Annotated in this window: 44 protein-coding genes and 1 tRNA gene (1 of these 45 running past the window's edge); 25 read left to right on the forward strand and 20 right to left on the reverse strand. The window is 51.9% G+C overall.

Going from position 1 to position 57,671, the window contains the following annotated elements:
- Positions 1–1,143: FprA family A-type flavoprotein (locus tag ACKI61_RS04755; RefSeq protein WP_407456631.1), on the forward strand; the 1,143-nt coding region annotated here is incomplete at its 5' end.
- Positions 1,144–1,186: 43 nt separating this feature from the next.
- On the opposite strand, the gene ACKI61_RS04760 is transcribed toward ACKI61_RS04755, so the two are convergent.
- From ACKI61_RS04760 to ACKI61_RS04790, 7 genes are all read right to left on the reverse strand, one after another.
- Positions 1,187–2,827, reverse strand: a complete 1,641-nt coding sequence (locus tag ACKI61_RS04760; protein ID WP_407456632.1) for an NAD(P)H-hydrate dehydratase — start codon at positions 2,825–2,827, stop codon at positions 1,187–1,189.
- Positions 2,828–2,850: 23 nt separating this feature from the next.
- A complete protein-coding gene (locus tag ACKI61_RS04765; RefSeq protein WP_407456633.1) occupies positions 2,851–3,768 on the reverse strand; it encodes a porin family protein in 918 nt (305 codons plus the stop codon).
- 114 nt (positions 3,769–3,882) lie between these two features.
- Positions 3,883–4,809: a cysteine synthase A gene (gene cysK, locus ACKI61_RS04770; RefSeq protein WP_407456634.1), complete on the reverse strand. Its 927-nt coding sequence runs from the start codon at positions 4,807–4,809 to the stop codon at positions 3,883–3,885.
- Between the two features lie 48 nt (positions 4,810–4,857).
- A complete protein-coding gene (locus ACKI61_RS04775) occupies positions 4,858–6,144 on the reverse strand; it encodes an O-acetylhomoserine aminocarboxypropyltransferase/cysteine synthase family protein (protein WP_407456635.1) in 1,287 nt (428 codons plus the stop codon).
- A 440-nt stretch (positions 6,145–6,584) separates the two neighbouring features.
- Positions 6,585–6,657 (reverse strand) — tRNA-Gly (locus ACKI61_RS04780).
- A gap of 31 nt (positions 6,658–6,688) precedes the next feature.
- On the reverse strand, positions 6,689–7,669 hold the full coding sequence (locus tag ACKI61_RS04785) for an adenylate/guanylate cyclase domain-containing protein (protein ID WP_407456636.1): 981 nt from the start codon (positions 7,667–7,669) through the stop codon (positions 6,689–6,691).
- A gap of 103 nt (positions 7,670–7,772) precedes the next feature.
- Positions 7,773–7,916, reverse strand: coding sequence for a hypothetical protein (locus tag ACKI61_RS04790; protein ID WP_407456637.1), 144 nt, complete (start codon positions 7,914–7,916; stop codon positions 7,773–7,775).
- Between the two features lie 102 nt (positions 7,917–8,018).
- Here ACKI61_RS04790 and hemW point away from each other — a divergent pair, with 102 nt between their 5' ends.
- From hemW to ACKI61_RS04815, 5 genes are all read left to right on the forward strand, one after another.
- A complete protein-coding gene (hemW, locus tag ACKI61_RS04795; RefSeq protein ID WP_407456638.1) occupies positions 8,019–9,176 on the forward strand; it encodes a radical SAM family heme chaperone HemW in 1,158 nt (385 codons plus the stop codon).
- A 138-nt stretch (positions 9,177–9,314) separates the two neighbouring features.
- Positions 9,315–12,017, forward strand: coding sequence for a hypothetical protein (locus tag ACKI61_RS04800; RefSeq protein WP_407456639.1), 2,703 nt, complete (start codon positions 9,315–9,317; stop codon positions 12,015–12,017).
- Positions 12,018–12,044: 27 nt separating this feature from the next.
- Positions 12,045–16,148, forward strand: a complete 4,104-nt coding sequence (locus ACKI61_RS04805) for a hypothetical protein (protein ID WP_407456640.1) — start codon at positions 12,045–12,047, stop codon at positions 16,146–16,148.
- A gap of 153 nt (positions 16,149–16,301) precedes the next feature.
- The gene (locus tag ACKI61_RS04810; RefSeq protein WP_407456641.1) at positions 16,302–17,330 is read left to right on the forward strand and encodes a hypothetical protein; all 1,029 of its coding nucleotides are present in this window, start codon (positions 16,302–16,304) and stop codon (positions 17,328–17,330) included.
- Positions 17,324–17,689 carry a dihydroneopterin aldolase gene (locus ACKI61_RS04815; RefSeq protein ID WP_407456642.1) on the forward strand — a complete coding sequence of 122 codons (366 nt, stop codon included), beginning with the start codon at positions 17,324–17,326 and terminating at the stop codon, positions 17,687–17,689. Before ACKI61_RS04810 ends, ACKI61_RS04815 begins: the two co-directional genes overlap by 7 nt.
- 26 nt (positions 17,690–17,715) lie before the next feature.
- On the opposite strand, the gene ACKI61_RS04820 is transcribed toward ACKI61_RS04815, so the two are convergent.
- Entirely contained in the window at positions 17,716–19,251 is a 1,536-nt protein-coding gene (locus tag ACKI61_RS04820; RefSeq protein WP_407456643.1) for a YifB family Mg chelatase-like AAA ATPase, read from the reverse strand.
- A 9-nt stretch (positions 19,252–19,260) separates the two neighbouring features.
- Complete coding sequence (locus ACKI61_RS04825; RefSeq protein WP_407456644.1) at positions 19,261–19,587, reverse strand: septation protein SpoVG family protein; 327 nt, start codon at positions 19,585–19,587, stop codon at positions 19,261–19,263.
- A 206-nt stretch (positions 19,588–19,793) separates the two neighbouring features.
- On the opposite strand from ACKI61_RS04825, the gene ACKI61_RS04830 reads away from it, so the two are divergent.
- Complete coding sequence (locus ACKI61_RS04830; RefSeq protein WP_407456645.1) at positions 19,794–20,345, forward strand: carbohydrate-binding family 9-like protein; 552 nt, start codon at positions 19,794–19,796, stop codon at positions 20,343–20,345.
- Here the strand turns inward: ACKI61_RS04830 and ACKI61_RS04835 are convergent.
- Complete coding sequence (locus tag ACKI61_RS04835; RefSeq protein ID WP_407456646.1) at positions 20,338–21,093, reverse strand: acyl-ACP thioesterase; 756 nt, start codon at positions 21,091–21,093, stop codon at positions 20,338–20,340. The two genes, ACKI61_RS04830 and ACKI61_RS04835, sit on opposite strands and share 8 nt — an antisense overlap.
- Before the next feature lie 57 nt (positions 21,094–21,150).
- Between ACKI61_RS04835 and ACKI61_RS04840 the strand changes: the two genes are divergently transcribed.
- Genes ACKI61_RS04840 through ACKI61_RS04870 form a run of 7 tightly spaced genes read left to right on the forward strand, consistent with a single transcriptional unit; the run spans position 21,151 to position 28,076 of the window.
- The gene (locus ACKI61_RS04840) at positions 21,151–23,010 is read left to right on the forward strand and encodes an alpha-amylase/4-alpha-glucanotransferase domain-containing protein (protein WP_407456647.1); all 1,860 of its coding nucleotides are present in this window, start codon (positions 21,151–21,153) and stop codon (positions 23,008–23,010) included.
- Between the two features lie 3 nt (positions 23,011–23,013).
- Positions 23,014–23,703: a hypothetical protein gene (locus tag ACKI61_RS04845; protein ID WP_407456648.1), complete on the forward strand. Its 690-nt coding sequence runs from the start codon at positions 23,014–23,016 to the stop codon at positions 23,701–23,703.
- Positions 23,693–24,394: a lytic transglycosylase domain-containing protein gene (locus ACKI61_RS04850; protein WP_407456649.1), complete on the forward strand. Its 702-nt coding sequence runs from the start codon at positions 23,693–23,695 to the stop codon at positions 24,392–24,394. Before ACKI61_RS04845 ends, ACKI61_RS04850 begins: the two co-directional genes overlap by 11 nt.
- 50 nt (positions 24,395–24,444) lie before the next feature.
- A complete protein-coding gene (locus tag ACKI61_RS04855; protein WP_407456650.1) occupies positions 24,445–25,806 on the forward strand; it encodes a TolC family protein in 1,362 nt (453 codons plus the stop codon).
- A gap of 19 nt (positions 25,807–25,825) precedes the next feature.
- Positions 25,826–26,404, forward strand: a complete 579-nt coding sequence (locus ACKI61_RS04860) for a phospholipid-binding protein MlaC (RefSeq protein ID WP_407456651.1) — start codon at positions 25,826–25,828, stop codon at positions 26,402–26,404.
- Positions 26,405–26,409: 5 nt separating this feature from the next.
- Entirely contained in the window at positions 26,410–27,372 is a 963-nt protein-coding gene (locus ACKI61_RS04865) for a hypothetical protein (protein WP_407456652.1), read from the forward strand.
- The gene (locus ACKI61_RS04870; RefSeq protein WP_407456653.1) at positions 27,372–28,076 is read left to right on the forward strand and encodes a pseudouridine synthase; all 705 of its coding nucleotides are present in this window, start codon (positions 27,372–27,374) and stop codon (positions 28,074–28,076) included. The genes ACKI61_RS04865 and ACKI61_RS04870 overlap by 1 nt, the downstream gene beginning before the upstream one ends.
- On the opposite strand, the gene ACKI61_RS04875 is transcribed toward ACKI61_RS04870, so the two are convergent.
- On the reverse strand, positions 28,040–28,396 hold the full coding sequence (locus ACKI61_RS04875) for an HU family DNA-binding protein (protein ID WP_407456654.1): 357 nt from the start codon (positions 28,394–28,396) through the stop codon (positions 28,040–28,042). The genes ACKI61_RS04870 and ACKI61_RS04875 overlap by 37 nt on opposite strands.
- Before the next feature lie 105 nt (positions 28,397–28,501).
- Here ACKI61_RS04875 and ACKI61_RS04880 point away from each other — a divergent pair, with 105 nt between their 5' ends.
- On the forward strand, positions 28,502–29,599 hold the full coding sequence (locus tag ACKI61_RS04880; RefSeq protein ID WP_407456655.1) for a tRNA dihydrouridine synthase: 1,098 nt from the start codon (positions 28,502–28,504) through the stop codon (positions 29,597–29,599).
- 118 nt (positions 29,600–29,717) lie between these two features.
- Positions 29,718–32,114 carry an HD domain-containing phosphohydrolase gene (locus ACKI61_RS04885; RefSeq protein WP_407456656.1) on the forward strand — a complete coding sequence of 799 codons (2,397 nt, stop codon included), beginning with the start codon at positions 29,718–29,720 and terminating at the stop codon, positions 32,112–32,114.
- A 79-nt stretch (positions 32,115–32,193) separates the two neighbouring features.
- On the opposite strand, the gene ACKI61_RS04890 is transcribed toward ACKI61_RS04885, so the two are convergent.
- Both ACKI61_RS04890 and ACKI61_RS04895 read right to left on the reverse strand, forming a co-directional pair.
- Positions 32,194–33,483: a citrate synthase gene (locus tag ACKI61_RS04890; RefSeq protein WP_300192028.1), complete on the reverse strand. Its 1,290-nt coding sequence runs from the start codon at positions 33,481–33,483 to the stop codon at positions 32,194–32,196.
- A 179-nt stretch (positions 33,484–33,662) separates the two neighbouring features.
- Complete coding sequence (locus ACKI61_RS04895) at positions 33,663–34,955, reverse strand: aminotransferase class I/II-fold pyridoxal phosphate-dependent enzyme (protein ID WP_407456657.1); 1,293 nt, start codon at positions 34,953–34,955, stop codon at positions 33,663–33,665.
- A gap of 389 nt (positions 34,956–35,344) precedes the next feature.
- On the opposite strand from ACKI61_RS04895, the gene ACKI61_RS04900 reads away from it, so the two are divergent.
- Positions 35,345–36,292 carry a hypothetical protein gene (locus tag ACKI61_RS04900; protein WP_407456658.1) on the forward strand — a complete coding sequence of 316 codons (948 nt, stop codon included), beginning with the start codon at positions 35,345–35,347 and terminating at the stop codon, positions 36,290–36,292.
- A gap of 39 nt (positions 36,293–36,331) precedes the next feature.
- Here ACKI61_RS04900 and ACKI61_RS04905 read toward each other — a convergent pair whose 3' ends face one another.
- A complete protein-coding gene (locus ACKI61_RS04905) occupies positions 36,332–38,932 on the reverse strand; it encodes a DEAD/DEAH box helicase (protein WP_407456659.1) in 2,601 nt (866 codons plus the stop codon).
- 78 nt (positions 38,933–39,010) lie between these two features.
- On the opposite strand from ACKI61_RS04905, the gene ACKI61_RS04910 reads away from it, so the two are divergent.
- On the forward strand, positions 39,011–41,107 hold the full coding sequence (locus tag ACKI61_RS04910) for a polysaccharide biosynthesis tyrosine autokinase (protein ID WP_407456660.1): 2,097 nt from the start codon (positions 39,011–39,013) through the stop codon (positions 41,105–41,107).
- Positions 41,107–41,994 (forward strand): glucose-1-phosphate thymidylyltransferase RfbA, encoded by an 888-nt coding sequence (rfbA, locus tag ACKI61_RS04915; RefSeq protein WP_407456661.1) that lies wholly within the window; start codon positions 41,107–41,109, stop codon positions 41,992–41,994. Before ACKI61_RS04910 ends, rfbA begins: the two co-directional genes overlap by 1 nt.
- 52 nt (positions 41,995–42,046) lie before the next feature.
- Here rfbA and rph read toward each other — a convergent pair whose 3' ends face one another.
- The 3 genes from rph to ACKI61_RS04930 all read right to left on the reverse strand — a co-directional run bounded on the left by rph (position 42,047) and on the right by ACKI61_RS04930 (position 44,435).
- On the reverse strand, positions 42,047–42,772 hold the full coding sequence (rph, locus tag ACKI61_RS04920; RefSeq protein ID WP_407456662.1) for a ribonuclease PH: 726 nt from the start codon (positions 42,770–42,772) through the stop codon (positions 42,047–42,049).
- Between the two features lie 60 nt (positions 42,773–42,832).
- Positions 42,833–43,684: a prephenate dehydratase gene (locus ACKI61_RS04925; RefSeq protein WP_407456663.1), complete on the reverse strand. Its 852-nt coding sequence runs from the start codon at positions 43,682–43,684 to the stop codon at positions 42,833–42,835.
- A gap of 85 nt (positions 43,685–43,769) precedes the next feature.
- The gene (locus ACKI61_RS04930) at positions 43,770–44,435 is read right to left on the reverse strand and encodes a C40 family peptidase (RefSeq protein ID WP_407456664.1); all 666 of its coding nucleotides are present in this window, start codon (positions 44,433–44,435) and stop codon (positions 43,770–43,772) included.
- A 170-nt stretch (positions 44,436–44,605) separates the two neighbouring features.
- Here ACKI61_RS04930 and ACKI61_RS04935 point away from each other — a divergent pair, with 170 nt between their 5' ends.
- Positions 44,606–45,808 carry a hypothetical protein gene (locus tag ACKI61_RS04935; protein ID WP_407456665.1) on the forward strand — a complete coding sequence of 401 codons (1,203 nt, stop codon included), beginning with the start codon at positions 44,606–44,608 and terminating at the stop codon, positions 45,806–45,808.
- A gap of 69 nt (positions 45,809–45,877) precedes the next feature.
- Here the strand turns inward: ACKI61_RS04935 and ACKI61_RS04940 are convergent, their stop codons facing one another.
- The gene (locus tag ACKI61_RS04940; protein WP_407456666.1) at positions 45,878–47,548 is read right to left on the reverse strand and encodes a sulfatase-like hydrolase/transferase; all 1,671 of its coding nucleotides are present in this window, start codon (positions 47,546–47,548) and stop codon (positions 45,878–45,880) included.
- Between the two features lie 165 nt (positions 47,549–47,713).
- On the opposite strand from ACKI61_RS04940, the gene ACKI61_RS04945 reads away from it, so the two are divergent.
- The 4 genes from ACKI61_RS04945 to ACKI61_RS04960 all read left to right on the forward strand — a co-directional run bounded on the left by ACKI61_RS04945 (position 47,714) and on the right by ACKI61_RS04960 (position 53,833).
- Positions 47,714–48,649 (forward strand): hypothetical protein, encoded by a 936-nt coding sequence (locus ACKI61_RS04945; RefSeq protein ID WP_407456667.1) that lies wholly within the window; start codon positions 47,714–47,716, stop codon positions 48,647–48,649.
- A gap of 28 nt (positions 48,650–48,677) precedes the next feature.
- Positions 48,678–50,837 carry a PEP/pyruvate-binding domain-containing protein gene (locus ACKI61_RS04950; protein ID WP_407456668.1) on the forward strand — a complete coding sequence of 720 codons (2,160 nt, stop codon included), beginning with the start codon at positions 48,678–48,680 and terminating at the stop codon, positions 50,835–50,837.
- A 16-nt stretch (positions 50,838–50,853) separates the two neighbouring features.
- On the forward strand, positions 50,854–51,645 hold the full coding sequence (locus tag ACKI61_RS04955; protein WP_407456669.1) for an acid phosphatase: 792 nt from the start codon (positions 50,854–50,856) through the stop codon (positions 51,643–51,645).
- 562 nt (positions 51,646–52,207) lie between these two features.
- Entirely contained in the window at positions 52,208–53,833 is a 1,626-nt protein-coding gene (locus ACKI61_RS04960) for a hypothetical protein (protein ID WP_407456670.1), read from the forward strand.
- Positions 53,834–53,942: 109 nt separating this feature from the next.
- On the opposite strand, the gene ACKI61_RS04965 is transcribed toward ACKI61_RS04960, so the two are convergent.
- Both ACKI61_RS04965 and thrS read right to left on the reverse strand, forming a co-directional pair.
- Entirely contained in the window at positions 53,943–54,098 is a 156-nt protein-coding gene (locus ACKI61_RS04965) for a hypothetical protein (RefSeq protein ID WP_254794686.1), read from the reverse strand.
- A gap of 108 nt (positions 54,099–54,206) precedes the next feature.
- Entirely contained in the window at positions 54,207–56,144 is a 1,938-nt protein-coding gene (gene thrS, locus ACKI61_RS04970; protein ID WP_407456671.1) for a threonine--tRNA ligase, read from the reverse strand.
- A 306-nt stretch (positions 56,145–56,450) separates the two neighbouring features.
- Here thrS and ACKI61_RS04975 point away from each other — a divergent pair, with 306 nt between their 5' ends.
- Positions 56,451–57,671 carry the 5' portion of an FISUMP domain-containing protein gene (locus ACKI61_RS04975; protein ID WP_407456672.1) on the forward strand. 9 nt of this gene lie beyond the right edge of the window, so only the first 1,221 of its 1,230 coding nucleotides appear in the window; the start codon lies at positions 56,451–56,453; its stop codon lies off the right edge, out of view.

Consider the following 57,671-nt stretch of genomic DNA (forward strand, 5'->3'; position numbering starts at 1 on the left):
ACAAGCGACATCAAATACATCGGCGTAAATGACCACAAAGTAGACCTTTTTGAAGGACAGTATGTTGTGCCCAACGGCATGAGCTATAATTCCTATGTGATTCTGGACGACAAGATTGCCGTCATGGACACGGTGGACAAGAATTTCACCCACGAATGGCTGGACAATCTCGCTGAAGCGCTTGACGGCAGAAAGCCTGATTATCTCGTCGTTCAGCACATGGAGCCGGATCATTCCGCAAATATTGCCAATTTCTTATCGGTCTATCCGGATGCCGTTGTCGTCTCTTCCCAGAAAGCATTTGCCATGATGAAAAACTTCTTTGGCACGGATTATGAAGAGCGCAGAATCGTGGTCGGTGAAGGAAGCACGCTTTCCCTCGGAAAACACACCCTCACCTTCGTGACTGCGCCCATGGTTCACTGGCCGGAAGTCATTGTGACATATGATTCCCTGGACAAGGTGCTTTTCTCCGCCGACGGCTTTGGAAAATTCGGCGCGCTGGATGTGGAAGAGGACTGGGCGGGCGAAGCCCGCCGCTATTATATCGGCATCGTCGGAAAATACGGACCGCAGGTACAGGCGCTGCTTAAAAAAGCGGCGACTTTGGACATTCAGACCATTTGCCCGCTTCACGGCCCGGTGCTCACCGAAAACCTCGGCTACTACATCGACAAGTACAACACCTGGAGCAGCTACGCTCCCGAAGACAAGGGCGTGCTCGTGGCTTACGCCTCGATTTACGGCGGAACCAAGAAGGCCGCGGAATTGCTCGGCGAAAAGCTCAAGGCAGCCGGTGTCGAGAAAGTCGTGGTCTCTGACCTTGCCCGCAGCGACATGGCCGAAGTCATCGAAGACGCCTTCCGCTACGACCGCATGGTGGTGGCTGCTCCTACATATGATGCGGGCCTCTTCCCGGTGATGGAAGATTTCCTGAACCACCTGAAGGCGAAGAACTACAGCAACCGCAAGGTGGGTGTTGTCGAGAACGGGACGTGGGCTCCGATGGCCGCGAAGAAAATGACCGAAATCCTCGCCACGCTCAAGAACGTGACGCTTGCCGAAACGGTTGTGACGGTGAAGTCTACGCTCAGCGCCGAATCCGAAGCGGCACTCGACAAGCTGGTGGCGGAAATGGCGTAGTACGTCATTGCGAGCCCCTAAAAGGGGCGTGGCAATCCATGAATTAGCAGCCGAACGCAGTAGGCAACATTTCTATCACATCGCTTGGGAGCATGCCGAATGCTCCCATTTTTTTGCGCGTGAGTCTGCCCGCCTTCTGGTGTAGCAGCACGCCAAGCACGGCTGCTTCGGCTGCGGCAACTCCTTGCGACAGGAGCGCTACGATGATTCCGGTAAGGACATCTCCTGCGCCGCCCTTGGCAAGGCCGGAGTTGTGCGCGGGGATAATGTAGATGCGACCGTCAGGAATGGCGACATAGGTGGGGCATCCTTTCAGGACAATCGTAATCTTGAATTGCGTCGCGAATTGTCGCAGGTATTCGGGGTAGAAACTTTCATTAGACGGCAGCGGACCGAAGTTCCTTTCCCATTCGCGCTTATGCGGCGTGATGATGGCGTTTGCGGGGCCGCCTTCCATGCAGAAGAACGCGGAACCGCAGGCGTTAATGGCGTCGGCGTCGACGACGACAGGCGTCTGGAGTCCCGTCAGGAACATGCGGATGGCGTCCTGCGTTTCGGTATCGGTGCCGAGTCCGGGGCCAATCGCAATGGCGTTCTGGTGTTGGGTTGCATCTTGAAGCTGCATCAGGTGCATAATGGAGAGCTTGTCGGTCGAAGCATCTCCGATGCCACAGAATACTGGCTCGTCGAGCTTCGTCTGCAAAGCCGGAAGCAGCGCCTTCGGGGTGGCAAGCGTCACAAGGCCAGTACCGCTCCTGAGTGCCGACTTGGTGCAGAGTGCCGCGGCTCCGGTCATGTTGCCCGAGCCCGCTACAATCAGCGCGGTTCCTTGGCTGCGCTTGTCGCCGAAGTCGTTTCGGTCGGGCAGCAGCGCGGGAATCATCTTTTCAGTGGCCAGGAAAATCCCGTTGTTGATCTTGTCGATCAGGTCGTCTGGGTAGTCGAGCGGCTCGACCGTCACCTTGCCAAACACCCTGGCGCCTTCTTGCGTATAGGCGTCCAGTCGCGGGAGTCCGAAAAGGACTGTTTCTTCGGCTTCGATGCAGGGGAGTCCTGCGTGGTGCTCTGCGGAATCGTATCCGGTGGGGGCGTCTGCAGCAAGGATCGGAATACCCCAGTCGCTAATGGTGATGACTGCTCGTGCAAATGCGGGGCGCAGTTCGCCCGATGCCCCGTTTCCGAGCATGCAGTCGACGACCAGCGAAAACTGCGGCTTTTCCGGAAGGTTTCCGCTTATATAGATGAGCTTCCCGCCGTTCTTCTCAAAATCCTCGTAGGCGAGCGATGCTTCGTCCTTGAAAGTTTCGGGCTTTGCGAGCGAATACACCGTGCAGGGAATTCCCGCCACGATAAGGTTTGATGCGAGTGCGAGCCCGTCGCCGCCGTTGTTGCCGCCGCCGATGACAATGGCGACGGACTTTCTTTCGCGGTCTTCGCCGAGAAAGTTGCAGACTCTTCTGAACAGGGCAATGCCTGCCATCTTCATTAAGGAGTATCCGGCATCGATGGTAGAAGAGAATCCGTCACTGTCCGTTGAACTGGCATCGCTTTGCGTTCCCCAAAATGGTTGGAACCCATTGTTGGTGACACGGCTTCTCTTGGTGTCGCCATCTAGGAATCGCATGGCTTCGGCCGTAACGACCGGAGCGCATTCGCTATAAGACAAATTTGAAAGCAATTCCATTCTCTCGCCCCGAACTTTACTCTTTACATGAACAGGTAGCTGAGACCCACCTTGAACTTCATCATCTTCGCACCCTTCATGCTGACGATGGAGAAGTCTTCGTTTTCGAAGTTCTCGATGTCGTCAAGCGTCTTCACATCGGGGAAGAGTTCCATGAGACCCATGTAGTAGCGCAGGTCGATGAACAGTCCCTTGACGATGTTGAAACCGGCGCCTGCGGCAAGCCCGAAGGTGAAGCCGGTCTGTTCCACTTTTTCTTCGGTCTTGGCCTTGATGTCGAGAGTCTTGTTTTCAATGGGGTCAATGTCTGCGCCGCTGCTCAAGGAAATGTTGGCCTGCGGACCCGCGGTAATGTAGAACTTGTCTGCGACTACGCCACGGATGAGCAGGGGAATTTCCAAATCCAGACTGTGGTAGGTGCGGTCGTACTTTTCAAGATAGGTGTGGCTTGTGAGAATGTAGGCGATGTTGATTTCGGGTGCGAAGAAGAGGTTGTTGACCATCATCATCTTGAACATGATACCGCCTTCAAAACCGACGCCACGGGGTGTCTGGTCGATATCGTCGTCTTCTTCGCTGAATCCGTACATCATACCGTAGTCAAATGCACCGCGCACGCCGAAACCGAAACGGGACTCCGCAGCGCGGGATTGGACCGGTTCTTCGGCGGGAACTTCGCTTTGGGCGTTTTGGTTCGCTTGAGCGTAGTCGTTGTCCTGATTATTGACCTGGTTTGTAACCTGATTGTTGTTTTGAACTGTGCTTGCCTCGCTAGATTCTTCTTCCGGAGCTTCGCCGGCTTGGTCTTCAGCTTGAAATTCAGCCTGTTCCTGTTCGGTATACTGTTCTGCAGACTGATCCATGTCGTCAAAGTCGTCCTGAGCGAAGGCGACTGATGCTACCAACATGGTGCTTGCAACGAGTGTCCAAATTTTTTTCATATTCTCTCCAAACTAAGTTTAATTTTTAGATAAAATAGTATAAAATAAAAAGAAAGTCACCTACTAAAGGTGACTTTTCTTTAATTTGACACAAAGATCTCTTTATGGAACAGGTTATTCTGTGAAGAGAGCCGTAGAAAGGTAGCGGTCGCCGGTATCCGGAAGGAGCGCAACGATCGTCTTGCCCTTGTTTTCGGGGCGCTTCGCGAGTTCCTTGGCGGCCCAGAGTGCGGCACCAGAAGAAATGCCCACGAGCACGCCTTCCTTCTTGCCGATTTCGCGGCCGGCCTCGAAGGCGGCTTCGTTTTCGACTGCGATGACTTCGTCGTAGACCTTGGTGTTCAGGGTGTCAGGAACAAATCCTGCGCCGATTCCCTGGATCTTGTGTGCGCCTGCGACGCCCTTGGTGAGCACCGGAGAACTTGCGGGTTCCACGGCGACAACCTTCACGTTCGGATTCTTGCTCTTGAGGAATTCGCCAACGCCGGAGACGGTTCCACCCGTACCCACGCCGGCCACGAAGATGTCGACATTACCATCGGTGTCTTCCCAGATTTCGGGACCGGTGGTGGCCTTGTGGGCGGCCGGGTTTGCCGGGTTCACGAACTGGCCCGGAATAAAGCTGTTTGGGATTTCTTTGGCGAGTTCGTCTGCCTTGGCGATGGCGCCCTTCATACCCTTCGCACCTTCGGTGAGTACGAGTTCGGCACCATAGGCCTTCATGATCTGGCGGCGTTCCACGCTCATGGTTTCCGGCATCACGATGATGATGCGGTATCCGCGGGCGGCGGCAACGGAGGCAAGGCCGATACCGGTGTTACCCGAAGTCGGTTCGATGATGACAGCGCCCTTCTTGAGCTTGCCGCTCTTTTCGGCGTCGTCGAGCATCGCCTTTGCGATACGGTCCTTCACGGAACCGGCGGGGTTGAAGTATTCGAGCTTTGCAAGGATTTTTGCTCCGAGACCTTCTTCGATGTGGGTGAGTTCAAGAAGCGGAGTGTGGCCAATCAGCTGGTCTGCAGAAGTATAAATTTTTGACATGGTTTGAAGTCCTTTGTTAATAGTGAAAAATTAAAATTTTTTGTTTGCTTAGATGGCGTTCAGAGCCTGGTCGAGGTCGTTGATGATGTCTTCGTAGTGCTCGGTGCCGATGGAGAGGCGGATCGTGGCGGGGCTGATGCCTGCAGCGGCGAGCTCTTCCGGAGTGAGTTCCGAATGGGTCGTCGTGTAGGGGTGCACCACCAGGCTCTTCACGTCGGCCACGTTGGCAAGCAGGCTGAAAATTTTCAGGCTATCGATGAACTTGAAGGCTTCGGCTTGGCCACCCTTCACGTCGAACGTAAAGATGGAACCGCCGCCGTTCGGGAAATACTTCTGGTAAAGGGCGTGCTGCGGATGATCCGCGAAGCTCGGGTGGTTGACCTTTGCAACCTTCGGGTGCTTAGAGAGGAATTCGAGCACTTTCTTGGTATTTTCGACATGGCGGTCGAGGCGCAGCGAAAGGGTTTCGGTGCCCTGGAGCAGCAGGAAGGCGTTGAACGGGGAAATCGCGGCACCTTCGTCGCGCAGAAGGATTGCGCGGATGTAGACGATGAAGGCGGCTGCCCCTGCGGCTGCCGTGAAAGGCACACCGTAGCTCGGGTTCACTTCGGTGAACTGCGGGAACTTGCCGGATGCGGCCCAGTCGAACTTGCCGCCGTCTACGATGATGCCACCGAGAGTCGTACCATGTCCACCGATGAACTTGGTAGCGGAATGTACCACGATGTCTGCACCGTGTTCGAGCGGGCGGATCAGGTACGGGGTTCCGAAGGTGTTGTCGATGACGACCGGAATCCCTCGCTTGTGGGCGATTTCGGAAATAGCCTCGATGTCTGGGATGTCGGAGTTCGGGTTGCCGAGCGTTTCAATAAAGACGATCTTCGTGTTGTCCTTGATGGACTCTTCGACTTCCTTGAGGTTATGGATGTCGACGAAGGTCGTTTCGATGCCGAATGCGGGGAGCGTGTGTTGCAGGAGGTTGTAGGTTCCGCCGTAGATAGAACGCTGGGCCACCACGTGGTCGCCCTTGCGGGCAAGTGCCGTAATCGCGTAAGTGAGCGCCGCTGCACCGGAAGCAACGGCGAGACCTGCGATGCCACCTTCAAGGGCAGCGATGCGCTTTTCAAAGACATCCTGGGTGGTGTTGGTGAGTCGTCCGTAAATGTTGCCGGCGTCCTTCAGGTGGAATCGGTCGGACGCGTGCTGGGCGCTGTGGAACACGTAGGATGTGGTCTGATAAATAGGGACGGCGCGAGAATCAGTTGCGGGGTCCGCGGTTTCCTGCCCAACATGGAGCTGGAGTGTTTCAAAGTGGAGTTTGTTCTGTGTTGTCATGGTTTGAAGTCCTTTTTTATTTTGTTTTCGTCTAAGTTAGAACTTAAATCCTACCTTTTCAATAGGGAAGTGAAGGTAGTGGTCTTGATTTTACTTACAATTTTCTTACTAATAGATTTATCCTATACCTAAGGTATAGGGGGAGCCTATAGAACATGCGAAATGTGTTTTCAAGAGAGGGAAAAGCGTGCTAAACGAGTGTCGTCGTTAGTGGGAAAAGGGATGAAGCAAAGGAAAAGGGACTGCGGCTGCGCCAGTCCCCGCTTCGCGGCTGGCTTGCCGCCCTTCGGGCTTAACACTCACTTCGTTCGCGTTAAGCTCCAAATTCCTTTCACGGGCTTTGCCCACAAAGGAATTTGGTCGCACCCTCTTCTCGTTTCCGAGTCCCGTTCACGCGAATAAAAAAGAACGCCACCGTTAAGGTGGCGTTTCTTTTTTAGAGCGGGAAAAGGGACTCGGACCCTCGACCCCGACCTTGGCAAGGTCGTGCTCTACCAACTGAGCTATTCCCGCGGGGTAGCCCAATTATAGAATAATCGGGCGGCTATGTCAAGGGGAGGTGCAAAGAAAAAATCAAAATTCCATTTTTTTTGCCACGGAGTTCGAAAAATCCCGCCTTGACGCTTAAAAATCCGTGGGGGAGCGGGAGCGGCAGCTTCGCGAAAAGGTCTTCCGATATCAGGAAGTCCTGCCCCAGCTTGGAACAGAGCGTCTGAATCCTGGAGGTCGTGTTCAGTACGTCGCCGTGGTATGCCATTTCGCTTCCAAAATTTCCGACTTCGGTGGAAATCACCTTGCCGCAGTGCGCTGCCGCCTTAAACGCGGGAACAACGCCGTAGCGCTTCTTGAACTTGGGGGCGGTGCGTTCAAGGCATACGGTAAAGTCGTAGAAGCAGTCGATGGGTCGCGCCTTGCGTCTGCAGTCACTTGTCTTCCATGTTAAAAAGACTCCGTCGCCTGCAATCTGGTAAATTTCGCCGTGGTTTTCTTCGCAGCAGTTAGAAAGAAGCTTGTAGTAGTCACGGATAAAGTTGCTGTACTTGATATGCCCCAGTTCTTCTGCAATTTCGGTGGAATGTTTCATGTCGATGAACATGAATATCAGGTCCTCTTCCTTGGGATCCTGGTTCTTTCCGAGCAGGGTGTTGATGAACACGCGTGTCCCGAATTTTTTGTGGACTGACCTAACGAAGGTGATTAGGTGTCCTAGCAGGAACAGCACAAAGATCTGGATGTGATTGCTTGGCTGCTTGAAATAGTTCAGTACATGCTGTATCGCAGCTTCATTGATGAGCCCTTCGCTCTTATCGATGTCCCAGATTAAAATGCAGAGAGTCAAGTTCGCACAAATGCTTGCCAAGAAAAACCACGAGCGGATGATAAAGGCGGCAACCACGGGACGCTTGTCCATTTCGTCCTGTAGGATCATGACATCGTACATGGCGTGCGAAAGTCCAGTCAACAGGGACAGTTGCAGCATGAACAGTAGGTGCGTGGTGTCGATTCCGTTGCCGGAACCATACATTAAAAGAAGTGTCGTGCTTAGGGTGACTGTTACCCAAGTAATGATGTAAAAGCATATCGCTTTGCATTTACGTTGCGTAAGTCTGGTAATGGCCATAGCACCTTCAGTGGATAAACAGGGGAAGAGCCCAGATCATGGCGATGATGATGATGTCCTTGTAGGATTCATCGAGAAGGAGGGCTGATGCTAAGAAGAAAATGGCCGTGGACAATGTCAGAAAAATCAGGAGCGGGAGCCGCTTCTTCATTTTTTCAAGAAATTTGCTCTGATCTTTCTCATCCATACCCTCTATATAATCTAAATTTTGTCAAAAAGTTCACTTGTAATAAAATTTTCTGTTGTAAAAGAAATGTTTTGTGTCTACATTCACATCCCGTTTTGCAGAAAAGTTTGCGATTATTGCGATTTTCGCGTCATTCCTTCGCAAAAGAAGCTTTTTTCTGAATACGCGGATCTTGTTTGTAAGCAAATTGTATGTTTTGAAAGGCGGCATCCCGGGTTGCTTGCTTCAGCAAGGACCCTCTACCTGGGGGGTGGAACCCCTTCGGAACTGCCTCTGCCGTTAATCCAAAAAATTTTTCAGTGTCTTGAATCCGTGGGAGTCTGCGTTTCAAAGCTCTCCGAGGTCTCGATGGAGTTCAATCCCGAGTCTACAAACAAAGAAACTCTAGAGAATGCTTTGGATTTAGGAGTAAACCGCGTAAGCCTTGGGCTTCAGACATTTGATGCGGACCTCCTTTGTCGCGTGGGCAGGTCCCATTCAGTGCAGATGGGGCTTGACGCCCTGGAACTTTTGACGACGGCCCCGGTCCAGGTGAATGCGGACTTGATGTTTGATCTGCCGGGACAAACCGTGCAGAGCTTTCTAGAAGACGTTGACCGTCTCTCGGATTTTCCGCTTTCCCATATCAGCTTTTATGGATTGAATGTCTCGCCCCGTTCAAGGCTTGGGCACCGGATTTCCCGCGGAGATTTTTCGATAAACGAAGACCTCTACGAACCCATGTATCTAGGGGGTGTCGAAATACTTGAACGAAAAGGATTCTTGCGGTACGAAGTCTCGAACTTTGCGCGAGAGGGTTTTGAAAGCGTACACAACCGAAATTACTGGGATCGCGGAGAATATGCGGGCTTTGGGCCGGGTGCGCATAGCTTTGTGCAGGGTATGCGCTACAACGCTCCCGAAATATATCCCAGGTGGCGCGATTATGTTCAGGGTGGCTGTCCCGAGTCGTCCCTGTCGGTCGACGTAATGGACCGAGATTCGGTCGTCATGGAGACCCTTTGGCTCTCGCTTCGGCAGTCCAAGGGAATCTCTGCAGAAACCTTGCGCTCGCTAGGCATTTCGCTAGACGAAAAAGTTTGCCGCCACTGGGCGGACAAGGGCTTTATCTTGTACGAAAAACTTCCAAATTTCTTACAAAATTTAAGGCTTGTTGACCGTGGATGGATTTTTATGGACGATATTGTTACAGACCTTGCAAATTCTTATTCCAACTTGGAATAATCTAGTTTGGAAACGGGGTGAGATTCAAGTCACAGCCGTTTTTTTTGTAGTTCTATTCCGCAAAAAAAATCATATCTTTGAAATGTATGGTGTGCAAATATTTGTTTGCGTTTTTTTCGTATTCTGTTTGAGGTCGTCATGTGGTTCCTTAAGAGACATATTGCTTCGTTTGTAATGCTTTCGGTGACGCTTCTGTCGATGGGTGCTTTGGCTGCGGTTGACTGCCGCGACTACGACAATATCCCTGATAATCAGAAGGGGCTGTGCAAGTATTACCGTGTCCAGTCGACGGGGGCAAGACCTGTCCTTTTCACTGTGGATGAAGGTAAGCCGCTCAAGAGGGAAAACGCGAAGAAGAACGAACCGTTCTATGTCTACGCTCCCGATTTGAGTGCATCCCCCGACACCATCTACGCCTATCTGGATGCCGATGGCGAAGCGATTACGGAACCTCTTACACCGGTGGTGTCGTCCGCCGATGAAGGTATCGTGAAACTTGGCCTGAAGGATTCTTACGAATACTACAACTTCCGCCTGGGTACGGCGACAGACCTGACCGCAGATCCCAAGGTGAGCCTCATCTACAACTTCTACACCCCGACGCTTCGCTACTGGGTCGATGGCAAGAAGGTCAAGGACGGCTGGAAGCTTCCCGATGACATCAAGGTTCTCGATACCATTTCCGTCGAAGTGGAATTGGTCGTTCCAGTGGGCCCGCAGAAGGACAGCGTGGACAAGTTTGACAAGACGTTCTACATCTCTGTGGACGGCGATTGTGAAAATCTCGTGTTCCTCGACACGAACGGCATTGCAAAGAATGTCCTTGCCGACGGCACGTTCCGCGTGGATTTCAAGGACGGCTATGCCCGGTTCCTGGTGACGGCGACCAAGGCCATCAAGGACGGCTCAACCTTTACCCTGAATTCCTTCAAGGATTCGACCACCAAGGAATTCCTCTTGGTGGATCCGTTCCCCGGGGACCTCCGCTTCACGAATCCCGACATGCCGAGCCTCGACAACGCTGCTATCTACGATACCGACGGCGACGGCATTGGTGATAGCATTGCCACCTGGTACAGCGGCGCGACCGACTCCATGAAGGTGAAGGATTTCTTCTACAGCTGGCCAAGCGACAAGTCCTACGAGGAATACAGCGGCGATGTCAAGAAGAAAAAGGATGTTTACGGCTATCCTGATGTCGAAGTCAAGCTTCAGGGGAAAGATGCTAGTGGTGCCGTGAAAGCCTATGTGTGCTTCATCGGTGGTTGCGACACCTTGACGACCTCCCTTACCGACAGCATTGGGGCAGCCATCCAGTCGGCAACGCTTGTTCGCGGCGACGGCAAGACGGACACCTTGGTCGTCAAGTTCAACAAGAAGATGGATCAGACCTGGAAGTCCGGTCGGGGCTTGAAACTGAATGGTGACCCGATCGATGTGACGGCGATTTCCAAGGATGGTACGGAATGGAGATTTACAGTGAAGTCGGGTACGGTTTCCGTTGGCGACATGCTGAAGATCGAAACCGATACGGACGTGTGTCCTAAAATCTTGACTGCGGCCGACGGAATTCCGACGCGCAAGAACAATCAGGAAGTGCCCGTGCAGGATGCTGGACGTGTCTATGTGGACAACGAGAAGAACGGGTTCTACGACCGCGATGGTGACGGCCGTATGGACAGCGTCTCGGTGGGTTTCAAGATGCCCATCACCGAAAAGTCCCTGAAGGACATGGATATCGCCTTCTACTGGCTCAATGAAGATGGTGAACTCATGAAGATTGAACCGGACCCGTCAAAGTTCACCATCTCCGACGATGGCCTTGTGTTGGGTTACGCTATTAATGATCCTGAAAAGCTGGGTGTCATGAACATGCTGACCTGCATCGATTCGACTTACTCCAAGGATGAAAAGACCAATTACGGCTATGCCATGATCAGCAACAAGGAATTGAAGGACGGCAAGAAGGTGACGACCGAGGCGCTGGAATACAAGATGCACGACTACATGCCGCCGGTGATTTCTTCGACGTTTTTGAATCCGGAATCTTTCCAGCAGATGGAACCCGACAAGTTCAGGGTGACGTTCTCCGAAGCAATCGACTACAAGAATGTGGAACTGGGTGACGATTGCCTTGCCTTCTTTGTCAATGGCAAGTGGGAGCATTTCAGCCTGAGTTCTGCCGATTGGGATGAAGATGGCCGTGGCGTTACTTTGTTCATGGAAGCGGGTGAAGACCTTGCCGAACGCATGAATCCTGCCGATTCCGTCCGCTTCGACAACTTTAAAAGCGGCCTGCGCGACCGCGAAGGGAACAAGGTCTCGGAGAAGTCTCCTGCGGTGATGGTGGAAGGCGATCCGCGCGTGATCATGAAGACGATGTCAATGGCCGACTTGAACAAGGCCGAAGAACTGAGCGGTCGTGTGAAACCGTTTACGATTGAACATGTGAAGGATGCCAAGGCTGCATCTGACCAGACTTCGCTCGGTGTGCTGATGGACATTGGATTCTCGACGATTATGGACGAGGACTCGGTAGGTGCTTCAATTCCAAACATGGAGGAAATTGGACTCCACTGGGAACTCTATGTGTACACGAACCTGGGTGGCTATGTGGGCGGTGCCTCGGGCAACATTTCTTGCGATGACCCGTTCTTCGACGGCAACTGCCTTGAAAATCCGGACAAACTCTATGTACGCTGGAACATGCGCGCCGACAATGGCCGCAGGGTAGGTGTTGGAATTTATTTGGCAAAGTTTAAAATCAAAGTTTACGGAGCAAAGGAAGATTTTATGGTAGAAAGAATCTTTAGGTGGGGCATTTCTGCAAAGAAGCGCTAGCTAGGGAATCTTTCCGAGGATACGATCATGAGAAATACATTGAAATACATCTCGTTACTTTTACTGTCTGTGGCCTCGGTCATGGCCCAGACGATGCCTACCCCGGAAAACCCGGCGACGGGTATCTGGATTCAGCAGGTGGGTGACATTGTTCCCCATGCTTCAACCAAGGCGACCTTGTACTACACCAAGTACGAAAAGGAAGATCGTGTGAAAAGCATTAGCTACCAGTACAATGGTGCGGGCTACTTGCTTATGAAACCTTCTGACAAGAAAATCCTTTGCACCATGACCGATGGTGTGAAGGGTGCCGACGGTATCGTGCATCACCCCGATGGCGACTTGCTGGTGGCAGGCCAAGGCGAAAAAATCTATAAGGTGAGCAAGAACGCGAAGGCCGAAGGTGGCCAGTGCCTTGTAAAGCCCGCCTCTACCCCCCTTACCAAGAAGGGCGGCTTCTGGCACTTGATGATGGATCCGAATCAAAAGTGGCTTTGGGCTGCAGGCATTCCTGGTTACCTTTACCGTTATTCGACGGCGACGGATCCCACTGTGGGCAATTTCGCCACGACGGGTTATCAGGTTGAGCTGAAGCCAAACAAGAATAGCCGTCGCAAGGACTATAAACTGGCGACGGTGATTTGGGATGGCGAAGGAACTGCGTTCTTTACCTATTCCGATTACCTGGGCGGTGGCTGCGAAGCCAATGGCGGAAAAAATGCCTGTTCGGAGGCGGATCGCAAGAGAAACAGCGCCAATGCCTATTTTGGAATGTTTACCGACACGACCTATACCAAGGTGACGAGCTCCAACCAGGCGCAGATTGGAGGCAAGATTAATGAAAATGTCATTACCGCGGTAGGAACCAAGATATTGATTGACTCCTTGGAAGGAGCCCATGGTGGCACCTACGATACCTATTCCAAGACGATATTTGTATTTGGCGGCTCAAAAATCGTTCAGATCCAACCGATTTACAAGAACGGTCAGATCTCGGCGAAGGTGGTTGCAAAGATTGACTTGCGCGAATTTTTCTTCGAAGAAACATCCGAGAATATGTCTGGTCCGAGAACTCCCGGTGTGGGTTGGCGCTTGGACCAGGGAACCACCGATGGTTACGGCCACCTTTTTGTGGCCTCCAACACGGGTCATATGGTTTTTGTGGACTATGCTGCAAATCCGAACAAGCAAATCAACGACAACGTGCTGGTGCATGTGCAGTGGATTGACAACTACCTCGATGACTTGGCTCCGCTTTCGGGTGTGGGCGTTGTCCGCGAGGGGGGACACACGGGAGGCGACGAGGACCTTTCCAGCAGTTCCCAGAGCAGCTCTTCGCTGGTGGAATACCATGAATCTTCGAGCAGCGCAAAGTCCAGCAGTTCCAACATGAGCTCAAATAGCAATGGAGGAAGCTCCGGTAGCAATGGCGGAAGCTCGAACAGCAACGGTGGTAGTTCCGGTAGCAACGGCGGAAGCTCGAACAGCAACGGTGATAGTTCTAATAGCAATGGCGGAAGCTCGAACAGCAATGGCGGCAGTTCCGGTAGCAACGGTGGAAGCTCCGGCAGCAATGGCGGCAACAGCAGCGGAAACGATAGCGGCAATTCGTCTAGCGGCGAAAGCGGTTATGGCGAAGACGAAAATGACAAGTCTTCTTCGAGCGAAGACTATGGTGCTGGTGAAGATGAAAGCGACAAGTCCAGTTCTTCTTGGCAGTACTTTGGCGCCGAAGACTACGACGAAGAAGATGATACGGGCCTGGACGAATATCCGTCCGCAGACGACTTTGAAAAGGGCGATTCGCTGGTGTCGAAGACTGTTGTGCTCCAGCCGACGGATCCCGATCCGAAGAATCCCAACGTGGTCGTCATCAACGGCAACAGCTACCTGTTGACGAACAATCCGACGGGCATTCCGATGGATTTGCACTACAATTCGGGACTCGACTCCGCGAAGGTGGGCGATGTCGTCGCGATTACGTTTGATCCGAAGAAGGTGGAACAGTATTTTGGCTCTCCGGATTCCATTCGTCTCGTTTCGAAGACGGGGGTACTCTTGGTGGATCCTACCGATGGCTCCAAGAACGAGTCCTTGGTGATTCATCCCGATGGTTCTGTGACCATCTTCGTGACTGCAGACAAGGTGGTGCAGGGTGGCTCCATCAAGGTGTACGGTGGAAACGAAATGGTCATTATCGACAACATCAACTTCTACGATCCGATTCCCGATGCCCAGATGGGTTACATCAAGGATTCCGATGGAGACATGGAACTGGATTATGTCGAGATACTCTTGCGTGATACCTTGTCCGAAAGCTACTACATCGATGGTGTCCAGCTTGTCATTAACGGTAAGACGCTCGATTGCGTGAACCCCAAGCTGAACAAGTCTCGCGACCGCATCATCATCGACGTGTCTAGCCTGAAGGGTATTCCTGCGGTAGGCGAGTTCCCGAAGGATGCTAAGGCTCTTGTGACCTACGGCGACAAGTCCGGTTCGGGTGCTACCTATGTACGCGAAGCCCCGATTGTCGAAGTGGGTAGCAATGTCATCAAGGATGCCTTTGCCATTCGCAACACGAAGGGCTTGGATTCCCTGTTTGTGCAGTATAACATTGACCTGATTCCGGTGGACATCGGAAATCCTGAAATGATGGTAATGCTCAAGCAGGAAGCTGCCCGCTACGGATTTGACGTGGGCCAGGTCAAGAAGGTCTACATGCCTGCCAAGGACATCATCATCTTTGTCGGCAAAAACTTCAAGCTCAAGGGCAACAACAAGGATAGCGTATCGCTCTATCCGGGTGCGACCTTTGAAAATCTGCCCTACATCACTTCCGATGAATACGAGCGTGAAGTGCCTGTCAAGGTGGTGGATCGATTCCCGCTTGTCAACAACGTGGAATACTGGGATACCGATGGCGACGGCGTGCTCGACCGCATTGTGGCCGTGTTCGACAAGAAACTTACTTCTAAAGATATCGACTCCACCCTGTACATGACATTCCCGTGGTACAGCTACCGCGGCATGCTCATCCAGCTGCAGGCCCAGCCGCAAGACATGAAAATCGACCCGAAGGATTCGACCCGAGTCATTTGGGAAGTGTCGTCCCCGACGCGCCTTGCGCAGGGTGTCACGAGCATCAGCGAAAAACTGCCTCAGGCGACGGTCTACACCTACTACTCGATCTTTGGGGAAACCTTCGTGAACGAAGATGTGGCCCCGCTGGTGGACAAGATGTCTCCGGTGGTTGCGTCGGCGACGCTCAGCTACGGCAAGAAGGCCGATACGCTGCTGGTCGTCTTCTCGGAACCCATCTTCACCAAGAACCTGAAGGGAAAGGACTACTTCTCCTACATTCATGGCGAAGAAGTAATCGAACTGAATCCGAGCGACATCGAATGGTCTTCGGATGGGCGTTCGGCTAAGCTTATCTTCAATGGAAGCGACGGCACGATTATGCCAGGCGACTCCCTGGTCGTTCACAAGGGACTCAAGGATGCCATCAAGGATAACTATGGCAACATCGCTGGCGAAAACCCGCAGGCTGTCATTATCGGAGGTCTCCTAAATCACCTGGTCGAATCGACCAAGATGGGTAGCTTCAATATCACTGATGGGCGAGTCTTCAGGGAAGACGAGAATAAGACCTATACGCTCGATACAATAAGCTCTGTGAATCTGCGCTATGTGCCTGGTTCAACGACCAAGGAGGACATGGAGAAGGAGGGCGCTCTTGGACAACTGGTGCAGCTGGGCGAGCGCTTTGTCCCGCAGCTTCTGGACCAGGCGCAGGTCTCTGCCGATGGTTCGTACGACCCGTCGGTGCTTGACTCCCTGAAGCCCGAAGATGTGTACATCTCGTTTATCGTGTACTACTTCGACCACCTAGGACAGTATGTGAACGATACGGTCATTACGGTTCCCTGCAATAGTCCGAAGTTCGGCGGTAACTGCCTAGAAACCGACAAGAAGGTCTTTGTGAACTGGAACTTCAAGGACCATAAGGGCCGTTTCGTAGGTACGGGCATATATACCGTGCAGTTCAAGATGGTCGTTCGCTACGAAAACAAGAAGATCGTGGAAGAAATCAAGGACAAGTGGGGTGTACGCCGCAGGAAAAAATAGACTGCTGGATCAGGGCGGCTGTAAATTTTAAAATACATGCCGCCGTGGTCTCCTTTCTTGTGTACAGAATGTAGGATTCTATTGAAAAAGAATAGTGCAAAAAGCACTATTTTTTTGTATATTTCAAAAAAAATTAGTCATTTGGAGTTCTAAATGAAACGTTCTCTTTTGATGGTTCTCTGCCTGTCTATCGTATCAGCTTTCGCTGGCGCATACGATATTGAAGAATTTACCGCCAAGGATGCGGGTGTTCCGGACGATTACATCGTTGCCGAATTTGGTGGCGAACTCAAGGTCGCTCCTGCAGAAGAGGTCGGGTCGCTTCAAGAAGGCCGTCTAGTGGTCCGTCAGAAGTTCGAAGATCCGTTTGGCGAATCTGAAACATCGTACCAGCTTTACCAGGGTGGTGCTGGCGACCTTTCGTCGATGACCGCTCTCTCTGCCGAAGGCGTCGATTATGGCAAGCTCGTGACCGCCAAGGTCTATGCCCGTCGCGGCATGCCTGCCGACAAGGATGTTGAAAAGGTTTATTTCGACGGCAAGTCCGTCTATGCCCCCGGTCTTACGACGGCGGTCGTCTTTATCGATGGCAGTCCCGTGACCCTGAAGGGCGATGCCCCTGAAGCTGCCGCAGAAGAAGAGGAAGAAACGCCCGTTGCAGCAAAGGCGTCCAGCGAAGAAGAATGTGACGAATACGATCCGGATTGCGAAGACGAAGACGACGAAGATCTTTCCGCCTACAAGACTACAGCTCCGGTCGACAACACCGCCGATGAACGTGACTATGCCGCAAGCGATGCCGCACGTGATGTAGGCGACCGCTTTGGTATTGCAGACGAAGTCCGCTTCTGGACTGCTGTCGGTTTGACTGCCCTCGCTGCAACTGCCGCCGTGATTGGCGTGATGCAGCACAGCAAGGCTAACGAAGCCAAGGATGCTTATGACGAACTGAGCACCCTGAACACCAACTTCCTGAGCGTCTGTAGCGAAGACGTGAATCCCGGCAGGTGCCAGGAGTTCATGAGTGAGCAGGCGAAGCATGAAAATTGGACTCTGAAGGATCTCCAGGACCGCATGGATGAAAACAAGAAGACTCAGGATTCTTACGCGACTGCTCGCAACATTTGGTTCGGAGTCTCTGCCGCCGCCATTGCCGGCGCTGTCGTTCTCTTTGTATGGTAATTGAAAACGGAAAAATCTCGATTCGGGATTTGAAGTTTGACTGCATCATTGGAACGCTCCCTTATGAGCGTGAAAATGTGCAGCCGGTTGTCATCAATATTTCGGTGTGGCTAGATTTTTCACTAGCAGCCCGAAACGAGGACTTGGCCCATTCTATTGACTATGTGCAACTAGCAGACGATGTACAGGACTTCGTCTGCAAGTCGGCCTTTCAGTTGGAAGAAACTTTGGTGGTAGAAACCGCCAAGCACATCTTGAACCACTACCCGAAGACGGTGGCGGTTGAAGTGTCAGTCTGCAAGCCGCTTGCTATCCCTGATAGCGACGGTGCAGAATCCAGCATTAAAATTACGCGCTAACGCATCAAAGGTTCAGACAAATTCCCTTAGCTTCTGAAGGCCCTGTAGCGGAGTGCTTCCGAAAGGTCGAGTACTTCTACGGTATCGGATTTTCTCAAGTCGGCGATGGTTCTGCCGACCTTGAGCAGCCTGTAGTAGCCGCGTGCGCTGAGTCCCATGCGGTCTGCGGCATTGATTGAAAATTTTTCGGTTTCGGGCGAAAGCCTGCAGCTCTTTTTGGCAAAGTCGGAACTCATCTCGGCGTTTGTCTTGAAAGACGTGCCAGCAAAGCGCTTGCGCTGGATATCCCTTGCGGCACAGACACGCCTGCGGATTTCGGAGGAGGATTCCGCCTTGGTGTTTGACGCAAATTGCGATGCGTCAACGGGGGGAACGCTCACCTGGATGTCGATGCGGTCTAGAAGCGGTCCTGAAATTTTTTCCTGGTATCGTTTGCGAGCTTCGGGGAGGCAGGTGCAGGCACGCTTGTTGTCCATGGCGTATCCGCAGGGGCAGGGATTCATGGCTGCTCCCATCATGAAGCGTGCGGGCCAGGTGATTGTTCCGCTTGCGCGGCTGATGGAAATGTGGCCTTCTTCCATAGGTTCGCGGAGGGCTTCTAAAACATTGCGGTTGAATTCGGGAAGTTCGTCCAGGAAGAGGACCCCGTTGTGGGCAAGGCTTGCCTCGCCAGGCTTGAGTCTGGTTCCGCCACCTACGAGCGACACCATGGATGCGCTGTGGTGCGGTGTCCTGAAGGGGCGTGTCGTGATGGGCCTGAATTCTTCAGAGTCGGCTGCGGCACGTGCGCAGGAATGAATGCGCGTGGTTTCGAGAATTTCGGTCTCGGTCATTTCGGGAAGTATTCCTGGCAGGCACTTTGCGCACAGGGTCTTTCCTGCCCCAGGGGACCCGACCAGTAAAAAGTTGTGTGCTCCCGCTGCGGCGATTTCAAGCGCCCGCTTGACGCCTTCCATTCCGATGACGTTTCTGAAATCGGGAATGTCTGCGGTGAGGCTAGAATGGAGACGCTGCTGCTTGAAACCAGTTGCCCATTTGGCGTGCGCCTTTGCACCGGCCTCAATAGCGTCTACGCATTCCTTAAGGGAATCGGCGCAGATGTAGCGGATTCCTTCGACAAGGGATGCTTCTTGTTCGTTTGCCCTGGGAATGACCAGGATGTCATTTTTCTTGTCGGCAAGGCTCATGGCAATGGAAAGAACGCCCCGGACTGGTTTTAAGAGGCCGTCTAGTGAAAGTTCCCCTACGATGACGAGGTGTTCAAGTTCAGGAACTTCCATTTCGCCTGTTGCAACCAGAAGCCCAATGGCCAGGGGCAAGTCCAGGGCGCTCCCTTCCTTTCGCAAATCCGCGGGCGACAGGTTTACGGTTGTCCTGAAACCTGTCACCACCTTATCGATGGAACGGATCGCCGATATGACCCGTTCACGGGATTCCCTTACTGCATTGTCTGGCAACCCTACCAAGGTGAAACCCGGAAGTCCCTGCGACGCGTCGACTTCGACACTCACGGGGACAGCCTTGATTCCAAACAGGCAGTAGGAACGGATTCTGCGAAACATGTGGACTCCTTATGCGATAGATGCCTGGTATTTTTCCAGGACGCAATTTTCAATGTGTTCGCGAAGATTCCTTGCCATGGGGCAGCAGATAGAGCGGAATTCGTCGCCCTTGAAGAACGGGTCGGTCGGGTAGCCTACGAACATGCCGTTTTCACCGTCCATAACTCGCAATCCGCGGATAAGGAACTGGTCGTTGAGCACGATGGATGCTAATCCCTTGATGTGGCCCATGGAAGGACCTTCCTTGAAGGGATAAACTTGAACGCTTGTGACGGCAAGACAGTCGAATGTACCGGTCGCGTTCCATTCTTTTTTCTTTGTTTTTGTTTCAGCCATAAAGGGCTCCTATGTTATTTGTGATTTTTTAAACAACCTAACTATAAGGACTATTGTTGAGGTCGGCAAAACTAGTGCAAAAAGTGTGCCAAATGGATGAAGTCCCGTTTTTGACGGAAAAAGCGTGGTTTGAAAAATCGCCTTTACGAAACGGACTGATTAATCAGTGATTAATCACCGATTAATCACTTTACTATTATTTGGGTATGCTTTTACAACCGAATATGAAGTGGGCGGCAAACCAGGGAATTGTGCTTCCGGCAGTTCTTGCCGATGTCGAAAAATCTGCGGAGTACTTCACGGTCCATTTTACTGTGGAAGAGCCTTCGGACTGTTTCCGCGCCGAAGTCATGGAAGACAACGGACATAGCTGGGAAGATTCTTGCGTGGAAGTATTTCTTGAAAACCCGTCAAATCCGCAGGAGTACTTCAATTTCGAAACCACCAGCCGTGGCTATCTGCTTGCGGCACATGGATACAGCCGAAATGACCGCGAACTTCTTTCGCCGACTGATATCGCTAAGGTTATCCGCATGAAACAGCTAGCATCTGTGGCGGGGAACCTGGTCTGCTGGGGCATGACGGTGAAGATTCCTGCATCGGTCTTTGGACTTAAAAGCTTTGAAGGGGTTCCTCTTAGGGGAAACCTCTACAAGTGCGCCGATAAGGCAAAGGCGCCCCATTACCTGAGCGCCTTTGAAGTGGTGACTGAAAAGCCGGATTTTCACCGTCCGGAATTTTTCAGAGAATTTATCTGAATGAAAGTTTCATTTCGAAGACGGCGCGTCCGCTGCCGTTAAGGATTTTCATGTACGACACGCTGCCTTCGCGGGCGTGCAGCACCGAGAGCAGTTCGCCCTCCCTCGATTCACCCATGTAGTGAACCTCTAGGTCCAGCGGCTCGCGTTCTTCGATTTCTGCGACCGAGAGAACATTGAGTGCAAGCTTGATATACTCGATGTTGTTCATGTGGTGCGACATGTCGATGTTCTGTGAATACACTTTTTCCTTGAAGACTTCCTTGTATTCGCTGTCGTCGATGGTGAACTTTTCGAAGCTGTCGGTAAACACCGGGGCAGGGAAACCTTCGCGGGGGAAAGGTAGCGTCGTGAGCTTGACCGGGCGGTGCGTATTCAAGTCGAGACAGCAGACTTCCTGGTTAGCGGTAATCAGGAATTCGCCTTCGGGGGTGACGATGGCCGTATTCTCGTTGGCACGCACTAGGGCGTTGCTTGCCGGGAACGAGACGGTGTGTACCTTTTCGCGCCAGAACGGACGCTTGTGGAAATGAAACTTGGATCGCGTCAGCACCCAGTAGGCGCCGAGCTTGTTGATTAGGAAGTTGTCGCAGTCGATTTCGCCGAAGTTTCCCGTTATGTTATCTTGAATCATCAGGGCGGTCTGCGCAATGCCCATGCGACCCGTGCTGTCGATGTAGGCCGATGTGATGGTGCGCCTTTTTACGAAGGCGAGAGGATTGCTTTTCATGGATTCATAATCTAGCATAGCGTTAATATAAAAAAAGAAATCTGTACCGCATTTTATTTTACTATTCTTTCTCACATGAAACCGTCGCTTTCTTTTATTTTGCAATTGCCGCCGTCGACGGCCTATGCCAAGCTCGAAGCCGTAGTTGAAAACCTTGTCTCGGGTGTGGTGAAAATGCTTGATTCGGGACATGTCCGCTTGTCTTTGTATATGGACGGCCCGACGCTTGATGTGGCGGGGCGGGTGGCACGCACCCAGATTAACAACAAGTTGCGCCCGGCTGTTGAAAAGGGTGCCCTTGAAATTTTAGGCGGCGGCTATTACGATCCGATGTTCCCGTTGTTTCCTACGGAACTTTCGTCGATGCAGATTGCGAAACATGGAAAGCTTCTGTGGAAACTGTTTGGAATCGAGCCTATCGGCTACTTCAATTCCTCGATGGTTTGGGAAATGGAGATGACGAACCTTCTGGAACACCACCGCTTTGAGTATGCGCTGGTGCAGGAAGCGTCTCTGCAAGATGCTCTTGGACGCACGACTCCCGTGTCGGGTTGGTATTCCATAGAAGACAAGGGCTCCTTTATGCGTGTGGTCCCGGTTTCGCAGAAGCTGTCGGATGCCATTGCGAACGATGATTTTCGTTGGGAGCAGATTGCGGAACCCTATTGCCGTGGCGGCAAGACCGCCGTTGTCGCCCTGGACGTGCCGCCGCAGCCCGGCGACATTATTCCGTTCTTTGAACGCCTCATAGACTTCGTCGAGACGAACGAGCTTTCGACAAAGACGGTGGCCGAAGTAGTCGCCGAACAGAACTCCGAAGGCAGACTTAGTTTCCTCTTGTCGTCGGGGCTCAAAATTGGTCTTCCGCGTGCGGCAAAGACCTGCCGCGAGCTTTTGGTTCGACGTCCCGAAGTGAACCTGCTGCACAAGATGCTTTCGTCGCTTTACCGTAGGGCGTCGACTTCTCTCAAGGGACGCGACCGCGAAGAATTCTTTGAAATGCTTTTGCCGGCCATGTCCCCGATTTACTACCGCGACATGCAGGATAGCGAAGGGATGCGCACTCCCATGGTGCGCTGGTGGGGCGCCAGGTTCTTGCTTCAGGCGGCGAACCGCCTTACCGAACTTGTTTCGTTTGACGGGATCCGCCTGGACATCGCCGATTTTATGCTGCAGGGCGGCAAGTGCATCTGGGCGGAGAACCACTCCTACTCGTTCCTGTTGGACTACATGGGAGGCGGCATTCTTCACATTTTGAACGCCAAGGATTCCGAGAACAACGTGCTGAATGCATGGCGTGACGACGGGAATCCGTCGGTGGGCTTCTTGGACTTTGTGTTGCCGAATATGGAATTGAAGGCCGAAAAGCTGGACCAGTTGCTGTCGGATAGGGAAGGAGAGCTTTCTGCCCCTTACGACTACCAGATTAAGCGTCACGATGCCGGTACCGATATCACACTGCGGTCGGAGCAGAAGGAATCCATCGCGGGTGCCCAATACAATCTTCTTGTCGAAAAGACGTTTGGTCTTTCATCGACGGGATCCGAATTCTCGGTGTCCTACAAGCTGAAAAACCAGTTGCCGGATTTCTGCAAGGGTTTCTTTGGAACGCTCCTTGATACGGGACTTCTCGCATGTGGCTTTACGGGTAAAGACATCGTGGTGGATGGGATTGCGCTCAAGTTCAATTTCCGCGATTCCTTGATATTCCCAGACGGAGTCCGTTTTGTGATAACGGACTCCACAACCAGTACAAAGATTGAACTGACCTTCAAGCAGAAGGCTTCGCTCCTGATTTCACCGATTTTCGGTGCTTCTGCGCTCGCTGCGCCCGAAGCGTTGCAGGGGGTGCGCGTATTCCCGTTCTGGAAGATGTCCCTTGCTGCAAACGCTGAAGATGAATTTGGACTGTCTGTCCGGATTTCCAAGAGGTAGTCGATGAAGTCGGATTTGATTGACATACAGGTGGAATCTCGTGGCAACGACGTGGAACTTTCGTTATCAGGTTCCCTTGGCGTGGTGCAGCTTTCGCAGGTCAAGGAAAAGCTGGACATGCTTGTGGACGGCCCCGGATGCTTTTTCTTCTTGAATTTGCAGAATGCCCATTTTACAAGCGAACGCTACTTGGAAGTTTTCCTGGAACTCTTGAATCGAGTGAAGGCGCAGAAGTCGGCTCTGATCCTCATATTTGATTCCAGCGAACTCTACGATTATTTTTCTAGGTACCTGAACATTTTTGAAGTGTACGAGAACCGTAACGCCTACAAGAAATCGGGAACGAAAAAGCAGCTGCAGCAGATTGGCCTTCATTTTGGCCTTCGGTCGGGCATCACGGTGAGTTCTGGAGTTGCCGTGGCTATCATCTCGCTGCTTTTGGGCTGGATCATTACATTGTTCGTAATCATCTCGACCCAGGGCCGTGACCTAAGCGATAAGCAGGCGCAGATTATTGCGCTTCAGAATCAGAAGGAGCGTTACATCAAGGAAATCGACAAGCTGGAATCATCGATTGGTCCGCTCCGCAAGCTTGGCGTGGTTCAAGATACGACGCGGCTCAGCTCGTTTGGGCTGATTCAGGACTGGGTGAGTTATCTAGAATACCTAGAGAATGCAAGGCGTGAAAAGTAGTATTCGCATATCGAAACTTTCCTTTGCGGTAATCCTGGTGCTTTGCTTTGCGTCACTGGGACTCTTCGTGTCATACTGGTTTGCAAGGCAGGCCGAGCTCAGGGATTTGTCGAAACAGGAGTCGGTTCTTCGCGGCGAACTGGAGCAGCTGAGCGCAATTGGAAAATGGACTATCGACTATGTGAAAATCAACAAGGCGCTTGCCTACCTTTCCAAGAACCGCCTGACCGAAGAACAGCGTGAAATGCTCACGGAACAAATCTGGCAGATTTCAAGGTCGTATGCGACGGATCCGCTGCTGATTTTGGCGGTAGTGGCTCAGGAAAGCCATGGAAATCCGAATGCCCGCGGGCGCATGCAGTCGGGAGCGTATTCGGGGGCGCTTGGCCTAATGCAGATCAAGCTGGAAACGGCAAAGAAGATGGGAGCTCGTTTTGGACTCTCGATCGAAACGGAAGAGGACCTGCTCAAGCCAGAAATCAACGTGACGGTGGGAACGGCTTACTTGATTCGCCTGATATCTAAATATGGCAACTGGAAGGACGCTCTGATTGCATACAACTTAGGGCATTCCGCCGTCGATCGTATGCTAGAGTCGGGTAGGCCACTGCCTACGCGCTACTACGAACATGTGATATCCAAATACAGGAACCTGACCAGTATTGAATTTTTAGATGTGAATGTGCCTTAATGGGCGACGGATTGTTCTTGTCGGGAAAGGGATTTTACTACATTTAGGGTATGTATCGTTTCGCCATAGTCCTTCTCCTTGCGTCCTGCGCTTTTGCCAGCGAGGTTCGGTATAGCCTGACGCAATTTGTGGAGGAAGGATTGGAGGCAGACCCACAGGTAAAGGAACTGCAGCAGGGAACCGAAGAAAAGAAAAACCAGATCCGCAAGCTGAAGGCTGAAGCCATTCTCCCGACTTTTTATGCCTCCATGATGGTGGGCCCTGCTCCCGGCCTTAAAGAAGAACTTCGCAATGGCGACACGGTTTCGGTCTACGACTTTAGCCGAATGGGTCCTTTTTGGGGCGTGCAGGCGAAATTTATCCAGCCGCTGAATTTGGGGCAGTATCGCTCCGGAAAAAAAGCCCTTGAAGCAGACCTCCAGCAGAAAAGCTTTGAAATCGAGAACCAAGTCCACGACAAGGATGTGGAACTGCAGACCTATTACTACAATTACCTCTTGGCGCGTGAAATGATCCGTATTGCAACGGATGCCAAGTCGAAGGTGGATGAAGCTTACGAAAAGCTCGAGGAGGCCCTGGACGACGACGATCCGAATGTGTCGCAGATGGACCTCTTGAACCTGAAGGCGAAAATGCACACGGTGAAGGAGGGACTCTCCGAGGCGAACCTGGGCATGAAACGGGTGATGCTTGCCATTCGTTTCTCCCTGAACATGCGCAAGGAAGATTCCTTTGTTGCCGAAGACACTCTGTTGCTTCCGCGTCCCGAACAGCTCCCGATGCTCGAAGAAGTGCGCTCCCTGACCGCCAAGTACCATCCCGATCTTAGGCGCCTTTCGGCAGGACTACGTGCCCGCCGCATTCAGATGGACCTTGCCGAAGCGAAACTTGCTCCTGAATTCTTTGTGATGGGTGAAGTCGAATATGTGAAAAGCTGGGCCGGAAACCGCAGCATCATGCAGAAGGACGCCTTCTCGGAAGACGCCGTGAACAAGTTGGAAGGTCTTATCGGTTTCGGCGTACGCTACAACTTGAATTTCTGGAAGAACTGGGAAAACTTCCGCTCTGTACGGACCGAGTACCGTGGGCTTCAGCTGAAGGAATCTTACGCCGCCGATGGACTCATGGCGAAGGCCGAGGACCAGTATTACCAGGTGCTTGCCGCCAAGGAAAAAATGGATGCGCTCAAGGAGAGCCTCCGTGCGACGGAGTCCATCTTGAAGGGGGCGGCGATGCAGTACGACCTCGACAAATCCAAGACGGGTGAACTGGTAAGCGCCTACACGCAGAACATCACGATGCAGAAAGATTACTATTTTGCGGTATGTGAGTACAATGTGCAGTTTGCCCAGCTAATTTCTAAGATGGGAATGTCGTTGAAGGAATATCACACGATTTATATGAACCAGTGAGTGTAAAGGAGAATCAGTCATGTTCAAGAAAGTTCTAATCGCTCTGGCCTGTGTTTCGTTGATGGCTTTTGCCGCGGAAGATCCCGTAGCTGCAATCAAGAAAAAGGATGCGGAACTCCAGACGCTTCTCAAGAAGTCTAGCCGAAATGCCAAGGAAACCGAAAGGGTCAAGAGCTTGCTGAACGATTCGTTCGATTTTGCCCTCTTGGCAAAGAAGTCCCTGTCCAACAAGGACTGGGAAGCTCAGGATGCCGCTTCCCAGGAAAAATTTGTGACTGAATTCCAGCGCATGGTCCGGAACTCCAGCGCAAAGCGCCTGGAACTCTACCGAGCTGATTCGACAATCTATGAACCTGCCAAGATGAAGGGCGATTCCGAAGCCCGCGTGGTGGCGCACCTCTGGAACAAGGGCAAGGAATCGGTACTCGAATACAAGATGAGCTTGGTCGATGGCAAGTGGAAGGCCTGGGACTTGATTATCGACGATCTTTCCACGGCCCGCAACTACAAGGATCAGTTCAGCCAGATTCTCAAGACCAAGAGCTTCGCCGAGCTGATTGACGTTATCACCAAGAAGGCTGACGAAACGGAGAAGTAGCGGCCTTGCTGTGGGTTCTGGGCGTTCTTTGTGCTTTGGCGCTTGTCGCCCTGTTTTTCCCGTTTTTATTCTGGGTAGATTTTGATGCGGGAATGGAAGGGGTGAATGTTCGCGTTCGCCTGTTCAAGAAAGTCCTTTACACCTATAAGAAAAAGTTCGGCAAGGATGACGAAGACGAAGAAGATGTGTTCGATGTGTCGAGCCCGGAGCCAGAGTCGGTAGAAAAGTCGAACGCTCCGGAAATTGAAGAGGCAAAGTCGGTACGGGAAAAAACGCCCGAAAGCACTCCCGAAGAAAATAAGCCTGCCGTGAGCGACGAAACTCCGGCAGCGACGGAACCGAAGCTTGAAACGGTGAAACCGCCAAAGGAATCCGAAACGGAGAAACCCGCCGGGAGTACTCCCGAAGAAAATAAACCGGCTGAAGCCGACAAGCCCGTTGAGGAAAAGTCGAACGAAGGCGATGCTCGGGGCAAGGAAGCTGAAGATACGGCAGAAGAAGATAAGCCGGAAAAACGTTCCTTGACTGATAAGGAATTCTGGACGCTTCTTTTGACGCCGGAATTCGATACCCGCGCCTTCTGGGCGGTGCGCCACGAGCTTTCCGCCATCTTCAAGCTGTTCCGGGTGCGCTTCGTCGATTGCTTTGTCGAAGGTTTCCGCATGGAATACGATAATATGGGATATGCCGCCGCATTGAACGGATTTTTAAAGAGCTACCCCTACATTGGCGACTGGGATTTCCGTATGGACTGGACGCGCGACCATGAAGTGCGAGCCGAAGGCCGCCTGCGTGCGTCGGTGAACCTTTGCCGCACCTTGGGGCTTCTGCTTGCGACGCTTTTCTACGGGGGCATTCTCGCCTTTACGTTCTGGCGCCGCCGAGCCCATATCCTTAAGACGGGCGAACTGCCCGAACTCGGCTTTGTCCGCAACAAGATTGTCAACATCATGACGGAGGATGACTGATGCCCGCCCTGACCTTGGATAGACTGCTTGCTTCCATCGGCTTTGGTTCCCGCAAGGAATGCCGTGCGCTGGTGCGCATGGGAATGGTTGAACTCGAAGGGATGGTTCAGGAAGATCCTTTCGTCGAACTCAAGATGCGCCCGGAAAGTATAACGGTAAATGGCGAAGAGGTTCCGACGATCGAGAAGCTTTACATCATGATGGACAAGCCTCTTGATGTGGAATGCAGCCACAACGCCCGCGACCACCAGTCGGTCTTTGAACTTTTGCCCGACCGCTTTTCGGCGATGGGAATCCAGACGGTGGGGCGCCTGGATGCGGATTCATCGGGACTATTGCTGTTTTCGAACCAGGGCGACTTCATTCACAAGGTGGAAAGCCCCAAGAAGGGGTACCTGAAGAAGTACCGCGTGACACTTGCGCGTCCCTTTACCGAAGAACAGAAGGAGGAACTTCTAAAGGGCGTGATGCTCAAGGACGAGCGCCGCCCTGTGCTTGCTCGTGAAATTTCGGTGGAGGGTGATTCCGTCCTGATTTCGATTGGGGAGGGCTTGTACCACCAGGTGCGCCGCATGTTTGCGGCTGTTGGAAACCACGTCGAGACTCTCAAACGTGAAGCGATAGGTCCGGTGGTGCTGGATGAAACGCTTGGAAACGGTGGCTGGCGTTACTTGACGGAAGAAGAAATTTCGTCGCTGACCTGATTGTCCTGGACGGCAACGCCTTCGACAAAGGCTTCAATGGAGTTGATTTTGTCCTTGATGTCGTTGCTGAACTTGAACGAGGGGACCATGCGCTCTTCGATCAGGACGGTTTCGCCGGTGCGCGGGTTGCGGGCGGGGCGAGCCTTGCGGGGCTTGCAGGCGAAAGTGCCGAAGCCGCGGATCTCAATCGTGTTGCCTTCGATCAGCTTTTCACCCAGAAGGTCGAGGAACTGCTCGATGACGGTCTTGATGTCGTTGCGCACAAATCCGGTGGATTTGGCGATTTCTTGAATCAGTGCTTGTTTAGTTATATTTGCCACGCCCTAAATATAGGTTTATCAAAGAGTTAGAGTACCGGTCAAGATGAAATTAAATATTTTTTTGGGGCTCTTGTTGCGGAATCTTTGTGGATAAATGTTGTTAATATGTTGAAATGTTTCAAGCTCAGGAATTTGGGGATTTTTCCGAACACGATACTGAGCCCCATGGATGGGGTGACAGACGCTCCGTTCCGGAGACTTTGCCGTTTTTTGTCGAAAAACCGCATGGGGCTTTTGGTGTCGGAGTTCGTTCCGACGGACGGCGATGCCGTTTTTTGCCTGGATGGCCACAAGCAGCTCAAGTTTTTTCCCGAAGAAAGGCCTTTCGGGGTGCAGATTTTTGGACGGTTCCCCGACCGAATGGCCGCCGCAGCAAAAAAGATTGCCGAGAACCTGCATCCGGAGTTTATCGAGGTGAATGCGGGGTGCCCGGCGCCGAAGGTGGCGGGCAAGGGGAGTGGCTCGGGACTATTGCGGGATTTGCCTCGCCTGCAGGAGATTCTGCACGACGTTCGAGCCGCCCTGGATGCTTCTAGCGTGGATATCCCGATGACGCTCAAGTGCCGCATCGGCTGGGACGACGAGAGCATCAATGTGATGGAAACGCTTAAAATCGCCGAGGGCGAAGGCGTGGAAATGCTCACGGTGCATGGCCGTACCCGCTTGCAGGGGTACAACGGCCTTGCCAACTGGGACTGGATTGGCAAGGTCGCCTCCGCGGCCAAGATTCCCGTGATTGGCAACGGCGACGTGAACAGCGTCGCGACCGCCCGTGAACGTATTGAAACCTATGGCGTGTCGGGCGTGTCCATTGGCCGCGGCGCCATGCACAATCCGTGGATTTTCGGACAGATTGCGGACGCCTGGGAAGGTAAAACCGCCCATGAAATTACGGCTGAAGAAGCCCTGGACGTATTCTCGCTATACTACCAGTTCAAGCTCGAAGACGGTTCCTCTGAATTGGGGGCCTTGGGTCGGCTGAAACAGCTCGCGGCAAGGCTCTGCAAGGGATTCGACGATCCCGAAATGCTGGTGAGACAGACTCTGCTTACGGCACAGACTCCCGAGGCATTTTTTGAACGCCTGGAATCGCTAAAAAATGGGGCGGCAAAGTCTATGCGCTATGATCCAAACCGTCTGGTGAACCTAAACGGCGCCAAGGAGACCGAGCTTAAGTTCGGTGACCAGTTTGCGGGGCGTTAACTCCGGATGTTCCAATTTGGAATATTTTTTTTCATCATTTTGGTAAAATTCGTTTAACGAAGTGTATATTATCCATAGGTTGGTGTCGAAGAGACTTCGATCCTTAAGGATTGTAGATATGAAAAATAGGGTTTTTACTTTTAGGGACGTGGTTGGGTTTGAAAATGAACTTGCTCTTTTTAGCAAGTGGTACAACGAACATGGCTCGCCGAGTATGTTCTTTCAGATCCATTCGGCGGAACTCGATGTCGAAAAGCTGAAGCCGCTCTGGAATATTTTAGAGAAACATTTCCCGAAAGTCCCTTGGTTTGGCAATTCCACTAGCGGAAACATCGTGGACTGTGACCTTGCTGAAAGCATCTCTGTCTCGGCGGTCATCTTTGAAAAACCGACCACCAAGTTCATGGTTCACCAGTACGATTTTTCTAAGGAACCGGTGACTAGTGTGGCGAAGGATATTCTTCAAGAATCCATTCAGAATCCTTGGGTCAAGGCGATTGAAATTTACCACTGCATTTCGTCCTTTTCGACCACAGCCCTGTGCGATGGCCTGAGCGGGCTTGCATCAGACATACAGGTCTTTGGCGGCATTGTGTGTTCGCCGGACATCACTAGCCCGAATTCCTGCGTATTCTCCTCGGTGGGCGGGTATTCGAAATCTGCGCTCCTGGTCGTCTTTTACGGTGGGGAAGATTTCTATGTGCAGTCCCGCAAGATTAGTGGCTGGAAGCCGATTGGCCGTAATTTCCATGTAACCCGCTCCGACGGAAACATCCTCTACGAATTGGGAGGAGTCCCTGCCTACGAAGTCTACAACAAGTACCTGAGCATCAAGAACGACCAGAACTTCTTTTATAATGCACTTGAGTTCCCGATGCTCTATGAACACAATGGAGTCTCGATTGTGCGTGCGGCCGGTGCCAGTAATCCAGACGGTTCCTTGACGATGACATCCGATATCGACGAAGGATCCATGATAAGGCTTTCGTATGGTGAGCCCCGGCTGATTGTCGAAAAAATCAAAGACGAAAGCGGTGTATGCGAGCAGTTCGCCCCCGAGGTACTGCACATATTCTCCTGCGCGGCGCGCAAGGCTTTCTGGTCGCAGCATGAACCGACTTACGAGTTGACCCCCTTTAAAGGGCTTGCCTCTAGCACGGGATTTTTTTCGCATGGAGAGTTCCTGAGAGAAAAGGGCTTCTTGAACCAGCATAACATTACGCTAGTAGTCGCCGCGATGCGCGAAGGTCCTGCGGTTCCGAAAAAGCGCTTCAAAGTCGAAGATATCAGCGACGGGCTAGAAAGCAGGCTTCCGCTGGCAGCCCGTATGGCGACCTTTATTCGTGAGACTTCGTTTGAACTGGAACAGATCAACAGCAAGCTTCGCGTGATGAACGAACATCTGCAAGATGTCGCGACGACGGATAGCCTGACCAGCCTAGAAAATAGGCTTGCCTTCGATGAACTCCTGAAGACCATTAGCCAGGAAGATTCGGAAGGTGGCCGTTGGACGATGATCCTGATGGATGTCAACGGCCTGAAATACGCAAACGACACCTTCGGCCACCAGGCGGGAGATTCCCTGATTGTGGCGGCGGGTAATGCGATTCGGACAGCCTACGGGGTCTCGGGGCACTGTTTTAGGATAGGCGGTGACGAGTTTGCCGTCGTGACCAAGTCACCGATCGATTCGCTGTACATCCAGTATTCCAACTTGCAGCGGTATATCGAGGACTACAACAAGACCGCCATTTATCACTTGTCCATAGCCGTGGGAGAAAGCAGGCTCTGCAGCGATACGGGGGTGCGCAAGTCCATCAGTGACTGGAAGATGGAAGCGGACTTGAACATGTACCGCGACAAGGTCCGCTACCACAAGCCGATGCAGGACAGCGAAAACCAGAACCTGAAGGACTTGATCCATTGCCTGATTTCTGTGGAGGAAGCCAAGGATTCCTACACGGCGCATCATTCTGAACGCGTAAAGGCCTACACGGAACTGATTGCACGCTCACTGGGGCTTTCGGAGTCGTCGGTGGCGCTCATTACCCATGCGGCGCACCTGCATGACATTGGCAAGATGGGTATCAGCGATGCGGTGCTCTGCAAGCCGGGGCGCCTGACTGACGAAGAGTTTGGAATCATCAAGCAGCATCCGGTCATCGGTGCAAAGATCCTGATGCAATCCAACTACACCCATGAACTGGTGCAGATAGTGTTGCATCATCATGAACGCTACGATGGATTTGGATACCCCGAAAAGCTCAAGGGGGAAGACATCCCCATTGGCGCGCGCATACTCGCCATTGCCGATTCCATTGATGCCATGACGAGCAAGCGCGTCTACCGTGACGCGATGTCCCTGGATTACTGCCACAAGGAAATAGAGAAGAATCTCGGTGTCATGTACGACCCTGCCATCGGCAAGGTCGCGCTGGAACATTGGGATGAAATTGTCGACTTGCTTTTGAAAATGCAGACGGGACGGCCGAAAATCGTCGACCGCAACATTTGATTAACCTTATAACGAAAAAGCCGCCGGATTTGCTCCGACGGCTATTTTAATTGCGGTAGAACCGAATGGGCGCGAACGGTCACCTTTTATCGCGGTCGATCCAGGGGCGGGCAGTGTGGCCCGTATAGATCTGGCGCGGACGGTTGATCTTCGAATTCGGATCGTCGTGCATTTCTTTCCAGTGGGCGATCCAGCCGGGGAGTCGGCCGATGGCGAACATCACCGTAAGCATGTTCGTCGGAATGCCCATGGCGCGGTAGAGAATGCCCGAGTAGAAATCCACGTTCGGGTAGAGCTTGCGTTCGATGAAGTAGTCGTCCTTGAGGGCGGCTTCTTCGAGCTTGAGCGCAATGTCCAGCAGCGGGTCGTGGAAATGTTCGCGTTCGAACACCTGGTACATAAGCTTCTTCAAGACCTTCGCACGCGGGTCGTAGCTCTTGTACACGCGGTGACCGAAACCGGAAAGACGGAACGGATCGTTCTTGTCCTTGGCCTTGTCCATCACCTGGTCAATGGTCATGCCGCTCTGCTGAATGCGCAGGAGCGTTTCGAGCACGGCCTGGTTTGCACCGCCATGGAGCGGGCCCCACAAGGCGCAAATGCCTGCACAGATACTTGCATACAAGTTAGCGTGAGAGCTGCCCACCATACGCACAGTCGAGGTAGAGCAGTTCTGTTCGTGGTCGGCGTGTACAATCAGAAGCGTGTTCAGCGCCTTTTCCATAATCGGATCGGGGTGGTAAGAACGGGCCTTGCTGCTGAACATCATGTTCAGGAAGTTGCTGCAGTAGCTGCGTTCCGCTTCGGGGTACACGAACGGTTCACCGATGCTTGCCTTGTAAGAGAAGGCGGCGATCGTGCGGATTTTCGAAATCAGGCTTGCGGTCGTCAGGTCGAACACGTCGGCGATGTTTTCGTCGTCGTAGAAACGCGGCGTAAACAGGCCCACGGCGTTCACGATGGAACTCAGAATGCCCATCGGGTGGGCGCTCGGCGGCATCTGCCTAAAGAAGTGCAGAAGGTTTTCATGGAGGAGGGCGTTCTCGGTCAACAACGTGCGGAAACGCGCGAGCTGCTGCTGAGTCGGCAGTTCACCGTAAATCAGGAGCCAGGCGGTTTCGGGGAAGGTTGCCTTTTCGGCAAGGTCTTCGATGCTGTAGCCGCGGTAACGCAGAATTCCCTTTTCGCCGTCCACGTAAGTGATGGCGCTGCGGGTGCTACCGGTGTTTAGGTAGCCGTAATCCAAGGTTACCAGGCCGGTTTCCTTGCGGAGTTTGCAGATGTCGAGACCGTGTTCGTTTTCAGCACCTTCAACAACAGGGAGCTCGATGCTCTTTCCGTTGTAACTTAAAATGGCGTTGTCGGACATTATTCCTCCAATGAGTGGTTAGTGATTAGTGGTTGGTGGTTAGTGATTGGTGGTTAGTGATTGGTGATTAGTGGTTAGGATTGTAATAAGAACTTTCCTTTTACATTCCTGTTTACTGATCACTGTATACTAGCCACTTAAATATTCCTGTTTACTAACCACTGTTTACTAACCACTGTTTACTTCATCTTCAAAATGCAATTATAGATATTGTCGAACAGCTTGGGAAGCTTTTCGGTCGGAACGGCGGAGAATGCGAGGCGGATCAGGCCAGAAAGCATGATGGTGCCCGTGCTGTAGTCCTTGATGAGCTTTTCGCGGAGCTGTTCTGCGTCGACACCCTTCGGCTTGATGCACATAAAGTAACCGCTGTTGCACGGCATCGGGTCGAAAGCTTCCTTGTATTCCGGATGGGCGGCGAGGACTTCCTTGATGATGTCGTAGCGCTTCTTGAGGGTCGCGTACTTTTCGGCCTTCTGCTGGGCGTATTCCGGGCTCTGGTAAGCGGCAAGCAAAATCCTCTGGCTGATGGAAGGGCCGTTCGAAATGTTGCCACGAACGGTACCGGCGGCCTTGTCTTCCATGGCCTTGAGCTGGGCGTCTGTTGCACCCTTGAAGCCAAAGCTCATGAAGCCCACGCGGAAGCCCCATACGTAGTCTTCCTTGGTCGGACCGTCGAGCTTGACGGCGAGGAGGTTTTCGTGAGCGTCCACGAGCTTCACGAACAGGGATTCCTTGGTCACGCCTTCTTCGTACACCAGTCCGAAGTAAGCGTCGTCGAGGAGGGCCACCACCTTGTTGCCCTTGGCGGCGCATTCGGTGAGGATCTTGGCGATTTCAACCGCTTCCGTTTCGGTAGCGGTGTAGCCGGTCGGGTTGTTCGGGAAGTTCAGGAGCACGACCTTCTTGTCGCCCTTGCTGTTTTCCAAAGCGGCCTTCAAGGCTTCGGTATCGAAACCGCCGTTCTTGAAGGTGTTGAAGGTCTTGATCTTGGCGCCGCGGGCGTTTTCGAACACGAGCTCGTAGTTGTCCCAGTACAGGTCCGGGATAATCACTTCGTCGCCGGCGTCGAGGAACATGTAGCCGGCGCAGCTGATGGCATGCGTCAAGGCGCAGGTCACGACCGGCGTGCTGAAGTTCTTGTTTGCAAGCGTCGGGTTCTTGATGATGACCTGCTTCTTCCATTCCTTGCGGAGGTCCGGGTTACCGAAGCTCGGGGCATACAGGAAGGCCTGCTTGGGCAGATTCAGGGACTTGAGAACGCAATCCAGCACGAGCGGAGAGCCATCGTCTTCGAGGGCGGTGCCAATCGTAGCGTTGATCTCGGAGCCCTTGGCTTCGGCGCCTTGGCCGAGGATACCCTTGCGGGGGAAGAAAATCGCCTTGCCCTGTTCAGAGAGCATGTCGAGAACTTTGCAGCCGTTTGCGGAAAGTTCGGCGTTGAGAGCCTGTGCTAAAGGATTGTAGTTCATGGTTTGTGTCCTTTTGAATTTTTGCGGGTGCAAAGATAGAAAAAAGCGAGAGCAGTGCAAGGGCTAGCCTGCTAGAACTTGCATTGCCGAGCTGCACTATCTTGCCCTTTAGGGCATTGATAAAAAAAGTAGGCAGTAGACAGTAGGCGGTAGACAGAAAATGGGGTGAAAAATGCATCTATGTTACAAAAAAGTAAGGTTCAATGGGGGAAAGCCTTCCCCTCGCCCAAGCCGCGCTTGGCCTACCCTTTCCAACGGGGGTTCCACCCCCGTAACGCCCCGTTTCTTAGTGATTCGTATCATCGTTTTTTGCAAAAAATGAAAAAATGGGCAGAAAGGCTTGTTTTTAGGATAGTGTTAATTTATATTGAATCGTGTAGGAGGTTTACGTGAAAAAGTTTTTGTCCTGTTGTGTGGCCTTTTCGCTTGCTTTCTGGGCATGCGGCGATGATTCTTCGTCGAATTCTAACGGTAATCATGCTTTGACAGGATCCAATCGTGTTGACCTGCAGATGGCTAGCAAATGCCTTGATAACGGCTTGGGCGTTTTATACAAAAAAGCGGGCTCCGATGAATTGGATAAAGCGTACTTAGTTGAAGATTCAACGGGAAACAATCAAATCTTGGTTCCTGAATTGAATGATTACTGCGGCATTATGGCCGATTTCAAGTCTAAGCGATTGGGCGATACCTTGGAAATCTGGTTTGATTTGGAGGATGCCGCCGTGACAAGCTGCATGTGCATCAAGGATCACCTGTTCAGCATTAAGTCAAGCGATGCCGATGCCAAGTATTTCAAGTATTCTGGCGATGTCTTCGAGGTGACTTCTGAACCTGCGCCTGAAAGGCCCGAAATCGAAGAGCCCGTGATTCCCGATGCGCCGGAATTTGATGAATCTGAGCCGCATCAGAAAGTGACGGATGTGATTGGTTATTGCGATGCATCGCCCGATGAAAATGAAAATCTTTTGAGCAACAAGTTCCGTCTTGTGGATAGCTGGGATGATTTCACGGAAAAGGGCTCCGATGGAGAAATCATTCCGTATGCAAGAATGCATTTTGACGGAGACGATGTCGTATTGGTCTTTGAAGCGACTTTTGATTGCGATAAAAAGGTTGAAAAGGTCAATGTGTATCCTTCGAATGATACGCTCTATGCAAAAACCGAAACAAGCGTTATCGAATCGGTCAAGCTGGAGCCGAACGAAGGCTGTGGCTGCATGACCCGTGCGGCATTCAAGCTTAAAAACGAAGGTGTTTATGCCGATGCCAAGTACATGGTCTTCGACAACCACATGGAACACGTGTATACGCTGAAACCAGGAACTGAAAAATAATCATCACCTAGCTCCTTGGAATGATTAGCGCATCGGCGATTATACTTCGCCGATGCGTTTCATTTTAAGGAGCGGCATGCCCGCGTCGCGGCATTCGGCAAGATTCACATCGAAATCGATGCTCCAGTCGTTAAAGTCTTCTTCGTCTTGCAGCATCTGCTGCACGTGCATGATATCACCTTCGTAGGTGATAATCGTATGGTGCAACGAGCGGCCTTCGACATCGAGACGGAACTTGTGGTGTTCTGCGGTATAGGCGGCCATGATTTCCATGAGACCGTTTTCGGTCCAAGGCTTTCCGTCGCCGTCCACGAGCATCTGCCCTTCGGCGAGGTCATCGGCGAGCATGTCGAGCACATCGCCATAGGCCTGCTTCTGCAAAGCGGACATAAGCTGGAAGATGCGCTGGCGCACCATGACAATAAAATGCTTTTTGTCGTAGGTAATGTCGGCGGCCACCTTGTCGGCCCCGAAGGCGGTCTCGAGTTCCGTGGCGCCCGCGGCTTCCATGCGCTTCTGGTAGTCTTCGGGGTGGGCCATCTTTTCCCATTCTTCGAGCAGGCTCGAGTCGGTGCGGCGAATCATGTCGCCGAGGTAGTCTTGCATGTCGAGGAGTTCCTCGTTCTTGTAGCCGTCGGGAACGGTTTGGGTGAGCACCTTGTAAACGCCGTTGATATGTCGGAGTAGAATTGCTTCCATGCGCTGCAATCCATACTGCTTCACGTAGCCGCTAAAAGTGCTGAAGTTCTCGAACATTTCGCGCACGATGCTCTTGGGTTCAATATTCACGTCGACCCAAGGGTGTTCTTCGGCAAAGGCGTTGAAGGTGTCGTAAATGAAATCGCGAAGCGGCTTGGGATATTCCACCTTCTCAATTTCTTCCATGCGCTGGTTGAATTCCATGCCCTGCGCCTTGAGTTCGTCGAGGCGGGCGTTACGCGCCTTGTTCTGTTGAATGCGAAGGATTGCTTCGGGATTTTCGACGATGCTTTCGCACAAAGTAATGACATCGAGGGCGTATTCGGGGCTTTCGCGGTCCAGTTTCGGGAGCGTGTCGACCAAGTACAGCGAAAGCGGCTGGTTCATGGAAAAGTCGTCTTGCAAGTCCATGTTGACGCGGAGTTTGCTGTAACCCGGTGCAATTGGCGTCACGAATTCGATGATATTTTTTTTGACGAGGCTCTTGAAAAGCTGAAAAGCACGGTGCTGCAATTTCTTTTTGCTAGTGGCGCTTTCGTGGCAATCCTTGAGCAGGTTGCGCATGGCGGTGCAGCCGTCCGTGGGGCGGCTCAGAATGTTCAGGAGCATTCCGTGACTCACCTGAAAACTCGATGTGAGCGGCTCCGGCGAGGCGGCAATGAGGCGCTTGTAGGTGCTTTCGTCAAAAGGAACGTAGCCGTGCTCGGGCGGTTTCTTTTTCTGGAATTTTTTGCCGGTCTGTTTTGTCTTGGCTTCGAGTTTCAGATTCTCGATCACATGCTCGGGAGCCTGCGCCACCACGTAGCCGATGTCGTCGAAACCTTTACGGCCTGCGCGGCCTGCAATCTGGTGAAAGTCGCGGGCGGTAAGGATTGCGGTCTTGTCGCCACTGTACTTGCAGAGCTGCGTGAAAAGCACCGTTCGAATGGGCACGTTTACGCCGACGCCCAATGTGTCCGTGCCGCAAATGACCTTGAGCAGGCCCTTTTGCGCAAGTTTTTCGCAGAGGATGCGGTACTTGGGCAAAAGTCCCGCATGGTGCAGGCCAATGCCTTGCTTGAGCCAGCGCTTGACTTCGGGGCCGTAAGGACTGCTGAAACGGACTTCCTTGATGGCGTCGTTAATCGCCTGTTTTTCTTCTTTAGTACACAAGTCCAGACTCATGAAATTCTGGGCGTTGGTCGCCGCGGCTGCCTGCGTAAAATGCACTACATAAACGGGAGCCTTGCCGCCCGAAACGAGTTTTTGCACCGTGTTCGAAATTTCAGTTTCGGAATAGCTGAAATCCAAGGGCACCGGACGCTGCGAAGACCGGACCGTGACCGACTCGCGGCCCGTATGCTTCGTCATGTCGCGTTCGAAAAATTCGGTGGCGCCGACGGTTGCGCTCATGAGCAAAAATCTTGCCTGCGGAAGAGTGAGCAGCGGTACCTGCCAAGCGACCCCGCGCTCCTTGTCGGAATAGTAGTGGAATTCGTCCATGACCACGTCGGTAATGGTGAGCATTTCGCCTTCGTTCAGCGCCATGTTGGAGAGAATTTCTGCGGTACAACAGAGTATCGGTGCATTGTGGTTTACGGTTGCATCACCTGTCGAAAGTCCTACATTCTCGGCACCGAATTCCTTGCAGAGCGCCATCCATTTTTCGTTCACCAGCGCCTTGATGGGGCAGGTGTAGACGCTTCGGCGTCCATGAGCCAAACTGTCGAAATGGAGTGCCAGGGCGACCATCGATTTGCCTGAGCCCGTGGGGGTGTTCAAAATGACGTTTTTCCCGTCCAAAAGCTCCAAAATGGCTTCTTCCTGGGCGGGGTAGAGCGTTGTGCCGCGGGATTCCGCCCATGCCATGAACGCATCCAACAGGGTCTCGGCGCCTTCGCCGGCGTTAAAAGGGGTTGTTGGCAAAAAGTCTTTCAGCGATTTGTGGGCGTTTTCACTCATAAAGCCAAAGATAGATTTTTTATGGAATGGCTGTATTTGCTAAATTAAGCTTGTATTGAGTTTGAAGGAACTGCTTTTATGGCAACAAAGAAAAAAGAAGAAACCGACCTTGGTGAATTTTTGAAGGAACTTGTAAAGAACTGGACCATTATGGTACCCTGCCTTTTGTTGTCGGGTATTATAGGCGTTTTTGTTGCAATGTGGATTCGCCCTGTCTACCAGGTTGATGCGTTGTTGCAAATTGAGTCAAAAAACAACAAAACAGCCGGTTTGATGGGAAGCCTCGGCTCCCTGTTTGCGACAAGTAGTCCTGCCGAAACGGAAATGGAACTGATTAAGAGCCGTCAGGTGATGGGGTCTGCCGTTGAAAAGATGCACCTGGATTTGATTGCCGTTCCCCAGAATAAGGTGGATAGGCTCCTTCATCAGGAAGGTCGCATTGATTTGAGCAATTTCAATATTCCTGTCGAACGCTTGACTAAAGACGAGGTGGATGAACCTTGGATTGTCGAGACTAAGGATTCGCTGGGCTCCTTTGACTTGTTCGATTGCAATGGCGAGAAGGTCCTTTCGGGTGTCGCTGGACAGACCTATCATTTTGTTTATAGGGGAGATTCCGCTTCGTTTGGAATTATCCATGCTGAAGTCCGCAAGGGACAGACATTTGAAGTTTCCAAGAAAAAACGCTTGGACGCTATCGCAAGCTTCAGGTCTGCTTTCGATGTCAAGGAAAAGGGAAAGAAAACGGGTATCCTTGAGTTTTCATACCAGGATATCTATGCAGACCGTGCTGTTGAAATCTTGAATGAGGTTGCGGCCTCTTACCTGCGGCAGAATGTGGAAGAACGCAACGCCGAGGCGCAAAAGACACTAGAATTTTTGGAACAGCAGTTGCCGGGTGTCAAGGCACAAATGGATTCTTCTCTCCTGAACTTGAACACCTACCGTAACCGCGTTGGTTCTGTGGATATCAATGCCGAAACGCAGTTGGTTTTGCAACGCCGTATGAAACTGCAGCAGGATATTTTGTCTCTGCAACAAAAGAAGCAGGAAGCAATTCGCCTGTTCCACGCAGAACACCCGACGGTAAAGACCTTGGAAGATCAGGAAAACGCCCTGAAACGCGAACTGGCTGGTACGTCTAGCGAAGTTCGCAAGTTGCCTGCCACGCAACAGGAAGTTCTAAAGCTTCAGAACGAAGTGGAACTTTCCAAGGTCATGTACACCTCGCTTCTGAACAATATTCAGCAGTTGCGTCTGGTTTCTGCGGGTGAAGTTGGCTCCGTTCGCATCATCGACTTTGCAGAACAGGTGACGAAACCGACCAAGCCCAAAAAGAAAATGGTTGTGTGCCTTGCGCTGTTCCTCGGATTCCTGTTTGGAGCGCTGATTGTCTCTATCAAGTCCAGGTTCAGCAGCGGCGTGAAGAGCGCCTCGTTTATCGAAAAGGAAACGGGCTTTACGGTGTATGCGAAAGTTCCGAAGGGCAATCCCAAGGGTACCAAGGGGACCAGACCCCTTGCCGTGGTGGAACCCGACGACGTGGCGGTGGAATCGCTGCGAGCGCTTCGCTCTTCTCTAGAATTCTCGATGATGGACGAAGGGGGTTCTGTCATCGGTGTGAGCGGACTTATCCCTGGTGTGGGCAAGAGCTTTATTTCGGTGAACCTCGCTGCCCTGTTTGCGGGCCTTGGAAAGAAGGTTCTCTTGATCGATGCCGACCTTCGCAAGGGCCGTCTGCACAAGGAATTTGGGATCAAGCGCGGCAATGGGCTTTCCCAGGTGCTTCTCCGTGAAGTGAAACCGGAAGATGTGGTTCATTCGACCGAAGTTGAAAACCTGTTCGTGATTCCGTGTGGCAACGTTCCGGCTAATCCGGCAGAATTACTTGGCTCCAAGCACTACGTCGAACTGATTGAAGAGTTCAAGAAAGACTATGATCTTGTGATTGTCGATACGCCGCCGATTATGTTGGTGACGGACGCTGCTCTCGCTTGCCGCGTTGCCGCCCAGATTGTGATGGTGATCGAATACAACAAGCATTCTATCGAGGCTATCAAGGATGGTATGGCGCAGATCCTCAAGGGCAATTCCAGTGCCCATGCATCTATCGTCATCAACAAGTATGAACACAGCCGCACCGAAGGGTATGGCTACAAATACGGGAAGTACTAATGAAGGGAATCGTTCTCGCCGGGGGTTCCGGTACAAGGCTTTATCCGCTGACCATGGTGACTTCTAAGCAGCTCTTGCCTGTTTACGACAAACCCATGATTTACTACCCGCTTTCGACGCTTATGCTCGCGGGTATTCGCGACATCCTCATCATTTCAACGCCGATGGATTTGCCGAACTTTGAACGCCTGCTCGGTGATGGTTCTTCGATGGGACTCAACTTGAGCTACAAGGTGCAGCCGAGTCCTGATGGACTTGCTCAGGCATTCATTCTAGGCGAAGAGTTCATCGGTAACGATTGCTGCGCCATGGTGCTCGGTGACAACATCTTTTACGGTAACGGCTTTAGCCCGCTTCTGAAGGCTGCCGTGAAGAATGCCGAACAGAATGGCCGCGCAAGTGTGTTCGGTTACTATGTCGAAGACCCGGAACGCTTTGGCGTGGTGGAATTCGACGAGTCGGGCAAGGTGATTTCGGTGGAAGAAAAGCCGAAGGAACCCAAGAGCAACTACGCGATTACCGGACTTTATTTCTACGACAACCGCGTGTCGGGTTTTGCGAAAGCCCAGAAGCCAAGCGCCCGCGGCGAACTTGAGATTACGGACTTGAACCGCGTGTATTTGGACAAGGGTGAACTTGACGTGAAACTCCTTGGCCGCGGCTTTGCTTGGCTTGATACCGGGACCATGGACAGCCTGATCGAAGCGGGCGAGTTTGTGAAGATGGTGGAAAACCGCCAGGGCATCCAGATTTCTGCAGTCGAAGAAATCGCCTACATCAACGGCTGGATTTCCAAGGAAAAACTCCTGGAATCTGCCGCCAAGTACGGAAAGTCTCCTTACGGCCAGCACCTGCGCAAGGTTGCCGAAGGCAAAATTCGTTACTAGTCTGCGAAATCACATTTTTATGAACGCAACAGAGCCGAGCGGTCTTTGTTTCTTACGGCAGTTCGCCGCCGATCAATTCCATCTGCTTTTTGTAGATGTCCTTGCAGGCTTTTTCGCCAAGGTCAAGGAGCGTGTTCAGCATGTTGCGGTCGAAGCTCGCGTGTTCACCGGTGCCCTGCACCTCGATGAAGTTCTTCGCGTCTTGCATCACCACGTTCATATCCACGTCGGCTGCGGAGTCTTCAACATAGCAGAGGTCGCAGAGGGGCTTGCCCGCGACAACGCCGACGGAAATCGCGGTGATGCCGTGCTGCAGAATCTGCTGCGTGATTCCGAGCCGCGCCTTGATTTTCTTGAGGGCAATCGCAAGGGCGACGAAGCCGCCGATAATGCTTGCGGTACGAGTGCCACCGTCGGCTTCGATCACGTCGCAGTCGACCACGATGGCGTTTTCACCGAGGGCGGCTAAGTCGGCGGCACCCCGCAGCGAGCGGCCTACCAGTCGCTGGATTTCTTGAGTGCGGCCGCTCGCGCCCTTGCGCTCGCGTTCTACGCGCTTGCCCGTACTCTGCGGCAAGAGGCTGTACTCAGCGGTAATCCAGCCGGTGCCTTTACCGGCGAGCCAGTCGGGAACCTTCGGTAAAAGGGTGGCGTTGCAGATGACGCGGGTGCGTCCCATCTCGATGAGGACGGAACCGTCGGCGCTCGAAATAAAGCCCGTGGTCATTTTAAGGTTGCGGTATTCGTCAAACTTTCTGTCGGTGCGTTCGTATGCCATAATCGTTCCTTTTTAATTTCATTAAAACGTCATTGCGAGCCCCCATAGGGGCGCGGCAATCTAGTATTTAAGAGTCTCGACGACGCCCTTCTTGAATGTTCCCAGAATGTACATCTGGCTCGTGTAGTTCTTGAGTTCGGCGAGGGCGGCCTGGGCGCGATCCTCGTTCACGTTCGCCTCGAAGGATACGTGGAAAATATATTCCCACGGTTTGTCGGGATGCGGCCTGCTTTCGCAACGGGTCAGGTTGATGCCGCGCTTCGCAAAGCAGCCGAGAGCATTGTAGAGGGCGCCCACCGCGTGGTCGTCGGCAAGTTCAAAAAGCATGGTCGTCTTGGCACCTTCGATTCCGTCGAATGTGGCGGGTGATTTCTGGATGCCATAGAAACGCGTGAAGTTCGTCCCCTTCAGATTTTCTAGTCCCGCCTTCAAAATATCCAGATTGTAGATCTTGGCGGCGTAGGCGCTCGCGATGGCGCCTTCGTCCATAGCCTTTCTTCCGGCGAGTTCTTCGGCAGAGCCTGCGGTGTCGAATGCGGGTACGGCCTTGATCTGCGGGTTTTCCGCAAAGAACCTGGAACACTGCGCAAGTGCCTGCGGGTGGCTGTAGACACGCTTTAGGTCGGTAAGCTTTACGCCCGGCATCACGCACAGGGTATGCTCGATACGCAGCATGACTTCGCCCACGATACGGTGACGCCATTTGTAAAGCAGGTCGTAGTTTGCCTCGATGGATCCTGCCGTTGAATTTTCGATGGGAATGGCTCCGCCGTCGGCTTCGCCCGTTTCTACCGCCTGGTAGATTTCCTCGAACGTGTCCATCGGGAGAGTCTCGATGTTTTCACCGAATAGGTAATGCGCGGCGCAGTCGCTATAGGCTCCCTTGCGGCCCTGGAATGCAATTTTCTTCATGCTTAGAAAGATAGTAAATGGTGTGTAGTGTGTGATGTGAAATGTGTGATTACTCATTTCACATTACACATTGGTCATTTGTCATTTACCTGAACCTTCTCGCGCCCTGGTACTTGGGACTCCAGTACTTGTCGTGCATCGGAGAAATCATCACCCCCTTGCTCGTGCTCGCATGGATGAACCGGTCTCCCGAAAGGTACATTCCCACGTGGTCGATTTTCCAGAGACTTCCGAAAAAGACAAGGTCGCCTTCCTTGAGGCTTCCGCGGCTAACGGATTTTCCGCGGCTGTCCTTGTACATCGAAGAGGCGCTGTGGTCGAGCGCAATGTTGTAGTATCCCTTGTAGACCTGCATCACGTAGCCGGAACAGTCTGTCCTGGTCTTGGTGGCCTTGCCGTAGCCGTACTTTGCGCCAAGCCATTGCCGGGCGTAGTTCTCGAAGCTTCCGCGGGGTGCCTGCTTTTCGGCGGCCTTTGCAATTTCTTTCTTGTTGACGGCGGCTCTTGCCTTTTCGACGGAATTCTGGTGCTTGACGGTGTCTTGCCTTGCGGCTACATTCTTTTGGGAAGTATTTGCCTGTGGCGAGGCTTTTTTTTCTGCAACGGGGGCGGCTGCCGTCTCGCTTTTGGGAACGGGCTTGTAGTCGCCAATGCTCCTGTCGTAGCCCGTGCGCACCGGAAAACTGCAGCAGATAAGCCCCAGACAGAGCGGGGCTAGCAGAAGTCCGATAGATTTGGGCGTTAGACGCATTGCGGAAAATCTAACTAAAAGTAACCATGAACAACAAAAAAAATATTTTTTGTGTCGAAATATGGGTGCAAATTGCTTCAATGTCCATAGAGTTTGTCAGGAATAGCTTTTTTTCTTGTTATGATGATATTATATTTGTCGTTAAACATTTCTTTATAAGGAGAAAATCTATGAAGTTCAATAAACTGCTCGCCCTTGTCGGGGCCTGTGCCACTTTTAGCCTGGTTGCTTGCGGCGACGACAGCTCGTCGGGTGCCGATGGAACGACCAAGAAGGCGACTATCGTCAACCTTGATGAAACGGCGAAGTCTGTCACCTTCTATTCGGAAAACAAGGATGAATACTGCGTTCTCGATGAAGCGACCAAGAGTGCATCTTGGAAGACCATCGATGAAGGCAACGATACAATGACCTATAAGTATGAGTTTATGAATCTGTCTGCGGAAAATGTGGCATTCTTGCGCGATTCCCTGAAGTACTCTATTGATGGTAATGTGGCGCTGAATTTAAAGGCTTCCTACTTTGACGAAGAATCTTCCATTGGAATCTTTGTGGGCGGAGACGCCTCTTCGATCAAGGGTACCTGGGTTTCTGTTCCGTGCCGTATCGATTACGATGGCATCGTGAGCTGCCGCAAACGCGACGAATGGGAAAAGGTCACCTTGAAGATTACTTCGAGTTCCATTACCGCCGATATTGAATACATCTACGATAACGACTATGACTACGATTACGACTATGACTACGATTACGATTATTATACCGATGACGTGACCAAGTCCGAGTTCCTGATGTCTCTGTATGAATTCCTGAGTGGTATGTCCGTTTATGCAAGCCTTGCTACGGGGTGGTATGCTACCGAAAATGTGGGTGAATTTGCTACTGAGGCTGCCAAATCTTATGGAGTTGACGTGAAGTCCCAGTCCAAGACTTCTGTCAAGTTCGAAGTCAAGGGCAAAAGCTACGATTTGTCCGTCAAGAACTTTGGTGAAGACAAGTATGGCAATCTTAATATAGACTTGACTCTGTCTTCCGGTGGAAAGACATGCTCCTATACGGATCTGAGAGGCGAACTTGAAGGCGACAACTATGACAAGAGCGCTTGCCGTTCGGATTTGTACGAATACTATAAGACTGACGATGTAACGGATTATACCGGTGTAAGGTATGATTATGCCTATGAGTATAGAAAGGAAACTTCGGATGAATTCTCGGATTGCGTCGCTGTAATGGCAGGCATATCGTCCCCGATGGATATCGATGATTACGACTATGACATGTACTTCAAGAAGCCGGCCAAGAAGATGTCCGATGCCGAGTTCTGGAGCGAATACAAGCACAATATGCACAAGGTGCTGAAGCAGTTCAAGTAATCTGAACTAAACATCATAAGAGGAGCCCCGGGTCTGACCGGGGCTTTTCTGTTGGCTGTTTTATATGGGCTAGGGAGCCTTGTTCTTGAACAGTTCGTTGTATTCGATGGAACCTGAAAGTTCCCGGAGCATGTGAACTAGCTTTCTTTCGCCGAAGGTTTCAAGCAGGGTCCTTTCGTCTGAAAGAAGACTTGCCCCGAAACCTAGCCGGTGTCCTTCGATATGGAAACCCATTGTCTCGAGCAGGGTCGGTGCAGAGTCAAACGAAGTGTAAGTTCGCTTTGTTTGGTCCGTGGAATATTTTGGGTTGATGTAGATGTTCAGGAAACGGCGGTCCCGCAGGCGCATTTTCGAAACGGGGGAGCGCGCCATGAACAGGTGATCCCCTGCGATGACAACTTCAGTGTTTTTGCCAAAGGGCTGGTTCTCTACCCAGTCAACAAAAGCTCCGAGTCGCTTGGAAGTGCATCTCAGCACGGCGGCGAAGTAGTCCTTGTCCGCAGACGATTTAGGCCGTTCCCTGCAGCGCTTGTCTAGGAAACCTCGCGGGTAATGGGTGTCGATGGTGGTGAGCGTGAGCGAGAACTTGTCGTCCGACAGAGTGTCTAGGATTCTTTGGGCGTATTCGAAAACATCTGCGTCGGCAAGCCCGGGGCCGCTTCGGCGGTATTTATCGCCCTTCTCTATGAGCATCTTTTCGACATCGTTCTTGTCGTAGATATCGTCGACCCCATGTGATGCAAAGAACGGACCCGTCGCCCCGAACCTTTCGGGGGTGCCCTGCACATAGATGTTCCTGTAGCCGTACTGGTGCAGAATGTCGTAAATCCCCGGAACTTTTTCGAAGAAGGTGAGGCCCGATTCGCCAAAGTTGTTCATGAACGAAGACCCGCAAAGGAGCGGAAGCCCGGTGGTCTTCGAAACCATCGAGGAAATGGTCGTTGCTGCCCCGATGATGTTTCTTCCGCCGCCGTAGGTGTTTTCCTGGTCGGCAAAGACGAGCCCGTTGTCGTAGAGCCTGCGGATTTCGGGAGCGTGGCTGAGGAAAGAGTTCTCGAGGGATTCTACGTAGATGAAAATTAGGTTGCGCGTCGTGTCGTCGGCACTGACCATATCGGGGGAGTACTTGACGAAATGCCCGTTGTAGAACTTGGAATGGTAGAGCTTGTCTTGCTTGTGCGTGATATAGTCGATGTATTGCTTGCGGGCCTGCGGCGAAATGGCCTTCCAGAAAGGTGCCGAACCAGAAATGAGTATGGCGATGAAGGCTATCGCAAATAGGGTTCTGCGAAAACGGATGCTATGATACAGATCGTAGACGGGCCAGAGCAGCGCAAGAGATAGTGCTAGCGCATAGAAACCGACCCTGCTGAAAAAGTCCTGCACGAAAATGAATACGAATCCGTCGACCGGCATTTGCAAGGTCATGATAGTGAGATCGGGATTTTGCACCGGGAAGGTTTTCTTGACCCAAACGAGCGTGGTGGGGGCGGCGATTAGCAGAAATAGGAAGAGCCATATTAGCAAAACATGCAATGGCTTGATGGGCTGCTTGCCACTAGACTTGACTTTTTTGCTGTGGTAAATTCGAAAAGCCACGTAGAGTACGGCTGCAATGATGAGGTCGCTTATCCCAAAGTCAAAATGGTAATAGCGGACGAACCCGATGGCGAGCGCGAACATGGTGACAAAAAGAATGTCAAATAACAGAATGATGGCCGTGGCGACAAAACGCTTCATATGGTTTAAAAAGTAGAATATTTACTTTTTTCAGAAGATTTTTCCTGGAAAGTAATGATACAAAGCGGCAAAAAAGCGTGATGGTGGGCACGTGTTTTTGCCGGTGTTTGTGGTGTTTAATGGCTTTGGTTGCAAGTTGTTTGAAAATTGCATATATTTTTGACTATGAAAGATTTATATAAATTCATTCTGGCTTTTGCCATGCTTTTCTTTGTTGCCTGCGGCGACGATTCTTCTAGCGCCAGCAGTGACGATTCCGAATCTTCATCCAGCGAGGAGTCCCTGGAAGATTCCAGTTCTAGCGAATATGCCGATTCCAGCTCTGGAGAACAGAAGAATCAAAGTTCGTCTAGTGTCGATAAGCGGTCTTCGTCGAGTGAGAAAAAATCCACGAGTTCTGAAAGCTCCGCAACATCGTCCAGTTCCGGTAATCCGAAATCTTCCGCTTCCAAGAATACGGACTCTTCTAGCAGCGAAAATGTTACGTCGAGCTCCAGTGAAAAAGCTCCCTCTTCCAGCTCCACGAAAATCCTGACTGACCCAATCGCGATTTTTAATCCACGCGTACCGCAGAAAGATGTCTATACATGCAGTATGGATGATGGCTATATTAGCATGAAGCAATCCTTTGAACAGAGGGACTTCATTTGCTCCTTTAAGTATGACGGTCGGGAAGGTTTTATTTATGCGCAGGCTTCTCCGACTGATTGCATTCAGTCGATGGGGCTAGATCCGGTCTACAGTACTGATACGGCTATCATGTACATTGGCGGCAAATATACGCCGATAACGGACCTGGTTTATGATGTGGGTGGCAATCACCGTAACGACAACTTCCGCTTTACTTTTGAAGGCAAGGTCTATGAATATGACCATTCGTCTTATGGCTGGGGGTACCGTAAGTGCCACACGATGGATTGCCTTAGGGTTTATGAGGCCGACGGCGAAACGGAAATTTTGGATGGTTGCGCGTCATTTGACGAAGATTTGAATAATGTGAGAAAGTTGCCTATCGTTTGTCGCTTTGCTGATGAAGAAGGCAAGTTCGACGATTTTACCGACACCTTTGAAATCTGTGAAGGCGATTTCAGACTTCAGTAACGCGGTGCGTTTGGGTAGGTCATTTTTTATGAAGCTGATTCTTGCCGCCATCGCGATGGCGGCTTTGTGGGGCTGCTCCAATAGCAGTTCTCCCGTAGATCCGAATCGCCGCGATGATCCCGATATTGTTGACCCTGACACGACAAAGAAAGATACGACTCCGGACCCGGCCTTTGTCCAGAATGACGACGAATGGACGGGCTTCTACAAGGAAGACGGCTACGAGGCTTTGCGCAAGCTCGCGTACCCCTCCAAAACGGAGATGGGTACAAGTTACCTGGTAAAGTTTATCGTTACCGATTTCAACTCAGATAGCGCTGTCGTTCATTTTATGAACACGAAGCTGCGCCCGTTGCATTACGATTTTGCACGCTCGGTATTGCACGACCCGAGTTCGCTTTCGGAATTCGAAAAGGAAGCCTACTATGATACGGCGAAGAATACGGTTGCGGGAACGCTTGTGTATTATGCGGCGCTTGATTCCATGGTGGCACTCACGTTCTTTCCGACGGACTGCATCTCGCCTAAGCAGGTGGCTGCGGTGCAACAGCTGATTGAAAGCCGCATGCTGTTCTTGGCTTCGGGCGGTTCCAAAAATCGCCTGTTCTACATGCCGTCGGGGAGTGCCGCGGAAAAGGCCGCCGCTGAACATGAGACCGAATTCAAGAAGGCGAATGTCCCTGTCTACACGCACGCGCAACTGTTCGGCGATATCTCGCTCCAGATTATGAATACGGGGACGGCCTACGGTACGCTCGTGAAGCTGACCGCCGCTGAACTCGATACGGCAATCGTCTCTTCGCATGACATATTGATTCTGGAAACGCTCCCGGCAGAAATTCCGCTGGTGGCGGCGACCATCAGCAAGGATGCACAGACGCCGCTTTCGCATGTGAACCTGGCGGCAAAGGCGCGCAAGACGCCGAATATCGCCTTTAACGGAAACGACTTGCCCGACAGCCTGCTTGCTCTCTGCGGAAAGCTGGTGAAGCTAGAGGCCAAGGGGAATTCCTACACGGTGACGGCTGCAACTCTTGAAGAGGCTCAGGCGTTCTGGAAAAAGAATGCACGGAAGCCCATTACATTGACATACGACCTGTCCGATTCGGGGCTAGTCGATTTTGCCGATCTCAATTTCAATTCGTCGAAGTCCGTAGGCGTGAAGGCGGCGAATCTGGCGGAACTCCACAAGTTGTTACCTGAAAATTCTCCCGACGGATTCGCGGTGCCGTTCTATCATTATAGCCATTTTATGAATTATGCGCAGGTCACCGAAGAACTGTGCGAAAAGTCTTTCAGCGATTGCATTAAGGAAGGCCGTGCGTCAGGTATCTGCACGCAGGTGAAAAACGCTTGTATGGAACAGCTCGCCGAGCCTGCCGAAGCGGAATCGTCAAAGGGAACTGCGTCGCTCCGCAGCTACATTGCCGGCATGATTGCCCGCGACGACTTTGCCGCCGATACGCGCCTGCGCGAAGCGGTCCTCGATAACATCCGCTACCTGTTTAAGCATATTCCTGTTGACAAGGACTTTGGCGATGCGCTCGATGCCAAGGTGCGTAAGCTTTACGGCGATGCGGGCGTGCGTCTGCGTTCCAGCACTAATTCCGAAGACCTGAGCGACTTTAACGGTGCAGGCCTTTACAAGTCGGTGAAGGCGACTACGCGCGAAAAGGATCTCCCATCCGATGAAATCCGCAAGGTATGGGCTTCCGTGTGGAGCTTCAAGGCGTTTGAGGAGCGCTCGCTCTGGAATATTGACCACATGTCGGTGCAGATGGCGGTAGCCGTTCACGAGGCCTTCCCCGACGAGGTTGCGAATGGCGTCATCATTACGCAGAACATCGCCGATTATTCCGTCGCGGGCATTTACGCGAATATCCAGCTCGGCGAAACTTCCATCACCAATCCCGAAGGCGGCGAACGCCCCGAAATCCTTTCGATCATTCCTTCTGCAGGGCTCGGCGTGCAGAGCGTCCTTTTGCAACATTCGACGCTCAGTCCCGATGCGCTGATTCTTACCGACGACGAAATCAACGAATTGTATCGGGCGGTTCAGATGATTCAAAACTATTTCGCTGGGCTCTACAGGGAGCACCCTGATGCCTTTGCGCTTGATATCGAATTCAAGGTCATGGGGCCTGAACGTAAGCTGGTGTATAAGCAAGTGCGTCCTTACGTGATGTAATTGTTATCTTTATGGCATGAACATTATCAAGAAAACCTTTGTCGCAATCGCCCTTTGCGGGGCGGCCCTGTGCAGTTTTGCCGCCGATGTCAAACCCTATGTGGAAGCAGACGCGCTCCCGAATGCGTTGAACTATTACCCTGCACCCCCCGATACCATGTCGCCGCAGTTCATGTACGACATATCGCAGTACATTTGGGGTAAAACGATGCGCAAGGATTCCGCGCGCGCGGCCCTTGCGGTGGCTCAGGCGGCAGAAACCGTCGAAGAAATGGCCGCAATGTTCAGTGAACCTTTCGGGATGGAAATATCGGCAAAGAAGACGCCTGCCATTATGAACCTGCTTGAACGCGGAGTCCTGACACTTAGAAAAGTGGGGAGCAAGGCCAAAAGGCACTACATGAGGCGTCGCCCTTACGACCGCTTTAACGAACCGACGCTTGTCCCCGCCGAAGAAGAACGGCTGAGAACAAATGGCTCCTATCCGTCGGGACATACTGCTCGTGCGTGGGCCATGGCCCTGTTGCTGATCGAGGTGAACCCGGCTGCCCAGGATGCCCTGCTGAAATACGCCTACGAATGGGGACAGAGCCGCGTGATTGCTGGGTTCCACTGGCAAAGCGACGTGGATGCCTCCAAGGTGCTTGTCTCGGGCGCCTACCCGAGCTTGCATACAAACGAAACCTTCATGGCCGACATGCGCAAGGCCCAGGCCGAATTCAAGAAGCTGAAAGCCGCCGAAACCAAAGGCTCTGCACCAAAACCCGCTACAGGGAAACCTGCTGCACCGAAGGCCGGGAAGAAGTAAGCTGCTGCGAGATTGACAAGAATTTACTGAATGAAAAAACGCAGGCCCGAACGAGTCTGCGTTTTAATTTTACCGGATTGTCATCCCGGACTTGTTCCGGGATCACCGTTTATTACCGCACAACCTTGCGGTCGTCTTCCGTCATCTTGAGGAAGTCGGCAACCTTCATGCTGCCCTTGGGGACTCCTGCGGAGTCCTTCCCGCTCGCCTCGGTCATGCCGGTGTGCAGGCCCCCCGTCGCGACACTCGGCTTGCACGCTTTCCTTTACGAGGGCGCAGAAGTCAGCCACTTCGTATGTTGGTCTTATGGGCGTTCCCCACACTATCGTGTGGGTCGGGCTATATTGCAAGGCCACCCGTGCGCACCTGCGGCACGCCCGCGCGGCTCTTGCAACCAAGCCTCGCTCCGCGAGTCTTGTCCCCAAGGGGTCACGCTTCGCAAACTCGCTATCCCTAACGCAAAACATCTTCATGCTTAAATTGATTCTTTTGAAGAAATTATATTTTCAGCGGAAATGAAAGTAAGTTGTTATATTTCAGAAAAACTAAAAGAAGAATTGACATGAATCGCTACTTTTATCTTTTGGCTTCAGCATTGTTCATTTTCGCCTGCTCTGACGATAACAGCACAAGTCCGTCGGAAAATCAAGAAACAGCCGGATACCAGCATGTGTCCATAGACAAAGAAAACCGTCGAATCTTTGTAAACGAAGACGCTCACACCGAAGAATATTGCATTTTGGAACAAGGTTCTTTTAATTGGGGTGAAGTCTCTTACAAAGCGTATCAAGATTCAAATCCGACAACCTACGAGATTCACGGTGACACGCTAATCGTTTTCTTCTACGGCAATACGTATGATCCGCATTACTATCTTGGCGGTTCCACCGATAAGATTTATGGTAAATGGATTAACATTGGTTGTTCTAAATATCAGGATGAAGTATATTGCCAGCCCCAAGAGGACCGCGACTTTAGGGAACAATATGACGAATTTGTTTTGACAATTTCTGAAAACAAATTCCAGGAAGAGATTGTATATAAGCCCGCATATTTCGAATACGACGACTACATGAATTCCATGTATCTGTCCGACCTTTATGCCGTACTTGAAAATAATTATGCATACCCAACTATCGGGTCATTCGGCGCCTTATTTTCTCCCGAACAGGAATCTTACATAAAGGCTGTGGAAAAAGAACGGAACATTGAAGTTCTGGAACAAACAAAAACGATGAAAAAATTCAAGTTGGGTGGAAAAATATTTGAACTCAAGATTACGGACATCGAAAGGGATTCCCTGGATTATAGAGTCGCTATCAGCGTAAAGTCGGGCGACAAGGAATGTTCTTACGAAGAGCAGCAGGTGAACGCAACAAAAGAAAACTGCAAGGACCAGACTACAGAAGGCCTACGATACTACGATGAAGAACGGGACTTTCAATATCCACTGTATTTCAGGGACGCAAACATGCTGAAAACGAAAGGCCTCGATGAATTTGACAAGTGCATCAAGGAAATCACGGTTTCAAAAGACACTCAGAACGGGACACAAACCGACAAAGCGGATGCAACCGATTCTATCCAAACACTGGAAGCATTTCTCGAAAAATACGACATAACAGACTATTCCTTTGATAAAAACGTTCTCGCTTACAACGAGACATCCGGCTACTGCGATGCGTTGCAGAACACCTGCTTCGAAGCACCGGGCATAAGCGAGTTCAGAACATTAGGGCTGCACAGGTTCGAGGCAAACGACATCACTGCATTGACGACAATTTTTCCGCACGCTGCGGCAGCGATGAACAATAAAATCGAGGGGTGCCCGCTTTATGTGCTGAACATCAGCGACTCTTTGCCCGCAATCCACATTCTCACCAACATCACGAAAGACACCATCACCATCGTAAATATCAGCGACGAGTGCGCCTATGAGCCGAGACCCTTCGACATGAATGTCGGATTCTTGTTCACCTATTGCGCCGAACTTTCCGAAAATCCCGAAGTCGTCACCACACAGGTGTTTGACGACAAAATGGAATGCGGAACAATTGAATACGCGGAATACATAAGCGAGAAACATACAAACGAAGCGTTCATGGCCGACATGCGCAAGGCCCAGGCCGAATTCAAGAAACTTAAGGCCGCTGCGAAGCCCGCTGTAACGAAGGCCGGGAAGAAGTAAGCCCGCTTACTTGATTGAAGAATATGAAAAAAACGCAGGCTCAATCGAGTCTGCGTTTCAAATTTAAAAGGCGATGCCGGAACGGTGTCCGGCATGACATATTGGGCGACTAGCGCACAACCTTGCGGTCGTCTTCGGTCATCTTGAGGAAGTCAGCGACAGTCATGCTGCCCTTGTCTCCCTCTTTACGGCGGCGAACAGAGACAACACCATCGGCAACTTCCTTTTGGACTCCTACGGAGTCCCAACCGCAGCGGCTCGGCAATGGACAAACTAGTTTGTCCGCTGCTCTCGCCTTAGGCGGTTGTCACCGACGATAAAAAAACGCAGGCTCAAAGAAAGCCTACGTTTGCGAATGTTTTTCGGTTATTGACTAGCGAACGACTTTTCTATCATCAGCGGTCATTTCCAAGAACTGGGCAACGGTCATCTGACCCTTATCGCCTTCCTTTCTCTTGTTGACAGCGATGAGACCTTCAGCCTGTTCCTTTTCGCCTACAATAATCTTGTACGGCACTTTCTGCAGTTCGCACTGGCGGATCTTGTAGCCAAGTTTCTCATTCGATTCATCGACTTCCACACGGACGCCGGCGTTCACGAGTTCCTTTTCCACGGACTTAGCGTAGTCCACGAACTTCTCGGAAATCGGGAGCACGCGGGCTTGCACCGGAGCGAGCCACAGCGGGAAATCGCCCATGAATTCTTCAATCAAAATGCCGAGGAAGCGTTCGATGGAACCCACGGCCGCACGGTGAAGCATCACCGGAATGTGCTTCTGGTTGTCCTTACCGACATACTCGGCACCGAGACGCTGCGGGAGGTTGAAGTCCACCTGGATGGTACCGCACTGCCAGTCACGACCGAGGCTGTCCTTCAGCGTGAATTCGAGCTTCGGGCCATAGAAGGCGCCTTCGCCCGGGTTCAAGATGTAGTCGAGGCCGGCGAGCTTCGTAGCTTCGGCGAGGGCGGCTTCAGCCTTGTCCCAGATTTCGTCGGAACCCACGCGCTTTTCGGGACGGGTGGAGAACTTCACCACGATATCGTCGAAACCGAAGTCGTGGTAGATTTCCTTGACGAGGGCGCAGAAGTCGGCCACTTCGCTTGCAATCTGGTCTTCGGTACAGAAGATGTGGGCGTCGTCCTGCACAAAGCCGCGCACGCGCATCAGGCCGTGCATGGTACCGGCAGGTTCGTAACGGTGGCACTTACCGAATTCGGCAAGGCGCATCGGAAGGTCACGCCAGCTACGCAGACCCGTGTTGAAAATCTGGATGTGGCAGGGGCAGTTCATCGGCTTCACGGCCATTTCCACGTCGCCAGCCAGCGTCTTGAACATGTTCTCGTTGTACTTGTCGGCGTGACCGGACTTGATCCACAAAGTCTTGTTCACGATTTCCGGCGTTATCACTTCGAGGTAGCCGCGACGGTCAATCTTTCCGCGGATGTAGTCCTTCAGGGCGTTCACCATCTTGGTGCCCTTCGGGTGCCAGAACACCATGCCCGGGGAATGGTCTTCGATGTGGTAGAGGTCCATTTCCTTACCGATCTTGCGGTGGTCGCGCTTTTCGGCTTCTTCCAGGAACTTCAGGTAAGTTTCGAGACCTTCCTTGTCGGCAAAGCAGGTGCCGTACACGCGGGTCAGCTGGTCGCTGTTCTGGTCGCCGTGCCAGTAGGCGCCCGACATGGAGAGCACCTTGAAATTCTTGAGCTTGCCAGTAGAGGGCACGTGGGGGCCGGCGCAGAGGTCTTCAAAGTTCTTGCCCGGTTCGCCAGTCACGTAGAAGCTGAGCGTACCGTCGCTACCCTCGCGGGCGAGAGCACGCTGCGCGTTGTCCGTCTTGTACTTGTCGCCCTCGGTGCGCTTCAGGCCATCGGCGGCGCTGACTTCGCAACGGGTAAACGGACGGTCTTCCTTGATGATTTCCTTCATGCGCTTTTCGATGCGCTCGAAATCCGACTGCTGGATCGGGGTCGGTGTCATCAAATCGTAGTAGAAACCCTTTTCGATAGCCGGACCGTAGGCGAGCTTGGTGCCCGGGAACAGGTCGCAGATGGCTTCGGCAAGCACGTGGCTGCAGCTGTGACGGAGCAGGTAGAGTGCATCCGGGTCGTCGTTGCTCGGCGTGATAATCTTGATGGTGCCGCTCTCGGTGAGCGGGCGCGTGAGGTCGAGGACCTTATCGCCGAGTTTGACGCCAAGCGCCTTGCGTGCAAGACCTTCGGAAATGCCCTTCGCAATTTCGAGGCCGGTGGTGCCCGATGCTACGGAACGTACGGAGCCATCGGGGAAGGTGAGTTCGATTTGAGACATAAATAATCCTTTTTGTGGGCGGTTCTCGCCCGGTTCCCCAGAAATACGACATCTGGCGGTGAGGCGTAAGATAGAAAAAGACTATAAGTGTGGCTAGTGGTTGGTGATTAGTGGTTAGGGAATGTAATCGGAAATTGACCCGAAAAACGTCATTGCGAGGAATGAAATGACGATGCAATCCATACAAAAAGGGAGGGGAAAGCCTTCCCCTGGGTCGCACTGCGTTGCTCCCCACCCCTTCGCCTAGGGGCTTAGCCCCTAAGACCCGATTGCGAAAACAATGGAATGATTTCATATATTTGTGGTATGTTTAATTTTAAGAAAATGCTTTGCAAATACACTTTCCTTTTTTCAGCGTCCCTTGTGGCATGTGTTTTAGCCTCTTGCGGTGGTGATTCCGCGTCCAGCAGCTCTAATACTGACGAAAAAATTTCGGAAAGTCCCGTTCTAAATTGTACTGAAATGTACGGCATGCCCGACAATGTCGAATGGACTTCCGATGCTTCTGAGAATATCTATGCAAGACAAGAAATTTTGAAAGCGATTGCCGGAGTTTTGTCAGGAAATTATAAAAAGATTCTCTTATACTATGATTCGATTTCTAATAATTATAGAGCTAGCGTTTCTGTTCCTGGTTGGTATCGATCATTTGACGATCGCTACGAGATAACCTTTAAGGACTCTGTATCCACATCTATCTACGGTTGCTCCGTAATCGATTTTAAAAATGGTAGCGGAAGTCGTTATTATGGTGCATTTTTTGACTTAGATTCTTGTTTGTGCAAGCGGGGTGAAAACGGAGAAACTCTTTTTAGTAAGTCTGCCACTCCAATAAATATGGAATTGGAAAATGAAAATGTTGTCATTGTGGATACCAATCTGTGTAAAGATCAGTATAATGCAATGATGCAAAAAGAATCTGAAAGCTTTAAGGGTGTATACGGCGTGTATATTGACATTCGTGATAATCAAGTGTATAAAACGACAGAAATCGGCAAACAAACTTGGCTTGCCGAAAATATGCGCTACCGGGGGACTCCTGACGATGTCCTTGACTTTGATTATTCCAGAGGAAAAGGCGATCCTGAAACAATCAAAACTTATCTTTTGGAAGATTCGGTTCGTGGTATATATTACAAATATGCCGATTGGGAAAAAATTTGCCCAGCGGGATTCCATTTGCCATCTCAAGAAGAATGGTATGAATTAATCAAATTTGTTATGGATGACCAACAGTTGGAATGTGATTATGCTTTCGCTTATTTAAAAAATCCTGAAAATTGGCGATATGCTGAAGATGACCCTAGTTTTGACATCTATGGATTCAGTGATCGCGCAGAAGGTGGTTATGATGTGACGTTGGGGCTGGGGGGAGTTTATAATAAGGGCTCTCAGACGTATTACGCAGCCAAAGACGCCCTTTGTGGCATTGATAATTCTAAGCTGAAATTTGGTTGTATAACGACGGAGACCCCTTCCTTGAGAGGGCCTGTTGTAGTCAACTCGGTTGCTCCTATACGCTGCGTA

Source organism: Fibrobacter sp. (assembly GCF_045601785.1).
Classification (GTDB): domain Bacteria; phylum Fibrobacterota; class Fibrobacteria; order Fibrobacterales; family Fibrobacteraceae; genus Fibrobacter.

Coding starts and splice junctions, on each gene's coding strand:
- ACKI61_RS04760 (WP_407456632.1), bottom strand. CDS start 2,827: ATGGAATTGCTTTCAAATTTGTCTTATAGCGAATGCGCTCCGGTCGTT.
- ACKI61_RS04765 (WP_407456633.1), bottom strand. CDS start 3,768: ATGAAAAAAATTTGGACACTCGTTGCAAGCACCATGTTGGTAGCATCA.
- cysK (WP_407456634.1), bottom strand. CDS start 4,809: ATGTCAAAAATTTATACTTCTGCAGACCAGCTGATTGGCCACACTCCG.
- ACKI61_RS04775 (WP_407456635.1), bottom strand. CDS start 6,144: ATGACAACACAGAACAAACTCCACTTTGAAACACTCCAGCTCCATGTT.
- ACKI61_RS04785 (WP_407456636.1), bottom strand. CDS start 7,669: ATGTATGGTTCCGGCAACGGAATCGACACCACGCACCTACTGTTCATG.
- ACKI61_RS04790 (WP_407456637.1), bottom strand. CDS start 7,916: ATGAAGAAGCGGCTCCCGCTCCTGATTTTTCTGACATTGTCCACGGCC.
- hemW (WP_407456638.1), top strand. CDS start 8,019: ATGTTTTGTGTCTACATTCACATCCCGTTTTGCAGAAAAGTTTGCGAT.
- ACKI61_RS04800 (WP_407456639.1), top strand. CDS start 9,315: ATGTGGTTCCTTAAGAGACATATTGCTTCGTTTGTAATGCTTTCGGTG.
- ACKI61_RS04805 (WP_407456640.1), top strand. CDS start 12,045: ATGAGAAATACATTGAAATACATCTCGTTACTTTTACTGTCTGTGGCC.
- ACKI61_RS04810 (WP_407456641.1), top strand. CDS start 16,302: ATGAAACGTTCTCTTTTGATGGTTCTCTGCCTGTCTATCGTATCAGCT.
- ACKI61_RS04815 (WP_407456642.1), top strand. CDS start 17,324: ATGGTAATTGAAAACGGAAAAATCTCGATTCGGGATTTGAAGTTTGAC.
- ACKI61_RS04820 (WP_407456643.1), bottom strand. CDS start 19,251: ATGTTTCGCAGAATCCGTTCCTACTGCCTGTTTGGAATCAAGGCTGTC.
- ACKI61_RS04825 (WP_407456644.1), bottom strand. CDS start 19,587: ATGGCTGAAACAAAAACAAAGAAAAAAGAATGGAACGCGACCGGTACA.
- ACKI61_RS04830 (WP_407456645.1), top strand. CDS start 19,794: ATGCTTTTACAACCGAATATGAAGTGGGCGGCAAACCAGGGAATTGTG.
- ACKI61_RS04835 (WP_407456646.1), bottom strand. CDS start 21,093: ATGCTAGATTATGAATCCATGAAAAGCAATCCTCTCGCCTTCGTAAAA.
- ACKI61_RS04840 (WP_407456647.1), top strand. CDS start 21,151: ATGAAACCGTCGCTTTCTTTTATTTTGCAATTGCCGCCGTCGACGGCC.
- ACKI61_RS04845 (WP_407456648.1), top strand. CDS start 23,014: ATGAAGTCGGATTTGATTGACATACAGGTGGAATCTCGTGGCAACGAC.
- ACKI61_RS04855 (WP_407456650.1), top strand. CDS start 24,445: ATGTATCGTTTCGCCATAGTCCTTCTCCTTGCGTCCTGCGCTTTTGCC.
- ACKI61_RS04860 (WP_407456651.1), top strand. CDS start 25,826: ATGTTCAAGAAAGTTCTAATCGCTCTGGCCTGTGTTTCGTTGATGGCT.
- ACKI61_RS04870 (WP_407456653.1), top strand. CDS start 27,372: ATGCCCGCCCTGACCTTGGATAGACTGCTTGCTTCCATCGGCTTTGGT.
- ACKI61_RS04880 (WP_407456655.1), top strand. CDS start 28,502: ATGTTGAAATGTTTCAAGCTCAGGAATTTGGGGATTTTTCCGAACACG.
- ACKI61_RS04885 (WP_407456656.1), top strand. CDS start 29,718: ATGAAAAATAGGGTTTTTACTTTTAGGGACGTGGTTGGGTTTGAAAAT.
- ACKI61_RS04890 (WP_300192028.1), bottom strand. CDS start 33,483: ATGTCCGACAACGCCATTTTAAGTTACAACGGAAAGAGCATCGAGCTC.
- ACKI61_RS04895 (WP_407456657.1), bottom strand. CDS start 34,955: ATGAACTACAATCCTTTAGCACAGGCTCTCAACGCCGAACTTTCCGCA.
- ACKI61_RS04905 (WP_407456659.1), bottom strand. CDS start 38,932: ATGAGTGAAAACGCCCACAAATCGCTGAAAGACTTTTTGCCAACAACC.
- ACKI61_RS04910 (WP_407456660.1), top strand. CDS start 39,011: ATGGCAACAAAGAAAAAAGAAGAAACCGACCTTGGTGAATTTTTGAAG.
- rfbA (WP_407456661.1), top strand. CDS start 41,107: ATGAAGGGAATCGTTCTCGCCGGGGGTTCCGGTACAAGGCTTTATCCG.
- rph (WP_407456662.1), bottom strand. CDS start 42,772: ATGGCATACGAACGCACCGACAGAAAGTTTGACGAATACCGCAACCTT.
- ACKI61_RS04925 (WP_407456663.1), bottom strand. CDS start 43,684: ATGAAGAAAATTGCATTCCAGGGCCGCAAGGGAGCCTATAGCGACTGC.
- ACKI61_RS04930 (WP_407456664.1), bottom strand. CDS start 44,435: ATGCGTCTAACGCCCAAATCTATCGGACTTCTGCTAGCCCCGCTCTGT.
- ACKI61_RS04935 (WP_407456665.1), top strand. CDS start 44,606: ATGAAGTTCAATAAACTGCTCGCCCTTGTCGGGGCCTGTGCCACTTTT.
- ACKI61_RS04940 (WP_407456666.1), bottom strand. CDS start 47,548: ATGAAGCGTTTTGTCGCCACGGCCATCATTCTGTTATTTGACATTCTT.
- ACKI61_RS04945 (WP_407456667.1), top strand. CDS start 47,714: ATGAAAGATTTATATAAATTCATTCTGGCTTTTGCCATGCTTTTCTTT.
- ACKI61_RS04950 (WP_407456668.1), top strand. CDS start 48,678: ATGAAGCTGATTCTTGCCGCCATCGCGATGGCGGCTTTGTGGGGCTGC.
- ACKI61_RS04955 (WP_407456669.1), top strand. CDS start 50,854: ATGAACATTATCAAGAAAACCTTTGTCGCAATCGCCCTTTGCGGGGCG.
- ACKI61_RS04960 (WP_407456670.1), top strand. CDS start 52,208: ATGAATCGCTACTTTTATCTTTTGGCTTCAGCATTGTTCATTTTCGCC.
- thrS (WP_407456671.1), bottom strand. CDS start 56,144: ATGTCTCAAATCGAACTCACCTTCCCCGATGGCTCCGTACGTTCCGTA.